We start from the raw sequence: 56,163 nt of genomic DNA, 5'->3' as shown, positions 1-56,163 counted from the left end.
TCGCGGCGCTCGTCGACACCGCCGCCCTCCTCGGGGCGGACGCCGTGGCGCAGGTAGACCTCGGTCGTCGCACGCACCGGCACCACCGCCACGACACGCTCGGGCCGATGGCCGTCCAGGTGCTGGCCGCCGTCGAGGCCCGGCTCGGGCGGGGCGTCGACGCGGCGGCCGGCGTCGCGGGCGGACGCACGACCCTGACGCAGTACGAGCGGACGGCCGAGGGCTTCACGCCGCGGCCCCGCGAGGTCGACCTCGCCGAGCGGCCGCCGGCCGTGACGGTCGAGGGCTACGCCACGAGGACGGAGACGGTGCGATGAGCGGGTCCGACGCAGGACGTGGTGCGGTACTCCGGCTGGGCCGGCACGAGTACCCCGCCTCGGCGCGCCTCGTGATGGCGATCGTCAACCGCACGCCGGACTCGTTCTACGACAAGGGCATCAGCTGGGCCGAGGACGCTGCCCTGGACCGCGTCCGGATGGTCGCCGAGCAGGGCGCCGACATCGTCGACATCGGCGGCATCAAGGCGGCCCCGGGGGTCGAGATCGACGCCGCCGAGGAGAAGCGGCGGGTCGTCGGCTTCGTCGAGCGCGTCCGCGGCGAGTACCCGGACCTCGTCATCAGCGTCGACACCTGGCGCAGCGAGGTCGCCCGTGCCGTCTGCGAGGTCGGCGCCGACCTCATCAACGACGCGTGGGGCGGGGCTGATCCCGAGCTGCCCACCGTGGCAGCCGAGTTCGGCGCTGCGCTGGTCTGCACGCACACCGGCGGCGTGACGCCGCGCACCCGGCCGCACCGCATCGAGTACGACGACGTCGTGGCCGACGCGCGATCGTCGCTGCTGCGCCAGGCCGAGCGCGCGGTGTCGATGGGCGTGGAGCGTGAGCGGGTCGTCATCGACCCGGCGCACGACTTCGGCAAGAACACGTGGCACTCGCTCGAGGTGACCAGGAGGCTCGACGAGCTGACGTCGCTCGGCTGGCCGACGCTGGTCTCGTTGTCCAACAAGGACTTCGTGGGTGAGTCGCTCGACCTCCCGGTGGGTGAGCGGCTGACCGGCACGCTGGCCGCGACGGCGCTCTGCGCGTGGCTCGGGGCGCAGGTCTACCGGGTGCACGAGGTCGTCGAGACCCGTCAGGTGCTCGACATGGTGTCCGTCGTCGCCGGCGACCTGCGGCCGGCCCGCACCGTCAGGGGACTCGCGTGAGCCGCTCGCTCGTCGTCGTCCCCAGCGCGCCCATGCTGCTGCCCGAGTACACGGGGCGCACCGACGCCGCGGCGGACCTGCGGTCGTGCGCCGTCGAGGCGCTCGGCGCCGCCGTCCCGGACGGCGGGCCCGTCGTCCTCGTCGTCGCCACCGACCGCGAGCAGCGCGGCACCCGGCCGCCGCTCGGGGAGCGGGTCAGCCGGCACCTCGTGGGGCTGGCCGGTCTCCCCGTCGCCGACGTCGTCGTCGTGCCCTGGGACGCACCCGTCGACCGCTGCGTGGCGGCGGGGGAGGCGCTGGCGGCGTCGCATCCCGAGGCCTCGGTCGTCGTCGTGGCCGACGGCAGCGCGCGCCGGGGCGAGAAGGCCCCCGGGCACCTCGACGAGCGCTCGTTCGCCGTCGACGAGGCGCTCGTCGAGGCGGTGCGCGCGGCCGACCCCGATGCGCTGCTGGCGCTCGACCCCGCCCTGTGCGCCGACCTGCTCGTCCACGGCCGCGCCCCGCTGCAGGTGGCCGCCGGCGTCCTCGGGACGGTCGACGGGCCCGGGCGCGCCCGCTGCGAGGCGCTGCACACCGAGGACCCGTTCGGCGTCCTCCACGTCGTCGCCCGCCTCACCCTCCCCTAGCGCCTCGACATTTCGGGGTCACCCCGAAATGTCCACGAGACCCCGGTTCGGAACCGGGGTCTCGTGGACGAGCCCCTGCGTCGGGCCGCCGGCGGTCGAGGTCAGCGGACGGTGACCACCAGCGTCCCGATCACGTCCGAGCGGGTGTCGCCCGCGAGGACCGTCACCGTGTACGTGCCGGCCGCGGCCCAGGTGTGCCGCCCCGAGAGGCGCACGGCGCCGTCGGAGCCCGCGGCGAGCGTCGCGTCCTCGGTCACGCTGCCGTCGCCCCACTGCACGCGGGCCGTGTAGGCCTCGCCGGGCACGCCGCCCGACACCCTGCCCAGCGGCACCGTCGTCGCGCTGCCGCGCCGGGCGGTCGTCGCCCCGGCCGCGTCGAGGGCGACAGGGGCACCGTCGTCGGCGACGGCGAACACGTGGACGCGGCCGGCCGTCTGCGGGTCGCCGGTCTGCTCGGGCATCGTCACCGACACCACGGTCCTGCCGGACGGCACCTCGAGCGGCGCCGTGGCGAACAGCTTGAGGCGGCACGAGTCCGTCCCGGTCCCGTTCGTCCGGTACGCCAGCTCGACGGCCACGGTGTTGCCGAACTTCGCCGAGCCGCACCAGTCGCCGTACTGCAGCGGGTAGTCCGCGGTCGAGCCGTCGTCGAACGTCACCGTCGCGGTGGTGTCCTGGTCCTTCTGCGTCGCGGTGCCGATGAGCGACATCCGCGTCGCACCCGGCGCCAGGGTGACGTCGAGGGTCTGCCCGGCGCCGGACGCGCTGTCGGGCTCACCCGCCGGCACGGCCGGCAGCGACCAGCGCAGGTCGGTGCCGGGGACCGTCTGCATCCGCCCGGGGACGACGCCCTCGTCGGCGAGGGCCTGACGGGCGATGCCGGACCGGCCGCCGTCACAGGGGACGGCCGTGCCGACGTCGCCGATGCACTGCAGGTCGAAGCCCTTCGCGTACGACGGGACGACGGCCTGGTGCACGGTGACGGCGGCCAGCCCGCTCGCGGACTCCTTGCCGGAGGTCACCGTGACCCGCGGCTGGTAGAAGCCCGGCTCGGCCCACGTGTGCGACCCGCTGACCGTCGAGGTGCCGAGGTCGCCGACCTTGACGCGGCCGGGGGACGAGGTGCCGTCACCCCAGTCGACCGTCACCGTCGGCGTCGTCTCCTGACCGCCACGGCCACCGGCGAAGGTCGCCAGCGTGCCCGACCACTCGCGGCCGACGGACGTCTCGGCCGCGTCGGCGCCGGTGACCGACAGCGGTCCTCGAGCCGCCTTGGTGCCGTCGGTCAGCAGCTCGACCTCCGAGAGGTTGACCGCACCGTTCGCCGCGGTGACGACGAGCCGGTAGCTCGCGTACGCGCCGGAGTGGCGGATCTCGAACGGCCGGGTCTGCACCCGCCACGGGAAGGTCTCGCCGGAGCGCCGGTCGAGGGTCTTCCAGTGCTTGCCGTCCTTCGAGCCCTCGAGCCTCCAGGCCGTCGGGTCGCCCTTCTCGGGACCGGAGGTGAGCGTGTACCAGGTGGCGCGCTGTCCAGGGCCGGAGAGCGTGTACGACACCGTCGGTCGCCTGGTCGTGAACGTCGCGGCGGTGCGCGAGGTGTCGTCGAACAGCGACGTGGCGCTGCTGCCGTCCGCGAGACCCGTGGCCGTGGCCGAGCCACGCCCGGCGCCGGTGGCGTCACGCAGCGGGTTCGGCGCGTCCTTGCCCTTCGTCAGCGACGGCGGGAGGTCCTGCGTCCGCGAGCCGAACGACGAGGGGCGCGTGCCCATCGCGAAGCGGACGGTCGTGCGGCCGGCTAGCTGCGACTGGTCGATCGACACGCCCGACTGGCGCCTGCCATCGATGCTGACGCCCTGGACGTAGATCGCCCGCTCCGAGTTGCCGGGTGCCTCGACCACGAGGTCGCCCTGCGTGCGGTGGACCGTCGTCTTCGTGAACTTCGGTGAGCCGATGGCCCACTGCGACGACCCGACCTGCAGCGGGTAGATGCCGAGGGACGACAGCAGGTACCAGGCCGACATCTCGCCGTTGTCCTCGTCGCCGGGGTAGCCCTGCCCGATCTCGCCGCCCACGTAGAGACGCCGCATGATCTCGCGGACCTTCTCGGCCGTCTTCCACTGCTGGCCGGTCCAGTCGTACATGTACGGGATGTGGTGCGAGACCTGGTTGCTCTGGCCGAGCATGCCCATCCGCACGTCGCGGGCCTCGAGCATCTCGTGGATGACGCCGCCGTAGCCGCCGGGCTTCGTCGCGGTCTCCGGCGTCGCGAAGAACTCGTCGAGCTTCTTCGCGAGGCCGTCCCGCCCGCCGTAGAGGTTGGCCAGGCCGACGCCGTCCTGCGGTGCGTGGAAGGCGAAGTTCCACCCGTTGGTCTCGGTGAAGTCGCCGCCCCAGTCCTCGGGATCGAAGGACGCCGCGTCCGGGAAGTCGCCGTCCGCGGCGCGGCCGCGGAAGAAGCCGGTCTCGCGGTCGAAGCTGTTGACGTAGTGGGTCGCCCGCTCGAGGAAGTACGCCGACTCCTCGAGCAGCTGGGCCCGGCGGTCCTTCGGGGTCCTGCGGTCCGTCGCGAGCTTCTTCGCCATCTGGCCGATGCCGTAGTCGTTGACGAAGCCCTCGAGCCCCCACGACACCGACTCGTGCGTGGCGTTGCTCGTGTAGCCCTTGAAGGTCGAGGTGTCGATGCCCTTGCGGCCGACCGCGCTCGAGGTCGGCAGGACCGTGGCGTTGCGCACGGCGGCGTCGTAGGCCGCGAGCGGGTCGGGCAGGTCGACGCCCTTGACGTAGGCGTCCGCGAACGCCACGTCCGAGCTCGTGCCGGTCATCAGGTCGGCGTAGCCCGGCGAGGACCAGCGCGCCACCCATCCGCCGTCCCGGTACTGCTGGACGAAGCCGTCGGCCAGCTCGGCGGCGACCTCCGGGTAGAGGAGGCTGTAGGCCGGCCACACCGTCCTGTAGGTGTCCCAGAAGCCGTTGTTGACGTAGATCTTGCCCTTGACGACCTTCGCGTTGGTGCGGGTCGCGGTGGCGTCACCGTCCTTCGGCGACACCGGGCTCGCGTAGGCGTACTTCGGCGAGCGGGCCGTCCCGGTGTTCTCGAACTGGCTGTTGGGGTAGAGGTTGAGCCGGTAGAGGTTCGAGTACAGCGTCGAGCGGTCGGTGTCGTTGGCGCCCTCGACCTCGACGACCCCGAGCCGCGCGTTCCACGCGGCGTTGGCGGCCTGGCGGACACGGTCGAAGCCGCGCCCGGCCAGCTCGAGCGCGTGGTTGTGCTTGGCCTGGTCGAGCGAGATGAACGAGGTCGCGAGACGCAGCGTCACGGCCCGGTCGGTGCTCGTGTCGAAGGTGGCGTAGCGCGTGCCGTCGTGCCCGTCGGGGGCGGTGCCCGCGCCGGTCGGCTTCTGCGAGAACGTGCCGTAGACGAACATCCGGCTCCGGCCGGCCGAGAGACCGCTGCCGTTGTCGACCCAGCCCGTCACCACGTTCGTGCCGGCCTGCACGGTGAACTCCCCGTCGTCATCGACGGTGTCGAGGACGAGGTGGCCCGCGGCGGTGTCCTTCGGGAAGGTGAAGCGGAAGACGCCGCCGTGGTCGGCCGGGGTCTGCTCGGCGACGGTGCCGTCCTCGAGCACCGCCCGGTAGTAGTCGGGGTGCGCGATCTCGGTCGCGTGGTCGAAGGCCAGGCCGCGGGCGTCGGCGTCCCCGGTGGGTGTGCCGGACGCGGTCGACGGCATGACCGACAGCTGGTTGCGGTCACCCATCCACGGGCTCGGCTCGTGCGAGACCGCGAGGCCCTGCAGGACAGGGCGGTTCTGCTCGTCGTTGGCCGACTGGTAGTAGTACTGCCACGACTGGGAGGTCGCGTCGGTGACCGGCGTGAGGAACGTGAACCCGTTGGGCAGCGCGCTGATCGGCAGGTTGTTGCCGCGCGAGAAGCTGCCCGAGGCGTTGGTGCCGCGTCGGACGTCGACGTAGTTGGTCAGGTCGCGGCCGTCGACCACGGCGGGCTTCCCCTCGATGCTCACGTCGTCCAGCCAGCCGCCGAAGCGGGTGTCGGCCGCCGCCGTCGGGTTGTCGTAGCCGAGGAGGATCGCGTCGACCGTGCGCCCGGCGGCCACCCGGCCGAGCTCGACCGTCACCGCGTTCCACTGGTTGGCGTAGAGGATCTTGCCGCGCCCCTGGCCGCTCGGGCTCGCCTCGGTGCCGTGGGCGTCGGTGGCCCCCAGGTCCGAGAGGAAGGTGCCGTCGGTGAAGCGCAGGTCCACGGACGTGTACGTCGACGGGTAGGTCAGGTCGCCGCTCACCATGTCCGGGAAGATCTTGTACGTGAGGCGGCTGGCGTGCCCGACGGGGACGTCGACGTCGAAGAGCCGGTTCCAGGCGTAGCCGCGGCCGGCCGCGGTGTGGCCGCCGGAGTAGCGCAGGGCCTTGACGCCGGTCCAGCCGACGAGTGGCTTGATGTTGAAGCCGGAGATCGGGCCGGGTCCGGTGCGCGTCACCATCGGCGACACGGTGCCCGGGCCGGTCGTGCCGTCGCTGATGTCCCAGTCGGCGAGCTGCACGAGCCCGCCCGAGTGGTTGGCCGTCACGTCGAGCCGGTAGAAGCGGTACTCGGCCGGGGCGTCGACCTCGAAGTCGAGGGTCGCGAAGCGCTGCGGGAAGTCGAGGCCGGTCTGGCGGTCGAGGTCGGTCCACGTCGTGCCGTCGGCCGACCCCTGGAGGGTGACGTCCTTCGGGTCGCGCTCCGGGGAGTCGTTGGCCGAGGTCATCGACCACTTGACGACGGTCGCCGGCTTCGCGAGCTCGTAGCGGACCCACCCGGAGGGCTCGAAGGCGAGCCACTTGGTGTCGGGGTTGGCGTCCGCGAGGCTCGAGGCGGCCTCGTTCGGGGCGTTCTCCGCACTGGCCGTCACGTCGGTGACCTGGCCGAGGAGGCTGCCGTCGGTCGACGCCGTGCCGGTGACGTTCTGCTGGAGCGGGCCCTTCGGCCCCTGCTCGACGCTCGAGTCGGCCGGCTGCGGCTGGCCCTCCTCGAAGGAGGTCGAGAAGTCGCCCGGCGCCGGGGCGGCCGCGCTCGGCAGCGCTGCCCCCGACACCGTGGCGGCCGCGACCGCGAGGACGGTGGCCCCCGCGCGGAACCTCGTCATGACACCCATCGGTCCTCCGTGCTCGCCCGCGTCGGGCGTCGTGCCGGCTGTCCGGGGCGGCGACGACGCGGCAGGTGAGGCCGTCGAGGGGGCGTCGCTGCCCACCGGTGCGGCGAGCCTCGGCGGGGGCGCGGCGGGCGGCAAGCCGGGACGCGGGCTTGTCCGGTCAGGACATCCGACCGGACAACGCGGGGTCGGGAGCGGTGTGCGCCGCGCTCGCCTCGCTGGTCGGGGCGCCGTGTGGTGTCATGACGCGGTGACAGCGATGTCGGCCAACCGGACACCGGGGCGCCCCACGATGGCCGAGGTGGCCGCGGAGGCGCACGTGTCGGTCAAGACCGTGTCGCGGGTCGTCAACCACCAGGCCGGCGTGCGCGCGGACACCGCCGAGCGGGTGCGAGAGGTCATTCGTCGCACCGGTTTCCGCCGCGCGGGCGGGCTCGCGACCATCCGGGAGGGACGGACGTTCACGATCGGGCTGGCCGTCGAGGAGCTCGCGAACCCCTTCTACTCGCAGATCGCGGCCGGGGTCGAGCGCGAGGCCCGGATGCACCAGTACCACCTCATCACCGCGTCGGCCGAGAACTCCCCGAACCGCGAGCGGGCCGTCATCCGGGCGCTGCTGGCCCGGCGGGTCGACGGCATCGTCGTCGTCCCCGCCGGCGAGACACCGGTGGCCGACCCCGAGGTGGAGGGTGCGGGGGCGCCGATCGTCCACCTGGACCGGCCGGTCCGCGGCGCGACCTGCGACACGGTCCTCAGCGACAACGTCGGCGGGATGCGCAGCGCGGTCGAGCACCTCGTCGCGCACGGGCACCGGCGCATCGGCTTCCTCGGCGACGACCCCGAGTTCTGGACGGCCCGGCAGCGCCGCGAGTCCTTCCTCGCGACCCACGTCTCCCTCGGGCTGCCCCGCACCCCGCCGGTCGCGATGGGGCCGCACTCGCCCGAGTCGGTGCGAACAGCGTTGGGGGAGTGGGCGGCCGACCCCGAGCCGGTGACCGCCGTCGTCACCGGCAACAACCGCGTGACGGTGCTGACGCTCGTCGCGCTGCGTCACCTCGGGCTCGACCTGTCGCTCGTCGCGTACGACGACTTCGAGCTGGCCGAGCTCGTCGACCCGCCGGTCACCGCCGTCCACCAGGACCCCACGGCGATGGGCGAGAAGGCCGCGCAGGTGCTCTTCGCCCGGCTGCTCGGGGACGAGTCGCCGCCGCGGACCATCGTCCTGCCGACGCGCCTCGTCGTCCGCGGCTCCGGCCGCCGCCGCTGACCTCCGCCGCCCCTCCCCTCCGCGAACGCGTGTGAAATCGCCGGGGCTCCCCGGCGAGTCAACACACTTTCGCGAAGACATGAGGTTGAGATCAACTTGACGGTTGATCAATGTTCTGGTTGAGTACGCCCATGGACGACGAGCTGGTGGACCGGGGCTTCGCGGCCCTCGCCGACCCCGTGCGCCGGGCGATCATCGCGCGGCTCAGCCGCGGGCCGGCCACGGTCGGCGAGCTCGCCGAGCCCTTCGGGATCAGCGTGCAGGCGGTCTCGAAGCACATCCAGGTCCTCGAGCACGCGGGCCTGGTCACCAAGGGCCGGGACGCCCAGCGCCGCCCGGTCCACCTCGAACCGGCCGCCCTCGAGCGCCTCACGGCGTGGCTCGACGGCTACCGGCTCGCCCACGAGCGCGGCTACCGCCGCCTCGACGCCCTGCTCGGGGAGCAGTGGCAGGACCTCACGAAGGAGTGAGCAGCATGGCCAACAGCCTCGACCTCGACATCCCGGCCGGTGTGCCCTGGATCGACTTCACCCGCGAGTTCGACGCTCCCGTCGCCGCGCTCTACGCCGCGCACGCCGACCCCGAGCAGGTCCGGCAGTGGCTCGGGCCGCAGGGGTACGCGATGGACGTGCCGCGCTGGGACTTCACGGACGGTGGCGGCTACCGCTACGTCCACCGCTCGCCCGACGGCGGCGAGTTCGGCTTCCGCGGCAGCTTCCACACGGTGCGCACCGACGAGCTCATCGTCCAGACCTTCGAGTTCGAGGGGATGCCCGACGAGGTCGCGCTCGAGCTGCTGCGCTTCGAGGACCTCGGGGACGGGCGCTCGCGGTTGCACGGCCGCAGCATCGGCTCGACCGTCGAGGGGCGTGACGCGATGGTCGCCTCCGGCATGGAGGGCGGGATGACCGAGGGCTACGTCAAGCTCGACGCCCTCCTGGCGCGCGGCTGAGCGGCGGGGAGCGCGACGTGGACTGGACCCTCGAGGTCGTCGTCGTCCCGGTCTCGGACCTCGACGCGTCGGTCGCCTTCTACCGGGACCGGGTCGGGTTCCACCTCGACCACGACACCGACGCCGGTTTCGGGCGGATCGCCCAGCTGACCCCGCGCGGCTCCGGCTGCTCGGTCGTCATGGGCACGATGCCGAACCTGCGGGCGATGCCGCCCGGCACCCAGCACGGCCTCCAGCTCGTCGTCGCGGACGCCCGGGCGGCGCACGCCGAGCTCGTCGGCCGTGGCGTCGACTGCGACGAGGTCGTCGTCCTCGACGAGCGGGACGGGGGCACGCTCTTCGGCTTCCGTGACCCCGACGGCAACTCGTGGACGGTGCAGGAGATCCGGGCGCGCGCCGGGCAGCCGCTCATCCCGCGGGCCGACGACGCCTGACGGTCAGCGGTCGGCGTCGGGACGCTCGTCGGCCGCGGCCTCGTCGAGGCGCGCCCGCAGCCGGTCGCGCACCTCGTCCGGCTCGTACGCGCGGCGGCTGCGCTCGTCGCGGGCGACGAGCACACCGGTCGCCACGACACCGGCCGCGCCGGCCACCCCGAGCAGCTTCCACAGGCGGTTGCGGTCCACGTCGCCACCCTAGCGAGCCCGGCCCGGCAGACTGGGCGCCATGGCGCACACCGGCACCCGGCCCGTCCCCGTCGACGAGGCCGTCGCGGCGTCCCGCACCGGGGACCTGTGGATCTTCCGCGGGGGCACCGTGGCCGACCGGGTCATCCAGACCGCGAGCAACGCGCCGGTCAACCACGTGGGGATGGCCCTCGTCCTCGACGACCTGCCGCCGCTGCTCTGGCACGCCGAGCTCGGCCGCTCGATGCGCGACCACTGGACCGGTGACCACCACCGCGGCGTCCAGCTGCACGACCTCGCGGAGGCCGTGACCACCTGGCAGGTGCGCTACGGGCAGCGGGCGTGGCTGCGCCAACTCGAGCCCCGCGCCGGGCGGGCCGAGGAGGACGCCGCGCTGCGCACGGTCGCCCGGCTCGACGGCGTCTCGTTCCCGTCGACCGTCCGGCTCGGATGGCGGTGGCTGCGCGGGCGCGACGCGCACCTCACCCGGCGGGCGCGCGACGTCAAGGGCCTGCGCCCCGAGGACGCCTACTGCGCCGAGGTCGTCGCGGCGACGCTCGAGGACATGGGCGTGCTGCGGCCGGACGTGCCGACCAACTGGTACGACCCCGGCCGCTTCTGGAGCGGCGACAGCCTCCCCCTGGCCGACGGCTGGTCCTACGGGCTCGAGGTCGAGGTGGCCGCGGCCGACCGCTGAGAGATCCCCCGATCTCGGGGGTTCCCAGCCCGCGGCCGCTCCCCTACGGTGGCGCGCGGGCGCACCGCCGCGTCCATCCCGACGGAGGAGACACACGATGCGACGATCTCGCATGGTTGCGATGACGGGAGTCGTGGCCCTGGCCACGGCGACCCTGGGGGCGGTGACGGCGACGGCATCCGCGACGCCGACCGCCGCCACCGCCACGACGGCCCGGACGGCGTACGCCGTGCTGGCCGACGAGGGCACCGACGCGCAGGCCCTGGCCCAGCGCCTCGCGAAGGCCGGCGCCACGGTGACCGCGGTCAACACGGACATCGGCCTGGTCTCGGTCACCTCGACCCGGGGTGGCTTCGCCGCCGCCGCCCGGTCGATGCCCGGGGTCGCGGCCGCCGCGAAGGAGGGCGTCATCGGGCGCACGCCGGACGCCGGCAAGGTCAAGGACCGGGTGGCCCGCGAGCAGCAGGACACCGCCGTCCGGAGCGCCGCCGCACGCCACGGCAAGGACGACCACAAGCCGCACAAGCCGCCGAAGGGCGCCAAGGCCGACCCCCTCGACTCCCTCCTGTGGGGCATGGACATGATCGGCGCCCCGCAGGCGCACCGCACCGAGATGGGCGACAAGCGCGTCCGGGTCGGCGTGATGGACACCGGCGTCGACGGCTCGCACCCCGACCTCGCGCCGAACTTCGACCGCCGTCTCTCGCGCAACTTCGTGACCGACATGCCCGACATCGACGGGCCCTGCGAGTACGCCGGCTGCGTCGACCCGGCCGACCACGACGACGACGGCCACGGCACCCACGTCGCGGGCACCATCGCCGCGGCGATGAACGGTCTCGGCGTCTCGGGCGTCGCCCCGAACGTCGACCTCGTCAACGTGCGCGCCGGCCAGGACAGCGGCTACTTCTTCCTCACCCCCACCGTCAAGGCGCTGACCTACGCCGGTGACGCGGGCCTGGACGTCGTCAACATGTCGTTCTACGTCGACCCGTGGGCGTACAACTGCGTCGGCGGTGCGCCGGAGGACAGCCCGGAGGAGGCGGCCGAGCAGGACCTCATCATCCGGTCGATGACGCGCGCGCTCAACTACGCGCACCGCAAGGGCGTCACGCTCGTCGCGGCCCTCGGCAACAACAACGAGGACATCTCCAACCCCCGCACCGACACCTCGAGCCCCGACTACCCCGGCGGCACCGAGCACCCGCGGACGATCGACAACGCGACCTGCCTCGACCTGCCCGTCGAGGGCCCGCACGTCCTCGGCGTCTCGTCGGTCGGCCCGTCGGAGCGCAAGGCCGACTACTCGAACTGGGCCACCGACCTGCGCTCGGGCGAGATCGAGGTCTCGGCGCCGGGCGGCTGGTTCCGTGACGGCCTCGGAACCGACACCTACCGCACGAACGGCAACCTCATCCTCTCGACCGCGCCGCTCAACGTCATGCAGGCCGAGGGCCAGGTCGACGAGAACGGCGACATCACGCCGCTCGGGGAGTCGCTCGGCACGATGAAGGACTGCCGTGTCGTCAAGGGCCACGGCCGCGAGGTCTGCGGGTACTACCAGTACCTCCAGGGCACCTCGATGGCCTCGCCGCACGCCGCCGGCGTCGCCGCGCTCGCGGTCTCGGCGCACGGGAAGTCGCAGCGCCACGGCGGCTTCGGCCTCGCGCCCGACACGGTGCGGTCGATCGTCATGGGCACGGCCCGCGACCACGCCTGCCCGGACGGCCGCGTCCAGTCGTACACCGACGTGGGCCGCTCGGACCTCTACACCGCCACCTGCGTCGGCGGGAAGGGGTTCAACGGGTTCTACGGCGCCGGCATCGTCAGCGCCTCCGGCGTGGTGGCCAAGCACCACCACGGTCACGGTCACTGACCGAGGCGCTCGGACCGGACGCGCCGCCCGCCCCGCTCTCGCGGGACGGGCGGCGCGTTCGTGCGTGCCCGGGTCGTCTGGGCCGGCTGCCGTGCAGGAATCGTCGAATGTGTCGATTGATGCACGGGGCACGCAGCGTCGGCGTGCGGGATTCGACGAATGTGTCGATTGATGCACGGGGCACGCAGCGTCGGCGTGCGGGATTCGACGAATGTGTCGATTGATGCACAGTGCCTGGGGGTCAGGCGGCGAGGGCGTAGCCGAGGGCCGCGGCGCCGAGGCCGAGCACGAGCGAGAGCCCGAGGGTCGCCGCGGCGGCGACGGGGCGGTCGTCGTCGAGGGCCTCCCACAGCTCGAGCGCCAGCGTCGAGAAGGTCGTCAGGGCCCCGCAGAAGCCGGTGCCGACGAGGGCGAGGGCCGAGCCGCCCACCGCGTCGCCGACGAGCACCCCGAGGACGAGCGAGCCGACGACGTTGACGGTGAGCGTCCCGGCGGGCGGCGCCGCCCCGAGCCGCTCGCGCGCGTAGTGGGCCACGACGAGCCGCAGCGGCGCCCCGACGGCGGCGCCGAGCGCGACGAGGAGCGCGTGCGTGGCGGTCACGGGCCCGGCCAGACGCGCCGGCCGCCGAGCATCCCCGCGGCGACCGCGAGCGTCCCGACGAGGAACGTGGCGCCGACGTAGAGCAGCGCCAGCTGGACGTGGTGCGTGGCGCCGAGCTGCACCGCGTCGACGGCCAGCGCGGAGAAGGTCGTCCACCCGCCGAGCACACCGACCCCCACGAACGGCCGGGCCAGCCGATGGACCCCCGGCCGGTCGACGAGGAAGGCGACGAGCAGGCCCATCGCGAAGGCCCCGGTGACGTTGACGACGAAGGTCGACCAGGGGAAGGCGCCGACCTCGTGCGGGAGGGCGAGCCCGACCGCCCAGCGGCCGAGCGACCCCAGCACGCCGCCGACGGCGACGGCGCCGAGCGTCGCACCGTCGGGAAGGGCTGCGGCGGAGGCCATCCCGTCAGGCGCGCATCGTCGCGAGGTGCTCGGCGATGCGGCCGATCGCCTCGGTCAGCGTCTCCTCGTCGGGCAGCGTCACGAGCCGGAAGTGGTCCGGCGCGAACCAGTTGAACCCGGTGCCGTGCGTCACGAGGAGCTTCTTCGCCCGCAGCAGGTCGATGACGAACGCCTCGTCGGACTCGATCGGGTAGACCTCGGGGTCCAGCCGCGGGAAGCAGTAGAGCGCGCCCTGCGGCTCGACGCACGACACCCCGGGGATCTCGTTGAGCAGCCGCCACGCGAGCTTGGACTGCTCCCGGAAGCGACCGCCCGGCCCGATCAGCTCGTTGACCGACTGGTACCCGCCGAGCGCGGTCTGGATGGCGTGCTGCGCAGGGACGTTGGCGCACATCCGCATGTTGGCGAGCAGGGTCAGGCCCTCGAGGAAGTCCGACGCGAGGTGCTTGGGGCCCGAGACCATGACCCAGCCGGCGCGGTAGCCGCAGACCCGGTAGGCCTTGGACAGCCCGCTGAAGGTGAGGCAGAGGACGTCCTCACCGGCGAACGTCGCCGCGTGGTGGTGCACCGCGTCGTCGAAGAGGATCTTCTCGTAGATCTCGTCGGCCATGACGACGAGGTCGTGGCGCCGCGCGATGTCGACGAGGGCGCGCACCGTCTCCTCCGAGTACACGGCTCCCGTCGGGTTGTTCGGGTTGATGACGACGATCGCGTGCGTGTTCGGGGTGATCTTGGCCTCGATGTCCTCGAGGTCGGGGTTCCAGCCGTTGGACTCGTCGCAGCGGTAGTGCACGGGCGTCCCGCCCGACAGCGAGACGGCTCCGGTCCACAGCGGGTAGTCGGGCGCGGGCACGAGGACCTCGTTGCCGTCGTCGACGAACGCCTGGAGGACCATCGTGATCAGCTCGGAGACACCGTTGCCGATGTAGACGTCCTCGACGCCGGTGTCGCGCAGGCCGCGCGACTGGTAGTACTGCGCGACCGCGGTGCGCGCCGAGTAGATGCCCTTGGAGTCTGCGTAGCCCTGGCTCTCCGGCAGGTTGTGCACCATGTCGGCGACGATGGCCTCGGGCGCCTCGAAGCCGAACGGCGCGGTGTTGCCGATGTTCAGCTTGAGGATCTTGTGGCCCTCGGCCTCGAGGCGCTGGGCCTCGACGAGGATCGGGCCGCGCACGTCGTAGCGCACGTGCTGGAGCTTCTGGCTCTGGACGATGCGCCGCATGCGCGACAGTCTCGCAGGCCCCACCCGTCCCACGCAGGGGTGTTTCGCGGGATGTCGCCCACACCGCGCGGCGAGGCACGCGTCGGGCAGACTCCTGCGCGTGGACGACGTGCTCGTGGAGCGGGTGCTGCGCGCGGTGGAGCAGGTGCCGCGCGGGTGCGTCGTGTCGTACGGCGACCTCGCGGCGCTCGTCGGCATCGGCCCGCGCCAGGTCGGCTCGATCATGAAGGCCTACGGCGGCAACGTCACGTGGTGGCGGGTCACGAACAGCTACGGCGACCTGCCGGCGCCCCTGCTCGAGCGCGCGCGGGAGACCTGGGCGCAGGAGGGCATCCTCCTCAAGCGCAACGGGCTCGGCTGCGACATCCGTCGGTACCGCGCCGACCTCGATGCGCTCGCCGCCGCCTACGAGCGGGCCGTCACCGACCTCCCCTGACCGACGGCCGCGGCCTGTCGAACGCCGGTCCGGCCCGGGGCCCCGCCGCCGACGGGATGTGAGACTGGGGCATGGGACCCCGTCGCTCGACCGCCGTCCACCGCACCGCGGCCCTCGCCGCCTGCCTCGGGCTCGTCGCCGTCGGCGGCTGCTCGTCCGGGGGCGACGACGGCTTCGGAGAGGTGCCCGCCCGCCCGAGCACGTCGGCGTCCGGCAGCACGAGCGCACCGCCCTCGTCGAGCCCGGCGCCGCGCAGCACGCAGGAGCCCGAGCTCGACGTCGAGGAGGTCGCCGGCGGGCTCGAGCACGGCTGGGACATCGGCTTCCTCCCGGACGGCACGGCGCTGGTCACCGAGCGTCCGGCCCGCATCTCGCTCGTGTCGGGCCTGCGCGAGGGCGCGACCGTCACGCGGGTGCGCGCCGACCTCGACGACGTCTACGTCAGCGGCGAGGGAGGTCTGCTCGGGATGGTCGTGCACCCCGACTTCGCGCAGACCCGGCGGTTCACGACGTGCCAGACCCACCAGGAGGGCGGCGCGCCGACGGACATCCGGCTCGTCACGTGGCGCCTGTCGGCCGACGGCCGCTCGGCCGAGCGCGAGAAGACCCTGCTCGACGGCCTGCCGATCTCGACCGGACGCCACTCGGGCTGCCGTCCCGAGCTCGACGCCGACGGTGCGCTCGTCGTCGGGACGGGCGACACGGCGGTCGGCAGCATCCCGCAGGACCTCACGAGCCTCGGCGGCAAGACCCTGCGGCTGGACCTGGAGACCGGGAAGCCCATGGAGGACAACCCGTTCGCCGACGCGAAGGACCCTGCGCAGCGGTACGTCACGAGCTACGGGCACCGCAACATCCAGGGCGTCGCGCTGCAGCCGGGGACCGGCCGCATCTTCACCGCCGAGCACGGCCCGTCGAACAACGACGAGGTCAACCTCGTCGAGTCGGGGAAGAACTACGGCTGGGACCCGGCCCAGGGCGGCACCGTCGGTGGGTACGACGAGAGCGTGCCGATGACCGACACCGAGCGCTACCCCGACGCCGTCCCGGCGGTGTGGCAGAGCGGCCGGACGACGCAGGCGGTCTGCGCGGCCGAGTTCCTCGAGGGCGAGCAGTGGGGGGCGTGGGACGGCGCCCTCGTCGTCACCGCGCTCAAGGGCGCCAAGCTCCTCGTGCTGAGCCTCGACGGCGACGGCTCCGTGACCGACGTGGCGATCCCGGACGCGACGAACGGCCCGTACGGGCGTCTGCGGGCGGCACGCCTGGGCCCGGACGGTGCGCTCTACGTGACGACGACGAACGGCGACGACGACAAGCTGCTGCGCATCACGCCCCGCACCTGACCCCGCCCGTCCCACGCGTATCGGGTGACCCGATACCGCTGCGCTTCACCCGACAACCGTTCCCGGGTACAGCGCGGTCGTATCGGGTGACCCGATACGCGAGTGACGCGAGGGAACACAGCGGGCGCCGGAGGGCGCGGGCGGAGGTCAGGTGACGTCGACGATGGTCGTCGTCACCTCGGTGACCGACGGCCGGCGCGGGGTGGAGGAGAACCCGAAGCGGCAGGGCGGGTCGACGGGGGCCAGCGCGCCGAGGTCGGCGCCGTCGAACCGCCCCGACATCGCCGTCACGGCGTGGACGTCGGTTGCGCCGTAGTACTCGCGGCGCCCGGCGCGGGCGACGCCCCGGGTCCGCACGCCTCGCAGGACGACGCGGGCGACGGGGTCGGCGAGCGTCGCGAAGGCCGGGCTCGTCGCGAGGGCCGGTGGCACGAGCCCGAGGAGGGTGCCGAGCGGGGTCCGACCCCCGAGGTCGGCGGTCAGCGTGAGCGACGGTGACGCGACGTCGAGGCGCGCCGGCCCGTCGCCGGTGAGGCCGACCGTCACCGGCTCGAGGCGGACCTCGTCGAAGGTGTAGGTCGTCGCGACGAGGTCGACGACCTGCTGCGTGGGGGCCAGCAGCACCCGGTGCCCCGTGGCGGTCTCGACCATGACGTCGGCGAAGGCGCCGAAGGGCGACTCGAGCCACCACCCGACGACGACCCGCACCCCGGAGGTGGAGCCCACGCCCGTGATGCGTCCGCGGAACCTGCGCCTCGTGCCCACCGGCCCATCATCGCCTCCCGCGCCGGGTGGCACCGCGGGCGACCCGCCCCGCGTCGGGCCACTCCCGCGAGGCGGTGCGGGCCACTAGGGTCCGGCCATGGGCGAGCGCGGGGTGGCGACGGAGCCCGCCCGCCTGCCCGCGTCCGTCCGCCGCGGCTACGGTCTCGGCTCGGTCGCGACCGGGTCGTTCGGGACGGTGCCCGGGCTGCTGCTGTTGCCGTACCTGACCGACCGGCTCGGCGTCGGTGCGGGGCTCGCCGGCCTCGTCGTGCTCCTGCCCAAGGCCTGGGACGTCGTCCTCAACCCCGTCGCCGGGCGGGTCAGCGACCGCTCGACGCACCCCGCCGGGCGGCGCCGGCCGTTCCTCCTGCGGGCCGGCCTCACGCTGGCGGTCGCGTTCGTGCTCCTCTTCGCGGGCCCGACGAGCCCGACGGCCCTCGCCGCGACGTGGGTCGTCGTCGCCTTCCTCGCCTGCGCGAGCGCCTACGCCTCCTTCCAGGTGCCGTACGTCGCGATGCCGGCCGAGCTGACCGACGACTACGACGAGCGCACGCGCCTCATGACGTGGCGCGTCGCGGTGCTCGCGCTCGCCATCCTCGTCAGCGGCGGGCTGGCGCCGGTCGTCCGCGACGCCGTCGGCCCCGAGCAGGGCTACCGCGCGGTCGGGCTGTTCGTCGGCGCGCTGATCCTCGTCGGCACCCTCGGCGCCTGGTGGGGCACCCGGGACGCGCCGGTGCGCCGCGCCGCGACCGCGGGCGGGAGCCTGCGCGACCAGCTGCGCGTCGTGGCGGCGTCGCGCGAGTTCCGCACCCTGCTGGCGGTGTTCGTGCTCCAGGCGCTCGCGACCGGCGCGATGCTCGCCGGCGTCGACTACGTGGCCCGGGTGCAGCTCGGCCGGCCGGGGGCGTCGGCGGTGCTCTTCGTCTGCTTCGTGGGGCCGGCGCTCCTCGTCACCCCGCTGTGGCAGCGGGTCGGCGAGCGTCACGGGAAGCGCACCGGCTACCTCTGGGGGTCGGTGCTGCTGGGTGCCGGTGCGCTCGCCACGCTGGCCGCCCTGCCGCTCGGGACCGCCGCGACGGCCGTCACCGTGGGTGTCGTCGGGGTGGGCTACGCCGCCTGCCAGATGTTCCCGCTCGCGATGCTGCCCGACGTCGCGGCGGCCGACACCGCCCGCACCGGCGAGGACCGCGCCGGGACGTACACGGGCGTCTGGACGGCGGGGGAGACGCTGGGCCTCGCCGTCGGGCCGTTCCTCTACGCGCTCGTCCTGACCGTCGGTGGGTTCGTGTCGTCCACCGACGCCGCTGCCGCGCAACCGGACTCGGCCCGCACGGCCATCGCCCTCGGCTTCACCGCCGTCCCGGCAGTGCTCGTCGCGGTCTCGGTCGTCGTGCTGCGCCGCTACCGGCTCGACCCGAAGGAGTCCGGATGACCACCTCCGCCGCCCCCACCGGACCGAGCGCCCCAGAGGTCCTCGAGGAGCTGCGCGCGCTGCGGGCGGCCGACCTGCCGACGCACGGCGGCCGGACCCTCGCCTACGTCTACGACTCCGGTCTCGCCGAGGCCGACGCCCTCGGCCGCGAGGCGCTGGCGATGTTCTCGTCGGCCAACGGGCTGGACCCCACCGCGTTCCCGTCGATCCAGCGGATGGAGAACGACCTCGTCGGCCGCGCCGCCGCGCTCCTGCACGCCCCGCCCGGAGCGGTCGGCGTCGTGACCTCCGGGGGGACGGAGTCGATCCTGCTCGCCGTCCTCGCCGCGCGCGAGGCCGCGCCCCACGTGGCGTCGCCGAGCATGCTCCTGCCGGCGTCGGCCCACGCCGCCTTCCGGAAGGCCGCCGAGTACCTCGGGGTGCGCGCGGTCGTCGTCGACGTCGACCCCGTCACCCTGCGGGCCGACCCCGCCGCGATGGCCGAGGCCGCGGACGGCTCGACCGTCCTCGTCGTGGCCTCCGCCCCGTCGTACGCGCACGGCGTGGTCGACCCCGTCGCGGCCCTCGCCGAGCTCGCGCTCGACCTCGGCGCCCGCTGCCACGTCGACGCGTGCATCGGCGGCTGGGTCCTGCCCCACCTCGACGACGTGCCGCCGTGGGACCTCGCCGTCGACGGCGTGACGAGCATCAGCGTCGACCTGCACAAGTACGCGTACACCCCTAAGGGGGTGTCGGTGCTGCTGCACCGCGACGCCGGGCTGCGGCGCGGGCACCTCTTCGCCTCGGCGGACTGGCCCGGCTACACGATGCTCAACACGACGACCCAGTCGACGCGCTCGGGCGGCCCGGTCGCCGCCGCGTGGGCCGTCACGCGCTTCGTCGGGGACGAGGGCTACGCGCGGCTGGCGCGCGACACGCACCGGGCGACGCTCGAGGTGGCCCGGGCGGTCGAGGACCTCGACGGTCTGCGCGTCGTCGCCCCGCCGGCGTCGACCCTGCTCGCGCTCGCGACCGACGACACCTGCGACGTCTTCACGGTGGCCGACGAGATGCTCGCGCGCGGCTGGTTCCTCCAGCCGCAGATGACCTTCCGCGACCTGCCGCCGACCCTCCACCTGACGTTCTCGGCCGCCACCGCCGCGGCCGTGCCGGAGGTCGTCGACGCGCTCCGGGAGTCGGTGGCCGCGGCGCGCGCCGCCGGGCCGGTGCGCCTCGACCCCTCCCTGGCGGGGATGCTCGCCCACCTCGACCCCGCGACGCTCGACGACGCGGGGTTCGCGGGCCTGCTCGCGGCGGCCGGGCTGGCCGGGGACGACGGCGGCGTCGCCCTGCCGGTCCGGATGGCGCCGGTCAACGCCCTCCTCGACGCGAGCCCGCCGGCGCTGCGCGAGGCCCTGCTCCTCGGCGTCCTCGACCGGCTCTCGCGCCCCACCCGTCCCGGACCCACGACCGGAGGACCCCGATGACCTCGTCCCTCTCGAGCAGCTGGCGCTGCGAGCAGTGCGGCCGCACCGTGCGCGGCGCGAAGCACACGACCCAGCTGGGTCGCACCGTCTGCACCTCGTGCCATGACGACCACGACGCGCTCGTGCTCGGGTCGTGGAGCGGCGGCGGCTTCGGCGACGTCGTCGCGGTGCGCGGTGCGCGCAGCTGGATCCGTCGCGTGCTCGGTCGCGGCTGACCGCCGGGGCAGGCGGCCGGCCGGAAAGCTCGCACGTGCGGGGTTGTCGCTGTCCGGACGGACCGTCAACCACGGAAAGCCCGCACGTGCGGGGTCGTCCTCGCCCCGGGAGCGGTCAGGCGGGGCTCGGTTGCCCGGCGGGCCGCGGACGTGTTGGCTGGACCCCGTTGGCACCGCCGCCGAAGGGACCCCGATGACGCTCACGCCCGACCCCGCCCTCTCGCACACGGTCGGCCTGCTCGACCCGCCCCTGCTCGAGCAGACCATCGGGGACGCGCTCGACGCCACCGTCGAGCGGTTCGGCGACCGGGAGGCGCTCGTCGACCGGGCCCAGGACGTGCGGATGACGTGGAGCCGGCTCGGCGAGGCGGTCGACCGGCTCGCCCGCGGGCTGCTCGCGAGCGGCCTCGAGAAGGGCGACCGCGTCGGCATCTGGGCCCCGAACTGCGCCGAGTGGACCCTCGTGCAGCTCGCGACGGCCAAGGTCGGGCTCGTCCTCGTCAACATCAACCCGGCCTACCGCACCCACGAGCTGACCTACGTCCTGCGGCAGGCGGGCATCCGGGTGCTCGTGACGGCGGCGTCGTTCAAGACCTCCGACTACGTCGCGATGGTCGAGACCGCCCGGCCCGAGTGCCCGGCCCTCGAGCAGGTCGTCGTCATCGGCCGCGACAGCTGGGACGCGCTGCTGGCCGGCGCCGACGACGTGAGCCCCGAGCGGCTGACGATGGCCCAGCGCGACCTCGACCCGTCCGAGCCGATCAACATCCAGTACACGTCGGGGACGACCGGCTTCCCCAAGGGCGCGACCCTCTCGCACCACAACATCCTCAACAACGGCTACCTCGTCGGCGAGCTCTGCCGCTACACCGAGGCCGACCGCATCTGCATCCCCGTGCCCTTCTACCACTGCTTCGGGATGGTCATGGGCAACCTCGCGGCGCTCACCCACGGCGCGTGCATGGTCATCCCCGCCCCCGGGTTCGACCCGGCGCTGACGCTGGCCGCCGTCTCCGAGGAGCGCTGCACGTCCCTCTACGGCGTCCCCACGATGTTCATCGCGGAATGGGCTCTGCCGCAGTTCGACTCCTACGACCTGTCGTCGGTCCGTACCGGCATCATGGCGGGCTCGCCGTGCCCGGCGTCGATGATGACCAAGCTCATCGAGTCGGGCATCGAGGAGATGACCATCTGCTACGGCATGACCGAGACCTCGCCGGTGTCGACGCAGAACCGCACCGACGACACCTTCGAGCAGAAGGTCAACACCGTGGGGGCGGTGCACCCCCACCTGGAGATCAAGGTCGTCGACCCGGTCACCGGCGAGACGGTGCCCCGTGGCACGCCGGGTGAGTTCTGCACCAAGGGCTACTCGGTGATGCTCGGGTACTGGGAGGAGCCGGAGAAGACGGCCGAGGTGCTCGTCGACGGCTGGATGCACACCGGCGACATCGCCGTCATGGACGACGAGGGCTACGTGCAGATCACCGGTCGCATCAAGGACATGGTCATCCGCGGCGGCGAGAACGTGTACCCGCGCGAGATCGAGGAGTTCCTCTACACGCACCCGGACGTCCTCGACGCCCAGGTCATCGGCGTCCCCGACGAGAAGTACGGCGAGGAGCTGTGCGCCTGGGTCCGGATGCGCGACGGCGCCGAGCCGCTGACCGTCGAGGCGGTGCGAGAGTTCTGCGCCGGGCGCCTCGCGCACTACAAGGTGCCGCGGTACGTCAAGGTCGTCGAGGAGTTCCCGATGACCGTGACCGGCAAGGTGCGCAAGGTCGAGATGCGCGAGCGGACGGTCGAGGAGCTCGGCCTCTGAGAGCAGCCTGACCTGCGGCGACGCCCGAGCGTGTCGCGCCGGACCGTCTTGCCGCGCGCGGCGTGGACCTTTAGGTTCTCCCGTGGCAGGGGATGCCCGGGCGCGTGCCCGGCAGGTGCTGCCGGGCCCGTGCCCGGCGGTAGGTTGGTCCGACGCCGTCACCCGGCGTGCTCTCGACAGAAAGTCCCCACATGCCCTCCACCACGATCCTCCTCGTCGTCGCCGCCGTCGTGGTCGTCGGCCTCCTCGCCGCCTGGCTGCTCGTGCGCCGCACCGCGAACCAGCGCAAGGACGCCGCGCGCGCCGAGGCCGCCGAGCTCCGGGCGCAGGCCGAGGGGCTCGCCCCCGCCGTCGCCGGCCAGGAGGCGTTCGCCGCCCAGTCCGAGGAGCGGGCCGAGGTGGCCCGGGCCGAGGCCGAGCGCCTCGCCGCCGAGGCGGAGGCCCGTCGCGCCGACGCGGAGGCCACCCGCACCGACTACGAGACGCTGCTCACCCGCGCCGACGTCGTCGACCCCGACGTCGAGACGCCGAGGGAGGCCGTGGACGCCGCCACGGCGGAGCGCGAGGACACCGCGGCCGCCGAGGCGGAGCGCGCCCCGACGACCCGGGCCGAGGCCCGCCGGATGCGTGAGGAGGCCGAGCGCTCCGCGTGGGCCGGCAGCCCCGCCGCGCCCGTGCCCGGCGCGGCCGGTGCCGCCGTCATGGGCGCCGAGCTCGCCGCCGAGGGGGCACGCGCCGCCGGGACGGAGGACCACCCGGAGGGCTCGACGGCCGCACGCGTCGCGACCGTGGAGGAGGCGACGGCCCCGGTCGACACGACGGCCACGCAGGTCCTGCCCGCCCATGACACCGACCTCGCGGCCGACAGCGACGCGGACGCCGTCGCGGACGAGCCGGTCGCCGCCCCCGCCCCGATCGAGGACGTGACGGCACCCGTCGCCGCCTCGTCCGCGGCCGACGACGAGGCGAGCGCCCGCATCGCGACGGCCGCCGACTACCGCGACGACACCGCCGACGGCACCGACGTGTGGGCGGCGCCGACGCAGGGTAGTGACGACCTCGTGAGCACCGACGACGAGACGTCGGCCGCCGACGACGCCCGGACCCCGTCCGGCGAGTGGGGCGGCCCCCGCGACCCCGAGGGCGAGGAGGCTTCGGCCGCCGACCAGCCCACCACGAGCACGACCGACCGCGTGGACGACACCGCCGACGACGAGCCGGCGGACGTCCGGCCGGTCGACGCCGACGCCCACGCCGACGCCGACGCGGACCCGGCCCACGAGCCGGTCGACGAGCCGGCGCCGCGCTCCGAGGTCCCCGACCACGAGGGGCCCGAGGCCTCGCAGGTCGTCGAGGACCCCGCCGACGGCGCCTTCGCCGAGCCCGAGGAGCCGGTGCCCGGCGACCAGCACGACCCCGCGACCGAGCGCGACTGGTCCGCCGACGAGGCCGAGCTGCTCGACGAGAACCGCGAGCGCGGCGACCGCCTGGCCCAGGACCGGGCCGAGATGGACCGCGAGGCGGCCGCCGTCGGGATGGACCCGGTCGACCCCGCCTCCGCCGGGCTCGTCGAGGACTCCGTCCGCGACGAGCCCGCCACCGACGAGCCGGCGATCGCGGACGAGCCCGTCATCGACGAGCCCGTCTCCGAGGAGCCGGCGGTCGTGGACGAGCCCGTCGCCGCCGACGACGGCGTCGTGCAGCCCGGGGACTCCTCCGCCACGGACGATGCGCCGGTCGCCGATGCCCCGCCGACGGACGTCGTCGGCGAGGTCCCGGCCGACCCCGACCCGGTGGCCGAGACCCCGGTGGAGGAGGCGGCTTCCGACGAGCCGACGCTCGACGAGACCCGCACCGACGAGCCGGCACCGGACGAGACGGCCACCGACGAGCCGGCCACCGCCGAGCCCGCCACCGACGAACCCGCCACCGACGAGGCTGCCCCGGAGCGGCCGGCCGCCCCCGCCGCCCGCCGGGTCTCGGAGTTCCACGAGGTCCGCGACGGCGGTTACGGGATGGGGTCCGCGGCGGCCCTCGAGGACGGCGCCCAGCCGCTCGACCACCCGGTGCAGGCCTACCGCGACACGATGACCTACCGCCTGCCCGAGGACGCGGGCTACGCCGACGCCGTCGCCGACGTCTGGTTCTACGACGCGGGCGCCGCGGAGCGCAGCGGCTTCCACCGCTCCGAGGGCTGAGCCCACCCCCGTCCGCCGACGCGCCGGTCCCCTCGGGGGCCGGCGCGTCGCGCGTCCGCGGGCGCCGAGCCCGCGGAGAGCCGTGCGTGTGCCACGCGCCACACGTCGCGAATCCCCGCGCCCGACCCGCTAGGTTCGGACGGAGCCCGCCCCGGCAACGGAGAGGAAGCCCCGTGCGCATCGGAGTCCCCCGCGAGTCACGACCGGGGGAGACCCGTGTCGCCGCGACCCCGAAGACCGTCGAGCAGCTGGTCGGTCTCGGCTACACCGTCTTCGTCGAGTCGGGGGCCGGGGCCCGCGCGAGCTTCTCGGACGAGGCCTACCGCGAGGCCGGCGCCGACGTCATCGAGGGCGCGGTCTGGAACGCCGACGTCGTCCTCAAGGTCACCGCGCCGACCGACGACGAGGTGGGGCGGCTGCGCCCGGGGACGGTGCTGGCCTGCCTCCTCGCCCCGGCGCTCGACCCGGACCTCGTGCAGCGCCTCGCCGACGCCGGGGTCACCGCGCTCGCGATGGACGCGGTGCCGCGCATCAGCCGCGCGCAGTCGCTCGACGTCCTCTCCTCGATGGCCAACATCGGCGGCTACCGGGCCGTCGTCGAGGCCGCGCACGAGTTCGGCTCGTTCTTCACCGGCCAGGTGACGGCCGCCGGCAAGGTCCCGCCCGCGAAGGTGCTCGTCGTCGGCGCCGGCGTCGCGGGGCTCGCGGCCATCGGCACGGCGAGCAGCCTCGGCGCGGTGGTCCGGGCGTTCGACGCGCGGCCGGAGGTCGCCGAGCAGGTCGAGTCGATGGGGGCGGAGTTCCTGCGCATCGACGTCGAGGACGACGGCCCGTCCGCCGACGGGTACGCGAAGCAGACGAGCGCCGACTTCGACGCCAAGGCCGCCGAGCTGTACGCCGCGCAGGCCAGGGACGTCGACATCGTCATCACGACGGCGCTCATCCCCGGGCGCCCGGCGCCGCGCCTGCTCACCGAGGAGATGGTCGCCTCGATGAAGCCGGGGTCGGTCGTCGTCGACATGGCCGCGGCCAACGGCGGCAACGTCGCCGGCACGGTCGCCGGCGAGAAGGTCGTCACCGATCACGGCGTGACCCTGCTCGGCTACACCGACCTGCCGGGCCGGCTGCCGACGCAGGCCAGCCAGCTGTACGGCACCAACCTCGTCAACCTCATGAAGCTCCTGACCCCGCAGAAGGACGGCGAGGTCCACCTCGACCTCGACGACGTCGTCCAGCGCGGCATGACCGTCGCGAAGGACGGCGAGGTGATGTGGCCGCCGCCCCCGGTCCAGGTCTCGGCCGCGCCGACGCCGGGCACCGACGTCGTCACCGTCGACACGACCACCAAGCCCGCGAAGCAGCCGATGAGCGGGACCGCGAAGCTCGCCCTGGCGGGGGCCGGTGCGGCGCTGTTCCTGTTCGTGTCGGCCTTCGCGCCACCGCCGTTCCTCGGGCACTTCATGGTCTTCATGCTCGCGGTCGTCATCGGCTTCTACGTCATCGGCAACGTGCACCACGCGCTGCACACGCCACTGATGTCGGTGACCAACGCGATCAGCGGCATCATCGTCGTCGGGGCGCTGCTCCAGGTCGGGCGCGACAGCGTGGCGGTGACGGTGCTCGCGTTCGTCGGCATCCTCGTCGCGAGCATCAACGTCTTCGGTGGCTTCCGGGTGACGGCGCGAATGCTCGAGATGTTCAAGCGCGAGGAGCCCGTCCGATGAGCTCGACCCTCACGCAGGGCGCCTACATCGTCGCGGGCCTGCTCTTCATCCTCGCCCTCGCCGGCCTCTCGCGGCACGAGTCCGCCCGGCGCGGCAACCGCTTCGGCATCGCCGGGATGGCCGTCGCGCTCGTGGCGACCGTCCTCGCGGCGACGATGGGTCTGCGCGAGACCTCCGGCGGCCTGACCGTCGAGACCGGCGGCTCGGGCTGGCTCGGGCTGCTGCTCATCGTCGTCGCGATGGGCATCGGCGCGGCGATCGGCCTCGACCGCGCCCGCAAGGTCGAGATGACCGGGATGCCCGAGCTCATCGCGATGCTCCACAGCTTCGTCGGGCTCGCGGCCGTGCTCGTCGGCTGGAACTCCTCCTACGAGGTCACGGCGTACCCGACGATCCACGACGTCGAGGTGTTCGTCGGCGTCTTCATCGGTGCGGTGACGTTCACCGGGTCGATCGTCGCGTTCCTCAAGCTGTCGGCGCGCATCCCGTCCAAGCCCTTGATGCTGCCGTACCGCAACTGGCTCAACGTCGGTGCGCTCGGGCTGTTCGTCGTGCTGACGGTGGTCTACGTCGCGGTGCCCGAGCACGCGGTCTTCGTGCGGCACCTGCTGCTCGGGTTCGTCACGCTCCTGGCCCTCGCCTTGGGCTGGCACCTCGTCGCGTCGATCGGCGGCGGCGACATGCCGGTCGTCGTCTCGATGCTCAACAGCTACTCGGGGTGGGCGGCGGCCGCGGCCGGCTTCCTGCTCGGCAACGACCTGCTCATCATCACGGGCGCGCTCGTCGGCTCCTCGGGTGCGTACCTGTCGTACATCATGTGCCGCGCGATGAACCGCTCGTTCATCTCGGTCATCGCCGGCGGCTTCGGGGTCGAGGGCGGCACGGTCGCGGCGGGCGACGTCGACTACGGCGAGCACCGCGAGGTCACCGCCGAGGGCGCGGCCTCGCTGCTCACCTCGGCGCGCTCGGTCGTCATCACCCCGGGCTACGGGATGGCCACCGCGCAGGCCCAGCACGCCGTCGCCGAGCTGACCAAGCGGCTGCGGTCCTCCGGCGTCGACGTGCGCTTCGGCATCCACCCGGTCGCCGGGCGGCTGCCGGGGCACATGAACGTCCTGCTCGCCGAGGCCAAGGTGCCCTACGACATCGTCCTCGAGATGGACGAGGTCAACGACGACCTCGCCGAGACCGACGTCGTCCTCGTGATCGGCGCCAACGACACCGTCAACCCGGCCGCCGCGGAGGACCCCACCTCGCCGATCGCCGGCATGCCGGTGCTGCGGGTGTGGGAGGCCAAGGACGTCATCGTGTTCAAGCGGTCGATGGCCACCGGGTACGCGGGCGTGCAGAACCCGCTGTTCTTCCGCGAGAACACGCAGATGCTCTTCGGCGACGCCAAGGCCCGGGTCGAGGACATCATCGCCGCCCTCTGACGTCGGCCTCGGGTCGAGGGGCCCGAGCTTCCGCGTCGTCACCGTGACGACGCGGATGTTCGTCCGAGGCGGGGATGCATCCGCGACGCGCGTGAACGTCCGCGTCATCACAGGGACGACGCGGATGTTCACGCGCGTCGACGCGGGCGGCGGCGAGGGTCAGGGGTCAGGCGGTGGGGCGCTCGCGCCAGGCGCTGCCGGCCGCGGCGACGACGAGCCCGGTCGTGGCGAGCGCCAGCACCGCGGTGAGGGTGCCGCTGAGGACCCGCGGCTCCTGCCAGATGACGGCGACGAGCACCGTGGCGACGCTGATCGGCCCGAGGGCGAGCAGGACGCCGCGGGTACGGGGCGCGAGCCGCCACGCGACGAGCAGGCAGGCGACCGACACCGCCCAGGGGAACCAGCCGAGGAAGATCATCTCGGCGACGTGCGGGAGCAGCGGGACGCCGAACATCCCGCCCTCGAACGCGGTGTCGGCCCCGCTCGACGTGAGCCCGACGACGCGCGCGAGGGCGGCCGTCGCGGTGAAGGGCACGGTGCTCAGGAGCAGCAGGGCGAGGCCGGCCCCCAGCCAGCCCCGGGCCGGCAGGGGGCGTGTCGGCGCTGCGGCCCACGACGGCGCGGGCGGCGTGGCCGCGGGCTGGTCGGCACGGGCCTCGGCGGCGATGCGCTCGGGCGGGCCGAGCCGGACCAGGGCCTGCTCGAGGGCGGCGGGGTCCCCGGGGTGCTCGGCGGCGACGGCATCGAGGTGCTCCCGCACCCCGGCGAGGACGTCGTCGCGGGTGCCGGGGTCGAGGTCGGAGAGCATCCGGGCGAGGTCGTCGAGGTAGGTGGTGACGCGGGTGTCGGAGCCGTTCACGGGTGTCCTCCCTGGAGGGTGGTGTCGACGGCGTCGCGGAAGGACTTCCACGTGCGCCGGAAGGTCTCGAGGGCGATCCGCCCCTGCGCGGTGAGCGTGTAGTAGCGGCGCGGCGGGCCGGCGCTCGACTCGGCCCACGTGGTCTCGACGAGCCCCTGCTTCCGCAGCCGGGAGAGCAGCGGGTAGAGCGTGCCCTCGCCGGCGAGCAGCACCCCGTCGTCGCCGAGGCGGCGCGCGATGTCGAGGCCGTACATCGGCTCGGTGTCGAGCAGCGCGAGGACGCAGTGCTCGAGCGCGCCGCGACGCAGGTGCGTCAGGATGGCGCTGTCACCGGGTTCCATGCGTCACAAGGTACTGCCGCCGGGTGGTCGGCGGCAAGCATCCGGCACAGCTCCCGGGGTCGAGGGCGGAGGTGATCGCCATGGCTACCGCGTGCACACTCGACTCCGGAGGTGGAGGGGGCCGGCGGGCGCGGGCGGGTGGGGCGGCGCGGTCTCGGTAGGCTGCGCGGCGTGAGCGACACCGAGCAGCCCACCGCCATCACCTACGCCGCGGCGGGGGTCGACGTCGAGGCCGGTGACCGCGCCGTCGAGCTGATGAAGGAGTCCGTCCGCCGGGCCACCCGCCCCGAGGTCCTCGGCGGCCTCGGCGGCTTCGCCGGGATGTTCGACGCCAGCGCGCTCGCGTCCTACCGGCGGCCGGTGCTCGCGACCTCGACCGACGGCGTCGGCACGAAGGTCGCCATCGCGCAGGCCCTCGACCGGCACGACACCATCGGCTTCGACCTCGTCGGGATGGTCGTCGACGACATCGTCGTCTGCGGCGCCGAGGCCCTGTTCATGACCGACTACATCGCCTGCGGCAAGGTCGTGCCCGAGCGCATCGCGGCCATCGTCTCCGGCATCGCCCGGGCCTGCGAGCAGGCGCGGGTCGCGCTCGTCGGCGGCGAGACCGCCGAGCACCCCGGCCTCCTCGACCCCGACGAGTACGACGTCGCGGGCGCGGCCACCGGCGTCGTCGAGCACGACGCCGTCCTCGGGCCGCAGCGCGTCCGGGCCGGCGACGTCGTCCTCGGCCTCGCGAGCAGCGGTCTGCACTCCAACGGGTACTCCCTCGTGCGCCGCGTCGTCGCGCACGCCGGCTGGGCGCTCGACCGGCACGTCGACGACTTCGGCCGCACGCTCGGCGAGGAGCTGCTCACACCCACCCGCGTCTACGCCGCCGACCTGCTCGACCTCGTCCGGCTCGACGGGGTCGACGTGCACGCGCTCTCGCACGTCACCGGCGGTGGGCTCGCGGCCAACCTCGCGCGCGTGCTGCCCGACGACGTCCACGCCCGGCTGTACCGCGCCTCGTGGACGCCGCCGGCCGTGTTCTCGACAGTCGGCTCGCTCGGCAACGTCCCGCGCGCCGACCTCGAGCGCACCCTCAACATGGGAGTCGGCTTCGTCGCCGTGCTCCCGGCCGCGTCGGTCGACGCGGCGACGGAGCACCTGACGGCTCGCGGCATCGACACCTGGGTCATGGGCGAGGTGCACGAGGCGTCGGCCGCGGACGCCGCGACCGGCGAGGTCGTGCGCGGTGCGAAGGGCGTCGACGGCGGCTCGGTCGAGCTCGTCGGCGACCACCCCGCAGCCTGAGGGGCGCCGACTCCACCCCGACTGATTGCGCATCCGCCACCTCTGCGTGCCCTCGTGGGGGCCTTCGAGGTGGCGGATGGGCAAGAAGTCGTTGAGGGGAGGGGCCGGCCGCCCGTCGGGACAGGGGACAGGATGTCGGCGACGGACGACCGGCGGTTCTGGTGGGGGTGGTCGGGGAGAGCGGCCCCGGGCGGGGTCAGCCCCAGATGGCCGAGGCCCACTCCGGGTGGTCGACGAACGGGTTCCGGTTGTGCTGCCACGTCGTGTAGATGCGGTCGTTGCGGCGCATCTCGAAGGCGTCGACCGGGTCCTGCGCGTTCCACTGGAGCAGCACCGAGAGCTTGCCGATGTACGGCGCGGTGCCGTTGCCGACGGAGTTGTTCATCTCGAGGTTCGCCCAGCCGTCGTCGCCCTCGTAGCGGACGGCCATGTAGAAGATCATCCGGGCGACGTCGCCCTTGACCGCGTCGCGGGGCTCGAAGGAGTCGGAGTCCGAGAGGCAGCCGGTGCACTGTGCGACCGCGCTGCCGCCGTCGTCGAAGTCGAGGTTGCCGCGGGTCGAGTTGACCGTGACGTCCTCGGGGCGCAGGTGGTGCACGTCGGTGCCCGGGCCGGTCGCCGTCCCGAAGTCGCCGTGCGACTTGGCCCAGACGTGCTCGCGGTTCCACTGGTCGACGCCGCCACCGTTGTCGGACTTGGCGATCGAGCGGCCCGAGTAGATCTCGACGACGTTGTTGGTGTTGTTCGGGTCCTCGTCGGTGTCCTTGAGGGCCGTCCACACCTGGTCGTAGGTGAGCTTCGTCTGGTCGTCGATGATGCCGTGCAGCGCAGTCTTCAGCGCCGACCCGGTCTTGCCGACGGCGGGGGCGTAGTAGGTGCTGTCGTAGGCGCCGGTACCCCCGGTGCCACCGCCCGTCCCGCCGCCGCCGGTGCCGCCGCCCCCGGTGCCGGCCGCCGCGACCGCCGTCGTGCCGGTCATCCCCGGGTGCGAGAAGTACGCGGCGAGGGTGCCGGTGACGTCGACCTGCTTGCCCATGAGGGTCGGGTTGGTCTTCAGGCCCCACTGCGAGCGCAGGGCGCTCGGCAGCTGGACGTAGAGCATCCTCGACGTCGCGGTCTCGGACGCGGTGTCGGCGATCGCGAGGGCGTAGTCGTTAGGGAAGGCCGAGCGCACGACGGTGGAGGTCGACGTCGGTTGGCCCACGACGTAGCCGCGGACCGTGTGGGAGGCGCCGTCCTGGGTCGCCACGGCCTGGGCGACGGTCAGCGGGGTCGCCGCCTGGGACGCGGGGGCGGTCAGGCCGAGGAGGACGACGAGGGCGGAGGCGAGCGCGAGGGCCGTGGGCACGACGCGCCGTCGGGTCTGGTGTCGGGTCACGGTGGACGACCCTGCCGGTCGTGCGGTCGGGCGGGGGTCTGCCGGGGTCAAGGATTCGGTCAGGACTCACCCATGCCCGGGTCAACCCCACCAGGGCTCCCATCTCACTTCTTGCGAGTTGCGCCGCTCGACACCCCGTCGACGGGCGCGTCGAGCGGCGCAACTCGCAAGAAGTGGGGAAGGCCGGGGGTCAGGTGACGGTGACCTGGGGGGCGAAGAGGGCCATCGCGGCGAGGGCCCGGGCGTGGTTCTCGGGGGTCGAGCCGGCGCACGCGTCCGCGACGACCTCGACGGTGACCCCGGCGTCGGCCATCGGCAGGACGGTCGAGACGACGCAGCAGTCGGTCGCCACCCCGGCCACCGTCACGTGGGCGTCGGGCCCGACGACGTCGTGCAAGCCCGGCCACTTGCCGAAGGTCCCGGCCGTCACGACCGTGCCGGCGACGCCCTCGAGCTCGGGCACCACGGCGTACAGCGGGTCGGCGTCGGGGACGAGGGCGAAGGGCCACTCCTCGTAGTACGGACCCCAGGACCCGCCGAGCGAGGGGTCGGCGACGAACCGCGTGACGACGGTGCGCTCCGGCCCGAACCGCTCGGCCAGCTCGCGCATCCGGCCCACGGCGCCGGCGAACATCGGTGAGCCCCACGGCGAGCTGCCGGGGTCGGCGAAGACGACCTGCGGGTCGACGACGACGAGCCAGCGCCCGTCGGACGTCATCGGGCGGCCGGTGCGGCGGCCGGGGTCTCGGCGCCCCGCTCCTGCCGCCGGACCGCGGCCCGGCGAGCGAGGAGGGTCACCCCGAAGCCGATGACGAACGCGAGGATGACGCCGATGTTCGCGTAGGGCCAGGTGCCGTCCCAGTACGGGGCACCCTCACCCTGCGTGACGTAGGTGCCGAGCCCGAGCGGCTCGAGAAGGTAGCCCTGCCAGTTGTTCCAAGCGGCGTCGACCGCGAAGTTGTTGACGACCAGGCCCCACCCGAGCACGGAGGCCAGGACCATCGTCCCGACCGAGACCCAGTCCCACGCGCCGTAGCGTCCGCGCGGGTCGAAGAGCGCGTCGGCGCCGTCGGGACCCCAGTCGTAGTCGCGCCGGCGCATCACGAGGTCGGCGATGAAGATGCCGGCCCACGCCGCGAGCGGCACGCCGAGGGTGATGAGGAAGGACTGGAACGGCCCGAGGAAGTCCTGGGCGACGAAGACGACGAAGAAGGTGCCGAGGGTGAGGATGACGCCGTCGACGAGCGCCGCGGCCGGGCGGGGCACCTTCACCCCCAACGAGAGCAGCGTCAGTCCCGAGGAATAGATGCCGAGCACCGCACCGGACACGAGCGAGAGGATGACCGCGACGAGGAACGGCACGAGGAACCACGTCGGGAGGATGCCGGCGAGCGCGCCGATCGGGTCGCTGCCGATGCCGGCCGCGACGTCGGGGTCGGAGGCGGCGACGAGCAGGCCGAAGCCGACGAGCAGGACGGGCGCGACGGACCCGCCGACCGTGTTCCACAGGACGACCGCGCGGTCCGAGGCGTCGCGGCGCTGGTAGCGCGACCAGTCGGCGGCGATGTTGATCCAGCCGAGGCCGAAGCCGGTCATCACCATGACGAAGGCGCCGACGACGGCGCCGGCCGGCCCGGACGGCACGGCCGAGACCTTGCTCCAGTCGATGGTGCCCTGCGCGAGCACGATGACGACGAACAGGACGGTCACGGCGCCGGTGACCCAGGTGAGCACCGACTGCAGCCGCATGATGACGTGGTAGCCCGCCACCGAGGCGCTGACGATGAGCAGCGCGACGACCACGGCCGCGACGACCTTCGTCACCGTGCCGCCGCCCAGGCCGAGGCGCTCGAAGACCGTCGCGGTCGCGAGCACGGCGGTGATCGCGAGGAAGGTCTCCCAGCCGATCGACGTCAGCCACGAGATGACGCCCGGCACCTTCTGCCCGGTCACCCCGAAGGACGCGCGCGACAGGATCATCGTCGGCGCCGACCCGCGCTTGCCGGCGATCGCGACGACCCCGCAGAGCAGGAACGACACGACGATGCCGAGCACCGCGACGAGGACGCCCTGACCGACGGAGATGCCGAAGCCGAGGACGAACGCGGCGTAGGAGATGCCGAACACCGACACGTTGGCCGCGAACCACGGCCAGAAGAGGTCGCGGGGCGACGCGGTGCGCTCGGCCTCGTCGATGATCTCGATGCCGGTCGTCTCGACGCCGAGGCGCCGGGTCTCGGCTGCGCTGGTCTCGCTCATGGAGCGAGCATGGCAGACCGTCGACGCGCCGACGGCGCACGGCACACCGCCGTCAGCGACGCCTCACGGCATCGGGTGGAGGGAGGGGAGGGGCGGCGTCAACGCCGCCCGGAGACCCACTGCCCGTCGTCGTCCTCCCAGTCGCGCTCATCGGCGGTGTCGCCGGTGTGGCTCTGGGTGTGCAGTTCACGCTCAAGCGCCGACAGGTCGGTGTCGGGGCTGAAGTACTTCAGCTCGCGAGCAACCTTGGTCTGCTTGGCTTTGGCCCGGCCGCGCCCCATGGCGTGACCCCCTCGTGAATCTGCCGGGGCGGCACCACGGGTCCGATGGCCCTCGAGGAGGGCCATCCAGCTCCGCGGGGCGGCTCCGGGAATGGTGTGCATATCGTGCTGCCAACGATACATGGCCCGGGGGCGTGACGGTGACCGGACCGCCCGGGCGCGACCGGGTGGGCAGGGTGTCCGGTCAGCGGGACGGCGGCGTGTCGCCGCGCCGCAGCCACGGGGTCCGACCACCGCCGGCGATGCGCCGCTCGGCGAGGCGGTCGGCCGCCACGGCGGGCGTCACGCCCTCCGCGTCGGCGGTCCGCAGCACCTCGCGGGTGGCCTCGAAGATCGTCCGCGTCCGGGCCCGGGCCCGCTCGAGGTCGAAGCCGTGGAGCTCGTCGCTGACCTGGATGACCCCGCCCGCGTTGACGAGGAAGTCCGGGGCGTACGTGATGCCCCGGGCGGCCAGCCGGTCCGCGGTCTCGTGGGTGGCGAGCTGGTTGTTCGCGCCGCCGCAGACGACGCGGGCCCGCAGCGTCTCGACGGTGACGTCGTCGAGGGCGGCGCCCAGCGCGTTGGGGCTGAAGACGTCGAGGTCGGTGCGCGCGAGCTCCTCGGCGTCGGCGACGACCGTGACCTCCGGGTGGCGGGCCAGGAGGCGCTCGACCGCGGCGGCGTCGACGTCGGTGACGACGACCTCCGCCCCGTCCTCGAGCAGGTGCTCGGTGAGCCGTGCCCCGACCTTGCCCGTGCCGGCGATGCCGACGCGCCGCCCGGCGAGGGTGGGCTGGCCCCAGACGTGCTCGGCGGCGGCGCGCATCCCCTCGAAGACGCCGAGGGCGGTGAGCAGCGAGGAGTCGCCGGCCCCGCCGCGCTCGGGGGAGCGGCCGGTGGCCCAGCGGGTCTCCTCGGCGACCACGTCCATGTCGGCGACGTAGGTGCCGACGTCGCAGGCCGTGACGTAGCGACCGTCGAGCGACTCGACGAAGCGCCCGTAGGCGCGCAGCAGCTCGGGGGTCTTGTCGCGGTGCGGGTCGCCGATGACGACCGCCTTGCCACCCCCGTGGTCGAGCCCGGCCAGGGCGTTCTTGCTCGACATCGCCCGCGAGAGGCGCAGGACGTCGGCGACGGCGGCGTCCATCGACGGGTAGGGGTGGAATCGGGTGCCGCCGAGGGCCGGACCGAGGGCGGTCGAGTGCAGCGCGATGACGGCGCGCAGCCCGGTGGCGGGGTCGGAGCAGAAGACGACCTGCTCGTGGCCCGCGAGGTCGACGAGGTCGGTGGGGGGCATGCGGCCACGGTAGACCGCGCGGCGGGGCGGCGACGGTCCTCGCCCCGTCCGTGACCCGTCCGGCCGGACGGGGCGGGGGCGGCCGGGCGCTGGTAGACCGGATGGACGCCGTCGGCGCGCCTGCGCGGGCCGGCTGCATCCACCCCCTGCCCCCGGCACACGGCAAAGGAGCCGAGATGGCCTTCCCCGGTCTGCAGCACGTCGCGATCACCGTCACCGACCTCGAGCGCAGCACCCGCTGGTACTCGGCCCTCTTCGGCGCCGACCCGGTCCTCGACGAGGACGAGGAGGGCGGCCGCTTCCACCACACCGTCTTCGTCCTCGAGGGCGGCCAGCTCTTCGGGCTGCACACCCACCAGGGCCGCGAGTCGGGTGACGCCTTCGACGAGGAGCGCACCGGCCTCGACCACGTCGGGTTCGCCGTCGGCTCCGTGGCCGAGCTCGAGCAGTGGCAGGCTCGCCTCGACGAGCTCGGCGTCGAGCACGGCGGCGTCAAGCGGGCCGGCTACGGGGTCGGCCTGTCCTTCCGGGACCCCGACAACATCGCGCTGGAGCTGTTCACCGGCCCCGAGTGACCGGATTCGCCCGCTGGTGGAGCCCTCGCAGCGGATTCGCAGCGTTGTCGGTCACGCTCGTCCCGTCGCTGCACCCGGGGGGACCGGGCGCGGCGGCTCCCGCGTCGGCAGGGGGTGGCGGCGCGGGACTCGTCGTCAGGGGGGTGCGGACCGGTCGGAGGGGGTCGGTCCGCACCGGACGGGGGGTCCGGTGGCCGGCGTCGACAGGGCGCCGCGCCGCCGACCGGTCCGCCCGCGCGCCCGGTGTAGCAGGATGGCGACATGAGCGCAGCGCAGGGCATCAGGGTCGGGTACAAGGCGTCGGCGGAGCAGTTCGCGCCGGGCGAGCTGGCGGGCTACGCGGTCCTGGCCGAGGAGCTCGGGCTGGACTCGGTGACCATCTCGGACCACTTCCAGCCGTGGCGGCTCGAGGGCGGGCACGCCCCGAACTCGCTCGCGTGGATGTCGTGGGTGCTGGCGCGCACCGAGCGGGTCATGGTCGGGACCTCGGTGATGACGCCGACCTTCCGCTACAACCCGCCGGTCGTCGCGCAGACCTTCGCGACGCTGGCCTGCCTGGCGCCCGGGCGCGTGATGCTCGGCGTCGGCACCGGGGAGGCGCTCAACGAGATCGCCGTCGGCTCGGTCGCCGAGGGCGAGTGGCCCGAGTTCAAGGAGCGCTTCGGGCGGCTGCGCGAGGCCGTGACCCTCATGCGGCAGCTGTGGACCGAGCCGCGCGTGACCTTCGAGGGCGAGTACTACCGCACCGAGGACGCCGCCATCTACGACCGCCCGGACACCCCGGTGCCCGTCTACATCGCCGCCGGGGGCCCGATGGTCGCCCGGTACGCCGGCCGCCACGGCGACGGGTTCATCTGCACCTCCGGCAAGGGCGAGGAGCTCTACCGCGACCAGCTCGTGCCCTCGGTCGACGAGGGGATGGACAAGGCCGGGCGCGACCACGCCGAGATCGACCGGATGATCGAGGTCAAGGTCTCCTACGACCCCGACCCCGAGCGGGCGCTGGAGAACTGCCGCTTCTGGGCGCCGCTGTCGCTCTCGGCCGAGCAGAAGCACTCCATCCACTCCCCGGAGGAGATGGAGCGCGCCGCCGACGAGCTGCCGATCGAGCAGGTGGCCAAGCGCTGGATCGTCGCCTCGCGCCCCGAGGAGGTCGTCGAGACGATGCGGTTCTACACCGACCTCGGGTTCGACCACCTCGTCGTCCACGGGCCCGGCCACGACCAGGAGCGCTTCCTGCGCACCTTCACCGAGCAGGTCCTGCCCGGGCTGCGCGAGCTCGTCCCCGCCGCCCGGTGAGCGCGGGGTCGTCCGTCGCCGCGTCCGGGCCGCTCGCCGGCGTCCGCGTCGTCGAGCTCGGCGGCATCGGGCCCGCGCCGTTCGCGGCGATGGTCCTCGCCGAGATGGGGGCCGACGTCGTGCGCGTCGACCGGCCCGGCGCCCCGAGCGACGTCGACGCCTCGGGCGGGCTGCGGCGCTCGCGGCCGAGCATCGCCGTCGACCTCAAGCACCCCGACGGGGTGGCCGCCGTGCGGCGGCTCGTCGCGGGGGCCGACGTGCTGCTCGAGGGGTTCCGGCCGGGGGTGCTCGAGCGGCTCGGGCTCGCGCCCGACGACCTGCTGGTGGACAACCCGCGCCTCGTCGTCGGCCGGATGACCGGCTGGGGGCAGGAGGGGCCGTGGGCGCCGCGGGCGGGCCACGACATCACGTACGCCGCGCTGTCCGGGACGCTGCACGCGATGGGCGGCGCCGAGCGGCCGGTCGCGCCGGTGCCGGTGCTCGCCGACTTCGCCGGCGGGGCGATGTACCTCGTGTCCGGCGTGCTGGCGGCCCTCGTCTCGCGGGGGACGACGGGCCGCGGCCAGGTCGTCGACGCGGCGATGGTCGACGGCGCCGCGCACCTGCTGACGCTCGTGCACACGATGCTCGGGGCGGGGGAGTGGACGGACCGGCGCCGGTCGAACGTCCTCGACGGCGGGGCGCCCTTCTACGACGTGTACCCCTGTGCCGACGGTCGGTTCGTCGCCGTGGGCGCGCTGGAGCCGCAGTTCTGGCGCGAGCTGCTGCGGCTGCTCGAGGTGTCGGTCGAGGGGGACCAGTACGACCCCGCGACGTGGCCGGCGCAGCGCGCGGCGTTCGAGGCGGCCTTCGCGCAGCGGACCCGCGACGAGTGGGCGGCGCACTTCGAGGGCTCGGACGCGTGCGTCGCGCCGGTGCTCTCGCTCGAGGAGGCGCACCGGCACCCGCACCACGCGACGCGGGGGTCGTTCGTGCCCGGGCCCGGCGGCTCGCCGGTGCCGCGGCCGGCGCCGCGGCTGTCGGGGACGCCCCTCGGCGTGCCGGGGCCCGAGCCGGTGCCGGGCGAGCACACGCGCGAGCAGCTGCTGGCGCACGGGTTCGGGGCCGACGAGGTCGAGGCGCTGCTCGCGTCCGGGGCGGTCGTCCAGGCCTGACCGCCGTCAGGTGGTGGGGTAGGGGCCGCCGTCGGCGAAGACGGTGCGTGCGAACCGCTCTCCCATCAGCCCGTGCGTCTCCTCGTCGGGGTGCAGGGCGTCCGGCAGCGGGTGGGCGGCGACGTCGTCCGGGCCGTACATCGCGAGGCCGTCGACGAGGTGGAGGTGCGGGTCGTCCGCCCGGCGCTGCTCGACGACGCGCGCGAGCTCCTCGCGGACGGTGCGCAGGGTGAGTCGGCCTGCCGGCACCTCGGCGGGGTCGCCGGTGGCAACGAAGACGAGCCGGCCCTCGCGCAGCGCCTCGACATCGACCGAGCCCGGCCCGGGCGTGTCCTCGTGGATGGGGCAGAGGACCGGCGTGACGACGAGCAGCGGCGTGGCCGGGTGGCCCTCGCGGACCGTGTCGAGGAAGCCGTGCAGCGCCGGCCCGAGGACGCGGCGGCGCATCAGGTCGCCCCCGACGATGTTGATGCCGACCTTGAGGCTCAGCAGGTCGGCGTCGAGGTCGCGCATCGTGCGGGCGACGAAGGGGTCGAGGACGGCCGAGCCGCCGAAGCCGAGGTTGACGAGGTCGAGCCCGGCGGTGCGGGCGGCGACGACGGGCCAGGTGCCGGTGGGGCGGACCGCGTTGCTGCCGTGGCTGATCGAGCTGCCGTGGTGGACCCAGCGCGGGCGGTCGGTGCGTGCCACGGCGGTGACGGGGGCATCGGCGCGCAGCGCCACGAGCTCGATGCCCTCCTGGTGCGGCAGCCACAGCTCGACGGTCTTCTCGCCGGCGGGCAGCGGGAAGCGCACGGTGCCGGGGCCGCCCTCGACGAGGGTCGTGGCGCCGGTCGTCATGTCGGTGGTCAGCAGGTCGCCGTTCGGCACGACGGCGCCGTCCGTCACCTCGCCGTCGACGACGAGGTCGACCTGGCCCTCCGGCCGCGCCGGGGCGCCGGTCAGCGCCCGCCGGGTGACGACCGCGTCGAGCTCGACGGCCGTGGCGACGGTCCGCAGCACGAGGCGCACACCCGCCGGCTGGCCCTCGTTGATCGCGAGCATCGGGTCGGCGTTCTGGGCGCGGGCCCAGGTCGGCAGCCGGTGCGGGCGCAGGCCGCCGTCGGTCGTCTCGAGCTCGACGGCGCCGTGCACGAGGTCGGGGGTCAGGGGGACGGGCTGGAGTCCGGTCACGGGGCACAAGTCCACCACCCGCCGCCGCTGCGCGGGCGTGCAGGGTGCGGTTGGATGGCGGGATGAGCAGCGCACGGGTCCGCGTGGAGGCGGACGGGGCCATCGGACGGATCACCCTCGACGCCCCGGAGCGGCTCAACGCCGTCGACCCCGAGATGTGCGCCGCCGTGACCGAGGCCGTGCGTCGCTTCGACGCCGACCCCGACGTGCGAGTCGTGTCGCTGACCGGGGAGGGGCGCGGGTTCTGCTCCGGCGCACCCCTGACCGCCGAGGGGGCGCAGATGGGCGTGCTCGACGCCGGCGCCGACCTCGTCCGGGCGATCGTCGGGTCGCGGACGCCGGTCGTGGCGCTGGTTCACGGGGTGGCGGCCGGCATCGGGGTGCCGATGGCGCTCGCCTGCGACTACGTGCTGGCCGCCGACGAGGCGCCGTTCGTCCTCGCGTTCAGCCGGATCGGGCTCATGCCGGACGGTGGCTCGACCGCCCTCGTCGCCGCCGCCGTGGGCCGGGCACGGGCGATGCGGCTCGCGCTGACCGGCGAGGCGCTGCCCGGCCGCACCGCCGCGGAGTGGGGCCTCGTCGCCGAGTCCGTGCCGGCCGACGGGTTCGTCGCGCGGGCCGACGAGCTGCTCGCCGCCTTCGCCGCGGGGGCGACGCTCGCGCTCGGCGAGACCAAGGCCGCCGTCAACGCCGCCACGCTCGACCTCGAGGGGGCGCTGGCCCGTGAGGACGCCGGCCAGCGGGCGCTCGCGACCACCGCCGACCACCGCGAGGGCGCGGCGGCGTTCGTCGGCAAGCGCCGCCCGGAGTTCCGCGCCCGCTGACCTCCGCGCCCCGTCGGGCGTGCACGAACTGACGCTTTCGTCGATTGCTGCACGCTCGCGGCGGGGCCGGGCGTGCAGCAATCGTCACATTCGTCGAATGCTGCACGGTCGGGGCGGAGCGGGGTGTGCATCGATCGACACTTTCGTCGAATGCTGCACGGGTGAGGGCGTCAGGATGGCGTCAAGAGGCCGTCAGCGCCGCGTCACCGCGCGGGATGCGGCGGTGGCCCGCTGGTGTGGTGGGCCGCATGTGGGAAGACCTCCTCGCAGGCGCCATCGGCCTGCTCCTCCTCGGCTACCTCCTCGACGCGCTCGTGCGCCCCGACCGGTACTGAGGGGCGCCGCACCATGTCCATCGCCCTCCAGACGGCCACCGCCGTCCTCCTCGTCGCCGCGATCCTCGCCGCGACCCACGTCCCCCTCGGTGCCTGGATCCACCGCGTCTTCACCGACGAGCGCGACTGGCGCGTCGAGCGCGTCGTCTACCGGCTCGTCGGGGTCGACCCCCGCACCGAGCAGCGCTGGCAGGGCTACGCCGGCTCGGTGCTGGCCTTCGCCGTCGCCTCGGTCGCGCTGCTCTTCCTCCTGATCCTCGGCCAGGGCCTGCTGCCGTGGAGCCTCGGCCGCTCGATGCACTGGGACACCGCGCTCAACACGGCCGTCTCGTTCACGACGAACACCAACTGGCAGTCCTACTCCGGCGAGTCCGGCGCCGGCCACGCCGTGCAGATGCTCGGGCTCACCGTGCAGATCTTCGTCTCGGCCGCCACCGGCATCGCCGTGGCCGTCGCCCTCCTGCGCGGTCTGGCCCGCCGGCACTCCGACCGGCTCGGCAACTTCTGGGTCGACCTGACCCGCGCGACCGTGCGCATCCTCCTGCCGATCGCCGCCGTCGCCGCCGTTCTCCTGCTGCTCGGCGGGGTCATCCAGAACCTCGCCTCGCCGCACAGCATCGAGACGCTGACCGGCGTCCAGCAGACGATCCAGGGCGGTCCGGTGGCGTCGCAGGAGGCCATCAAGGAGCTCGGCACCAACGGCGGCGGGTTCTTCAACGCCAACTCGGCGCACCCCTTCGAGAACCCCGGCCCGTGGACCAACCTCCTCGAGATCGTCCTCATCCTCCTCATCCCGTTCGCGCTGCCCTACACCTACGGCCTCATGGTCGGCGACCGCCGCCAAGGCGCCGTCGCGGTCGGCGTCATGGGCACCCTGCTCGTCGGCAGCATCGTGCTCGCCACGTGGGCCGAGGCGCACGCCGCGGCCGGCCCGCTCGGCTCGATGGAGGGCAAGGAGCAGCGGTTCGGGGTCGTCTGGTCCAGCCTCTTCGCGTCCGTGACCACCGGGACCTCGACGGGCGCGGTCAACTCGATGCACGACAGCTACAGCGCGCTCGGCGGCGGTGTGCCGCTGGTCAACATGCTGCTCGGCGAGCTCTCGCCCGGCGGCGTCGGCACCGGCCTGTACTCCTACCTCGTCGTCGTCGTGCTTGCCGTCTTCATCGCCGGCCTCATGGTCGGACGCACCCCCGAGCTGCTCGGGAAGACGGTGGGGCGCACCGAGATCACGAGCGCCGCGCTGGTCACCCTGACGATGCCCGCCCTCGTCCTGCTCGGCACCGGCCTGTCGGTCGTCCTCCCGACGGCGCTCGACGCCCGCGCCAACGACGGGCCGCACGGCCTCTCGGAGCTGATGTACGCGGTCGCGTCCGCGTCCAACAACAACGGCTCGGCGTTCGCGGGGCTCTCGGCCGACCAGCCCTACCTCAACCTGCTCCTCGCGTTCTGCATGTTCGCCGGACGCTTCGTGCCGATCGTCCTCGTGCTGCGCCTCGCCGGGTCCCTCGCGGCCCAGGGCCGCCGGCCGGTCACCGCCGGGACCATGCCGACGCACACCCCCCTGTTCACCACGCTCGTCGTCGGCACGGTCATCGTCGTCGCCGGCCTGACGTTCTTCCCGTCCCTCGCCCTGGGACCCATCGCGGAGGCCCTGTCATGACCACGTCCCTCGCGCGCACCGCCTGGCAGAACCTGCCCGCGGCGTTCGCCAAGCTCGACCCGCGCCACCTCTGGCGCACCCCCGTCATCATGGTGGTCTGGGTCGGGTCCGTCCTCACGACGGTGCTCTCCGTCCTCGACCCGTCGGTCTTCTCGATCGCGGTCACGGTGTGGCTGTGGGCGACCGTGCTGTTCGCCAACCTCGCCGAGGCCGTCGCCGAGGGCCGGGGCAAGGCGCAGGCCGACACCCTGCGCCGCACCCGGACCGAGACCGTCGCCCGGCGGTTGCGCGAGGACGGCACCGTCGAGGAGGTCCCCGGCACGGCGCTCCTGCTCGGCGACCGCGTCGTCGTCGAGGCGGGCCAGGTCATCCCCGGCGACGGCGACGTCGTCGAGGGCGTCGCGACCGTCGACGAGTCGGCGATCACCGGCGAGTCCGCCCCCGTCATCCGCGAGTCCGGCGGCGACCGCTGCGCGGTGACCGGCGGCACGACGGTCCTCTCGGACCGCGTCGTCGTCCGCATCACGAGCAAGCCCGGTGAGACCTTCATCGACCGGATGATCGCGCTCGTCGAGGGCGCCTCGCGGCAGAAGACGCCGAACGAGATCGCGCTCTCGATCCTCCTGACGACGCTGACGATCATCTTCGTCCTCGCCGTCGCGGCCATCCAGCCGATGGCCGTCTACTCGGGGCAGCGGCTCTCGCTCGTCGTCCTCGTCGCGCTGCTCGTCTGCCTCATCCCGACGACCATCGGCGCGCTGCTGTCGGCCATCGGCATCGCCGGGATGGACCGGCTCGTGCAGCGCAACGTCCTCGCGATGTCCGGCCGCGCCGTCGAGGCGGCCGGCGACGTCAGCACCCTGCTGCTCGACAAGACCGGCACCATCACCTTCGGCAACCGGCGCGCCAGCGAGCTCGTGCCCGTCGGCGGCGCCTCGCGGGCCGACCTCGCCCGCACGGCGTACCTCTCCTCGCTCGCCGACGAGACGCCCGAGGGCCGGTCGATCGTCGAGTACACCGTCGAGGACGGCGTCGACGCCGACGCGCTCGGCGACGTCGTGGCCCTGCGCCGGGCCGGCGCCGAGGTCGTCGAGTTCAGCGCGACGACGCGGATGTCGGGCGTCGACCTGCCCGACGGCACGCGGGTCCGCAAGGGCGCCGGGAGCGCCGTCACCGCCTGGGTCCGCGAGAACGGTGGCACGGTCGGCGGCGACCTCGAGATGCACGTCGACGCCATCAGCGGGTCCGGCGGCACGCCGCTCGTCGTCGCCGAGGCCGCGCCGGGCGGGGCGCCCACCGTCGTCGGCGTCGTCCACCTCAAGGACGTCGTCAAGCCCGGGATGCGCGAGCGCTTCGAGCAGCTGCGGGCGATGGGCATCCGCACGGTGATGATCACCGGCGACAACCCGCTGACCGCCAAGGCGATCGCCGAGGAGGCCGGCGTCGACGACTACCTCGCCGAGGCGACGCCCGAGGACAAGATGGCGCTCATCAAGAAGGAGCAGGCCGGCGGACGCCTCGTCGCGATGACCGGTGACGGCACCAACGACGCGCCGGCGCTCGCGCAGGCCGACGTCGGCGTCGCGATGAACACCGGCACGTCGGCCGCGAAGGAGGCCGGCAACATGGTCGACCTCGACTCCGACCCGACGAAGCTCATCGACGTCGTCGCCATCGGTAAGCAGCTGCTCATCACCCGCGGCGCCCTGACGACGTTCTCGATCGCCAACGACGTCGCGAAGTACTTCGCGATCATCCCCGCGATGTTCGTCGGCATCTTCCCCGGCCTCCAGGCGCTCAACGTCATGGGCCTCTCCAGCCCGGAGTCGGCAATGCTCAGCGCCGTCATCTTCAACGCGCTCGTCATCGTCGCGCTGATCCCACTGGCGCTCAAGGGCGTCCGTTACCGCGCCCTGTCGGCGCACGCGATGCTGCGCCGCAACCTGCTCGTGTTCGGGCTCGGTGGGGTGGTCGTGCCGTTCGTCGGCATCAAGCTCATCGACCTCGTCGTCTCGCTCGTCCCCGGTCTCTGAGGTGACCACCATGACCCGTCAGCTGTCCGCGGCGCTCAAGGCGCTGCTCGTCCTCACCGTCCTCTGCGGCGTCCTCTACCCGGCCGCGATCCTCACTGTGGGGCTCCTCGTCCCCGACCGCGCGGCCGGCCAGCCGGTGGAGGTCGGCGGCCGCGAGGTCGGCTCGGCCCTCCTCGGCCAGCCGCCGAGCGGCGCCGAGTGGTTCCAGGGCCGTCCCTCGGCCTCCGACGCCTCCGGCGAGACGAGCGGTGGCTCCAACCTCGGCCCGTCGAACCCCGACCTCGCGACCGCGGTCGCCGAGCGCGAGCAGGCCCTGCGCGCCGCCAACCCCGCTGCGCCGCAGGACATCCCCGCCGACGCCCTGACCGCGTCCGCCAGCGGCCTCGACCCCGACGTCTCACCGGCCTACGCCCGCTGGCAGGCGCCGCGCGTGGCGGCCGCCCGCGGCCTGGACGTGTCCCAGGTGCTGCGCCTGGTCGCCGACCACGTGCGCCCCGCACCGCTCGGCGGGGTCCTCGGGCAGGAGCGCGTCAACGTCCTCGAGCTCAACGTCGCGCTCGCCGCCCTCGGCCGCGGGTGAGAATGGCGTCATGGCACGCGGTCGGCTGCGCATCTACCTCGGGGCGGCCCCGGGCGTCGGCAAGACCGTCGCCATGCTCGACGAGGGGCACCGGCGGCTCGACCGCGGCACCGACGTCGTCGTCGGCCTCGTCGAGACCCACGAGCGGGCGCACACCCGGGCGCTGCTCGAAGGCCTCGAGCTGGTTCCCCGCGCGCGGGTCGGCCACCGCGGGGCGACCCTCGACGAGATGGACCTCGACCGCCTGCTGGCGCGTCGGCCGCAGGTCGCCCTCGTCGACGAGCTCGCGCACACCAACGCGCCCGGATCGCGGAACGAGAAGCGCTGGCAGGACATCGAGGAGCTGCTCGAGGCCGGCATCGACGTCGTCTCGACGGTCAACGTCCAGCACCTGGAGTCGCTGAACGACGCCGTCACGGCGATCACCGGCGTCGTCCAGCGCGAGACCGTGCCGGACGCCGTCGTGCGGGCCGCGGACCAGATCGAGCTCGTCGACATGTCGCCCGAGGCGCTGCGCCGCCGGATGGCGCACGGCAACGTCTACGCCCCCGAGAAGGTCGATGCCGCGCTGGCCAACTACTTCCGGGTCGGCAACCTCTCGGCGCTGCGCGAGCTCGCCCTGCTCTGGCTCGCCGACCGCGTCGACGAGGGCATCGGCCGCTACCGCGCCGACCACGGCATCGACGCGACGTGGCCGACGCGCGAGCGGGTGGTCGTCGCCGTGTCCGGCGGACCGGAGGGCGAGGTGCTCCTGCGCCGGGCGGCGCGCATCGCGGCCCGTGGCGCGGGTGGTGAGCTGCTGGCCGTCCACGTCGCGCGTTCGGACGGCCTCGCCGGGCCGACGCTGCCCGACCTCGTGACGCAGCGGCGCCTGACGGACGAGCTCGGTGGCTCCTTCCACACGGTGACCGGCGACGACCTGCCCGAGGCCGTGCTCGACTTCGCCCGCGGGGTCAACGCGAGCCAGGTCGTCATCGGCTCCTCGCGGCGCGCACGCTGGCGGACCCTGCTGTCCCCCAGCACGACCGAGGAGGTCATCACCCGCTCCGGCGACATCGACGTGCACGTCGTCACGCACCGCTTCGCACACGGCAAGGGGCGCCGCGTCTCGCGGGCGGCGCTGCCGAAGCGTCGCGTGCGGCTGGGGTACGCCCTCGCCGTGGTCGGCCCCTTCGTCCTCACCGAGGCGCTCGTCGGGCTGCCGGAGGACCCCGACCTGCCACTCACCGTCCCGCTCTTCCTCCTGCTCAGCGTCCTGACGGCGCTCCTGGGCGGCATGGGACCGGCGCTCGTGGGGGCCCTGACGTCGTCGCTCTTCCTCAACTGGTTCTTCACGCCGCCGACCGGGGGCCTGACCATCTCGCAGCCGCAGAACGCCGTCGCGCTGCTCGTCTTCGTCCTCGTGTCGGCGGCCGTCGCCTGGGTCGTCCACCGCAGCGCCCGGCGGGCCGACCGCGCCCTGCGCGCGCAGGCCGAGGCGTCCGCGCTGGCCGAGCTCAGCCACACCCTGCTCGGCTCGACCGACCAGCTCGCGCTGCTGCTGACCCGGGCGGTCGAGATGTTCGGGGCCGAGGCCGCGGCCGTCGTCCACCGTGGCCGGTCGGGCTCCGAGGTCGTGGCGGCCACCGACGCCTCGCTCACGCCCGACGACCTGCGCCGGGAGGGGCTGCCCCGCGCCGAGGCCGACGACGCGCACGACCTCGTCCTCGTCGGCGCCGCCGTCCCCGCCGGACGCCAGCGGCTGCTGGCGGCCTTCGCGGCGCACGCGGGGGCCATCCTCCAGCGGCGCTCGCTCCAGGCGTCGGCCGGCGAGGCCGCGGCCCTGGCCCGCGACAACTCGGCCCGGACGGCGCTGCTCTCGGCCGTCTCGCACGACCTGCGCACCCCGCTCGCGGGCATCAAGGCGGCCATCGGCAGCCTGCGCTCGAGCGAGGTGACCTTCAGCCCCGAGGACGAGGCCGAGCTCGAGGCCGCCATCGAGGACTCGGCCGACCGGCTCGACGCCCTCATCGGCAACCTCCTCGACATGTCGCGCCTGCAGGCCGGCGCGCTCGTCGCCCACCCGCGGGCCGTCGACCTCGGCGAGGTCGTGCCCGGGGTCGTCGCCGCCGTCGCCGAGCCGGAGCGGGTGCAGTGGCATCTCGACCCCGCGGCGCGCGTCGTGCACAGCGACGCCGGGCTGCTCGACCGGGTGCTCGGCAACGTCGTCGAGAACGCCCTGCGCCACCAGCCCGCACCCGGCTGTGTGCGGGTCACGACGAGCGCGCTCGGCGGGCGGGTGCACGTCCGGGTCGTCGACACCGGTCCCGGGGTGCCGGAGGGCGACCGCGACCGCATCTTCCTGCCCTTCCAGCGGCACGGCGACGCACCGGGTGGGGACGGCGTCGGGCTCGGCCTCGCCGTGGCCCGCGGGCTCGCCGAGGCGATGGGTGGCAGGGTGACCGCCGAGGACACCCCCGGTGGCGGCCTGACGATGGTCGTCGACCTGCCGAGCGAGGAGGAGAGCGGATGAGCCAGCGCGTGCTCGTCGTCGACGACGACCCCACGCTGCGCCGCACGCTGCGCATCAACCTGCGGGCCCGCGGCTACGAGGTCGAGGAGGTCGGTACGGCCCACGACGCGCTGACGACCGTCGCCGACGCCCCGCCGGACCTCGTCGTGCTCGACCTCGGGCTGCCGGACCTCGACGGCGTCGAGGTGCTGCGGCGCATTCGCGCCCGCTCCCGCGTCCCCGTCGTCGTGCTCTCGGCGCGCCACCAGTCCGACGACAAGGTCGAGGCGCTCGACGAGGGCGCCGACGACTACGTCACCAAGCCCTTCGGGATGGACGAGCTGATGGCCCGGGTGCGCTCGGCGCTGCGGCGCGGCGGTGAGGACGAGGGGCTGGCCGCGGTCGGACCGGTCGTCACGGACGCGTTCACGCTCGACTTCGCGACGCTGGCGGCGACGCGCGACGGCGCTCCCGTGCACCTCACCCCGACCGAGTGGCGGCTGCTCGCCGAGCTCGCGCGCCACCGCGGCCGCGTCGTCACCCAGGCCGACCTGCTGCGGGCGGTCTGGGGGCCGGGGTACGGGCGCGAGTCCAACTACCTGCGTGTGTACGGCAACCAGCTGCGCCGCAAGCTCGAGGCGGACCCGTCGGCGCCGCGGTACATCGTCACGGAGCCCGGCATCGGGTACCGCCTGGCGGTCTGAGCGGGGCCCGTCCGTCCCGGCTGCGGTCCGGCCACGCGTCGTGGGGTCCCTAGGGTGGACGGCGTGCCCGTCGTCCGCTCCGCCCCGACCCGTGACCTGCCCGCCGAGGTGCTCTACGCGCTGATGCGCCTGCGGCAGGACGTCTTCGTCCTCGAGCAGGAGTGCCTCTACCCCGACCTCGACGGCCGCGACCTGGAGCCCGGGGCCGTGCAGTGGTGGTCCGAGTCGGGGTCCGGTGAGGTCGTCGCGACGCTGCGGGTGCTCGACGACGGGGGCGGGGTGCTGCGCATCGGGCGTGTGGCGACGGCGGCGTCGGCCCGCGGGGCCGGGGTGGCGCGCGAGCTGGTGCTCGCCGTGCTCGCGGCGACCCGCGGCCCGGTCGTCCTCGATGCCCAGAGCCACCTCGAGCACTGGTACGCCGGGCTCGGGTTCGCACGCGACGGTGCCGAGTTCGTCGAGGACGGCATCCCGCACGTGCCGATGCGCCTCGCGCGCTGACGCCCTCCCTGTCGGTGGCGGCGGGCAGGATGACCGGATGGACGTCACGCTGGCCGAGCTCGTCGCCACGTCGCAGGAGGTCGCGGCCACGCGCTCGCGCACCGCGAAGACCGAGGCCATCGCCACGCTCCTCGCCCGTGCCGACGCCGCCGAGGTCGGCACCGTCGTCGCGTTCCTCTCCGGGGTGCTGCCGCAGCGCCGGCTGGGCATCGGCCACCGCTCGCTCTCCCGGCTGCCCGAGCCGGCCGGTGACCCGACGCTGACCGTCGCCGAGGTCGACGCCGCGTTCGACCGGCTCGCCGCCACGGCCGGGGCCGGGTCCACGGCGTCCCGCCGGGCCGAGCTGGGCGGGCTCCTCGGCCGGGCGACCGCCGACGAGCAGCGGTTCCTGCGCGACCTCATGACCGGCAACCTGCGTCAGGGCGCGCTGGACGGCGTCGTGCTCGCCGCCCTGGCCCGGGCCTTCGAGGTGCCCGACGCCGTGGTGCGCCGGGCGGTCATGCTCGCCGGCTCGACCCACGAGGTCGCCGGCATCGCCGCCACCGGCGGCCGGCCGGCCCTCGAGGAGGTCGGGCTCGTCGTGGGGCGGCCGCTGCGCCCGATGCTCGCCGGGTCGGCCAAGACGACGGACGAGGCGGTCGAGGGCTTCGGCGGGGCCGAGCTGCTCGTCGACGGCAAGCTCGACGGCATCCGCGTCCAGGTGCACCGGCGCGACGGCGAGGTCACGGTCTTCACCCGCAGCCTCGACGAGATCACCGAGCGGCTGCCCGAGGTCGTCGAGGCGGTCGCGGCCCTCCCCGGCGGCGACCTCGTGCTCGACGGCGAGGCCATCGTCCTCGGTGAGGACGGTCGGCCGGCGCCGTTCCAGGTGACCGGGGCGCGCACCGCGAGCTCGGCCGACGTCGAGCGGCTGCGGGCCGAGGTGCCGCTGACGACGTTTCTCTTCGACGTGCTGCACGCCGACGGTCGCGACCTCGTCGACGCGCCGGCCCGCGAGCGGCACGAGGTGCTCGCCACGCTGGCCCCCCACCTGCTCGTGCCCCGGCTCGTGACGGCCGACCCCGCCGAGACCGCGGCCTTCTTCGGGCGGCTGGTCGCCGACGGCCACGAGGGGGTCGTCGTCAAGGACGCCGCCGCGCCGTACGCCGCGGGGCGTCGGGGGAGCGGCTGGGTCAAGGTGAAGCCGACGCACACGCTCGACCTCGTGGTGCTCGCCGTCGAGCGGGGCTCCGGCCGCCGGCGCGGCTGGCTGTCCAACATCCACCTCGGGGCCCGCGATGCCGGGACCGGCGAGCTCGTCATGGTCGGCAAGACGTTCAAGGGGATGACCGACGAGATGCTGCGCTGGCAGACCGAGCGGTTCACCGAGCTCGCCGACGGGCCGAGCGACGGGTACGTCGTGACGGTCCGCCCCGAGCAGGTCGTCGAGATCGCCCTCGACGGCGTGCAGCGCTCGACCCGCTACCCGGGCGGCGTCGCGCTGCGGTTCGCCCGCGTCCTGCGCTACCGCGACGACAAGCCGGTCGACGAGGTCGATACCCTCGCCGCGGTGCGCGCCCTCGGGGGGTACTGAGCCGACCGTCGCGTCGACGGTCGGCTCGGGCGCCGCGCCGTCAGCGGCGGCGCCGACGGCGAGCGTCCGGGTCGGGTGGGCTGCCGCCGAGGATGCGCACGAGCGACGAGACGACGCCCGCCACCCCGCCGACGATCGCCACCACGAGGACGGCCCGCAGGAGCACGCGCCCGGGGCCGGACACCGCGACCGGGAAGAGGTCCCAGGCGGCGACTGCCGCGGCGAGGCCGACGGCGGAGGACGTGAGGTCGGCGACGGCCCGCCACCACCGGGTCCGGACGACCAGGGCGACGGTCTCGAGCACGACCCCCGTCCACAGGGCGCCGACGACCCAGGGCACGAGCTGTTCGGCGGCCGGGGTGAGCAGGGTGAGGGTGCGCCAGCCCGGCCGGACCTCGACGAGGTAGAGGAGGGCCAGCCCGATGACGGCGGCGGCGGCGGAGACCGCGCGAGGTGGGAGGGAACGGGTCCCGGCTCGCGGCGGGGACGACCGGGCGAGGGCTGCGGACATCGTGGTGCTCCTACCGGCGGCGGCGTCGGAGAGCCGCGCCGCCGGGGCGCGCACCCCCGCCTCCTCGATCGTCCCACCGGGCGGGCAGGCCGGCGGCCGGCTGGGAGGGACGTCACGTGGAACGGGTCGGGGGTGGCCGGCGGCGGGGTCGCGGACGTCCCGAGGACCGTCGGCGGGCGGCGGCGCGGGCGAGGGAGAAGTGCTCTGTCGGCCGCTGTTGTTCGCTTCCACCCCTGGAGCAACCAGGACGAGCGGTCGCACGTGCGTCACCTGCTGGAGCAACCAGGACGAGCGGTCGCGCGTGCGTCACCTGCTGGAGCAACCGGGACGAGCGGGCGGTTGCTTTCCTGCGACATGCTTCCGACCGCTCGTCATGGTTGCGTCGTCGACGGGAGCGAACGACAGCGACGGGCGGACCCCCTTCTCCTGGCGCCGTCGTCCTCAGCCGACGTGCGGCTCGCCTCCCGGCGTCCCGCCTGTGGATCCTCGGCCGTCCTCCCCCTCGTCCCCGGCGCCCGGCCGGCCGCCGGTAGACCGGCTCGCCGCCGCACCGGGCAGCCACCCGGCTGGCACGATGCCGGGATGGAGGACTCCCGGGGCATCTGGACGATGACGGCCGACGTCGATCTGCTCCTGCGTCTCGCGGGCAGCGGCGTCGACTGGGTTGCCCTCGACGCGCAGCACGGCGCCCTCGACCGCGCCGCCCTCCACGCCGCCGGCCGCGCGCTGACCTCGGCCCACCACCCGTTCCTCGTCCGCGTCCCCGCCGTCGACCCCGCCTGGATCGGAGCCGCTCTCGACGCCGGGGCCCACGGGGTGGTCGTGCCGTCGGTTACCGGCGCCGGCGACGCCGAGCGCGCGGCCCTCGCCTCCCGCTACCCGCCCCTCGGGGACCGCAGCTGGGGCCCGTGGTCCCCGATGTGGGGGGTCGACGCGCCGGACACCGCCACCGCGAACGAGGTCGTGCGCTGCTGGGCGATGGTCGAGACCGTCGGCGCCCTCGACGAGGTCGAGCAGATCGCGGCGACCCCCGGCGTCGACGGCCTCTTCGTCGGCCCGCTCGACCTCGCGCTCGCGCTCGGCACGACCGTCGACGCGCTCCTCGACGACGTCTCCCCCGAGGGCCCCCTCGCCCGGGTCGTCGCGGCCGCCGACCGGCAGGGGATCCTTGTCGGCGCCTTCGCGGGCAGCCCGGCGGTGGCCCGCCGGCTGCGGGCGCACGGCATCGGGTTCCTCGCGGTGACGACCGACGCGGGCGTCGTCGCGGCCGGCGTGCGCGCGGTCCTCGACGAGCTGGGCCCGCGCGAGGCCTGACCGCACGGCCATCCGCGTGGACCGCACGCGACGAACCACGCGGCGTGACCCTCCTCGACGACGTCCGCGCGCTCGCGATGCAGGTCTCGGCGCGGTTCACCGTGCGTTACGGCGAGCCGCTGCGGTTCGCGGGCAGCGACCTGCCGGCGCCGCAGCGCCTGCGCCTGCCGACGCGCCACGGGCCGGTGCGGGTCGACCTGTACCGCCCGCCCGGTGTCGAGGCGCCCCCGGTCGTCGTCCACTTCCACGGCGGTGCCTTCGTCATGCGCTACCCGGAGATGGACGACTGGTGGTGCCGCTACCTCGCCGCGACCGCCGGTGTCGCGGTGGCGAACGTCGACTGGTCCGTCGGCCCGCAGGCGCGCTACCCCGTCGGCCAGGAGGAGGGGCACGACGTCGTCGCCCACCTCGCGGCGGCGGGGCACGAGCACGGCCTCGACGGAACGCGCCTCGTCGTCAGCGGGTTCAGCGCCGGCGGACAGGTGGCGGCCGCGGTCTGCCTCATGGCGCGCGACACGGGGTCGTGCGCGCCGGTCCTCCAGGTCCTCGGCGTCCCCGCGCTCGACCTCGCCTCCGAGGTCGAGGACCGCCCGGGGATGGTCGACCCGGCCCTGCGTCGCCTCGTCCGCCGCGTCTACTTCCCGGACGTCGAACGCCGCGGGGAGCCCTACGCCTCACCGCTGCTCGCGCCCGACCTGGCGGGCCTGCCGCCGACCGTCGTCCTGACCGGCGAGCGCGACGCCCTGCGACCGGACGGCGACCGGTACGCCGCCCGGCTGCGCGCCGCCGGCGTCGACGTGCTGCACGACGTGACGCCGGGCGCCGACCACTACTTCCTCACCGGCGACCCGGTGCGCGCCCGGCTGACGATGCGGATGGTCGTGGCGCGCATCCAGGAGGCCTGCGCGGCAACCCGACCCGAGGCCTGACCGGGGACGGCGGTCAGAAGCCCGTCGGCCGCCGCGGCGTGTAGGCACGCTCGAGAGCGGCCACCTCGTCGTCCGTCAGCTCGAGGTCGAGCGCGGCGACGGCGTCCGGCAGGTGGTGCGGCTTGGTGGCGCCGACGATCGGGGCGGTGACGACCGGGTTGCGCAGCACCCACGCCAGCGCGACGGTCGACATCGCCACCCCGCGCTCGCGCGCCACGGCCTCGACCGCGCCGACGATCTCGCCGTCGCCGTCCTGGTAGAGGCGCTTGCCGAACTCGTCGGTGTCCGACCGCCCGGTCTGCTCGCCCCACGGCCGCGCGAGCCGCCCGCGCGCCAGCGGGCTCCACGGCAGCGCGCCGAGCCCCTGGTGCTCGAGCAGGGGGAACATCTCCTGCTCCTCCTCGCGCATGAGGAGGCTGTACTGGTCCTGCATCGTCACGAAGCGGGTCCACCCGCCCAGGTCGGCAGCGTGCTGCATCGTCGCGAGCTGCCAGGCCCACATCGACGACGCCCCGATGTACCTCGCCTTGCCGGCGCGCACGACGTCGTGGAGGGCCTCCATCGTCTCCTCGACGGGGACCTCGGGGTCGAAGCGGTGGATCTGGTAGAGGTCGACGTGGTCGGTCTGCAGCCGACGCAGCGAGGCGTCGACCTGCTCGAGGATCGCCTTGCGGGAGAGGCCGCTCCCGCCGGGACCGTCGTGCATCCGGCCGTGCACCTTGGTGGCGAGCACGATGTCCTCGCGCCGGCTGTAGGTCCGGATCGCCCGCCCCACGAACTCCTCGGACGTCCCCGCGCTGTAGACGTTCGCGGTGTCCCAGAACGTGATGCCGAGCTCGACGGCCTGCCGGAAGAACGCTCCGGACGCCTCCTCGTCGAGAGCCCACGGGTGGTAGCCGCGCGAGCCGTCGGCGTAGCTCATGCAGCCGAGCGCTAGCCGGCTGACGGTGAGCCCGGTGCTGCCGAGGCGGGTGTACTCCATCGAGGTGCTCCTTCGGTCGGGATGCTCACCGCATCATGCGCCCCGACCACCTCCGCGGCCGGCGCCGGGTGCACGCCGACCGCACCGTGGACGCGTCGACCCGCGCGGCGGTGCGCGAGCCACCACCCGCCGAGCGCGAGGCCGCCGACCGGCACCTCCATCCCGACGACGAAGGCGCGGTAGAGCAGCACCCCGGCGGCGGCCGGCGCGGCAGGGGTGCCGAGCGCGGTGAGGGCCCCGGCCATCCCGACCTCGACGACCCCCGTCGCGCCCGGCGTGATGACGAGCATCGACAGCAGGCGCTCGACGACGAAGGCCGACGCGACGAGCAACGGCGCCGACGGCGCGCCGACGACGACGAGGCACGCCCACAGCAGGAGGGCCTGGAAGAGCGCGTAGAGGACCTTCGCCCCGAGCATCCGCGCCCAGCCGCGCCGCACGAGGTCCGCGCTCTCGGCGCGGAAGCGGGCTCCCCGCTCGCCCCAGCCCTCCGGGGCCGCGGGCACCCGGCGGTGGCGGGCGGCGAGGCGGTCGAGCGCGCGCCCGGCCCTCCGCACGGTGCGGTCGTCACGCCCGACGAGGACGACCCCGGTGAGGAGGACGAGGAGCAGAAGCAGGCCGAGCGCCCCCGGGACCGCCAGGCGCGCGGTGCCGCGGTCGCCCGACAGGGCGAACCAGCAGAGCACGACCCCCGGCAGGAGCAGCTTGACCGCGGTGTCCGCGAGGTTGGTCACCAGCGCCCAGCGTCCGAAGGCGGCGGAGCCGAAACCCCAGCCCCGGGCCATCCGCCAGTTGACGACCGTGCCCGCGGCGCCGCCGAGCGGCAGGAGGTTCGAGACGCACGAGCCGGACAGGTTGAGCAGGAGCGCCCGGCGGTGGCTGAGGCCCGGCAGCGCCGCCGTGAGCGACGGGGTGTGCACCCAGAGGCCGGCCAGCCACAGGACGGTGAGGAGCCCCAGCTGCAGCGGGCTCGGATGGGTCAGGGCCTGGGCGATGGGCTGCCACGACGTCCCCGCCACCCGCGGCAGCGCGACCGCGAGCACGACGACGGCGGCCGCCGTCCCGAGGGCCAGCCGCAGCCCCGGACCCCACATCCTCGTCATGGTCACCACGGTGGCGTGCCTCCCCCTGCCCGCACATCAGGGGTGACCCGGACATCGACCCCGGGCCCACGGTAGCGAGCGAGCGGCGGCGTCGCCCCGGGTTTGCGGTCGTGTCGCGCGCGGCGCCGCTCCGCACGCACCCCCGCGGCCGGCCCCGCGCGGCGCTCAGGCCCGGCGCGGGCGGGCGTAGAGCCGACGGGCCAGCCACCAGCCCGCGACCGCCATGACGACGCACCAGCCGGCGGCGAGCCACGCGGTCCCGGCCGTCACCCCGGTGCCGAGGAGCAGGCCGCGCAGGGCGTCCATGACGGGCGTGAACGGCTGGTGCTCGGCGAACCAGGCGAGGCCGGCCGGCATCGACTCCGTCGGCACGAACCCGCTGCCGAGGAAGGGCAGGAGGACGAGCGGCATCGGGTAGTTGCTCGCGCTCTCGACGGTGCGGGAGGCGAGCCCGAGCGCCACCGACAACCACGACACGGCGAGGGAGAGCCCCGTGAGGAGGGCGAGGACGAGCAGCCAGTCGGTGAGCGACGCCCGGGGCCGGAACCCGACGGTCAGCCCGACGCCGGTGACGACGGCCATCGAGGCCACGGACTGGATGGTCGCGGCGAGCACGTGCCCGGAGAGTACGGCGCCGGGGGAGATCGACAGCGTCCGGAACCGGTCGATGATGCCCTGCGTGGTGTCCATCGCCATCGTCGTGGACGTGCCCTGCGCGATCGACGCGACGGTCATCACGAGTATGCCGGGCAGGACGTAGTCGGCGTAGGTCCCGCGCCCGCCGCCGGCGACCGGCCCGAGGCCCGCGCCGAGTGTGCCCCCGAAGACGAGGACGAAGAGGACGAGCAGGACGACGGGCACGAGCAGGACGATGACCGTCAGCTCCGGGTAGCGGCGGGCGTGGCGCAGCTGCCGCCCGAGCATGGTCATCGCGTCGGCGACCGGGTGCGAGCGGGTGGGGACGGGGGTGCTGACGGTGCTCATCGCAGGGCCTCCTCGGCCGGGTCGGCGGGGGTGGGGCGCCCGGTGAGGGCCAGGAAGACGTCGTCGAGGTCGGGGGTGCGGATGGTGAGGTCGTCGACCCGGACCTGCGCGTCGTCGAGCCGGTCGAGGAGCGTGCGCAGGACGGCGACGTCGCCGGAGCCCGGCACGTCGAGGGTCAGCGCGTCAGGGTCGGGCTCGCCGCCCACCGCTCGCCGCGCGGCGTCGAGGGCGGCGTGGTCGGCCACGGTGAGGCGCACGTGGGCGCCGGGGACGCGGCGCTTGAGCTCGG

At 74.3% G+C, this 56,163-nt stretch carries 52 protein-coding genes (2 of these 52 running past the window's edge); 33 read left to right on the top strand and 19 right to left on the bottom strand.

From position 1 onward, the window contains the following. The 3 genes in view from KMZ30_RS11735 to KMZ30_RS11725 are tightly spaced (each overlapping or abutting the next) and all read left to right on the top strand, a layout consistent with a single transcriptional unit that may run on beyond the window. On the top strand, positions 1-317 hold the 3' end of the coding sequence (locus KMZ30_RS11735; protein ID WP_215512113.1) for a glucosyl-3-phosphoglycerate synthase. Its footprint begins 637 nt before the window's first position; 317 of the gene's 954 nt are visible here — the last part of the coding sequence; its start codon lies off the left edge, out of view; it ends in the stop codon at positions 315-317. Beyond that, entirely contained in the window at positions 314-1,204 is an 891-nt protein-coding gene (gene folP, locus KMZ30_RS11730; RefSeq protein WP_215512114.1) for a dihydropteroate synthase, read from the top strand. Before KMZ30_RS11735 ends, folP begins: the two co-directional genes overlap by 4 nt. Further along, positions 1,201-1,830, top strand: coding sequence for a class III extradiol ring-cleavage dioxygenase family protein (locus KMZ30_RS11725; protein WP_215512115.1), 630 nt, complete (start codon positions 1,201-1,203; stop codon positions 1,828-1,830). Before folP ends, KMZ30_RS11725 begins: the two co-directional genes overlap by 4 nt. Before the next feature lie 101 nt (positions 1,831-1,931). On the opposite strand, the gene KMZ30_RS11720 is transcribed toward KMZ30_RS11725, so the two are convergent. After that, on the bottom strand, positions 1,932-6,974 hold the full coding sequence (locus tag KMZ30_RS11720; protein ID WP_226901954.1) for a GH92 family glycosyl hydrolase: 5,043 nt from the start codon (positions 6,972-6,974) through the stop codon (positions 1,932-1,934). Between the two features lie 265 nt (positions 6,975-7,239). Between KMZ30_RS11720 and KMZ30_RS11715 the strand changes: the two genes are divergently transcribed. The 4 genes from KMZ30_RS11715 (at position 7,240) to KMZ30_RS11700 (ending at position 9,633) form a co-directional block, all read left to right on the top strand. Continuing rightward, the gene (locus KMZ30_RS11715) at positions 7,240-8,247 is read left to right on the top strand and encodes a LacI family DNA-binding transcriptional regulator (protein WP_226901970.1); all 1,008 of its coding nucleotides are present in this window, start codon (positions 7,240-7,242) and stop codon (positions 8,245-8,247) included. A 131-nt stretch (positions 8,248-8,378) separates the two neighbouring features. Continuing rightward, positions 8,379-8,717 (top strand): ArsR/SmtB family transcription factor, encoded by a 339-nt coding sequence (locus KMZ30_RS11710; RefSeq protein ID WP_030526956.1) that lies wholly within the window; start codon positions 8,379-8,381, stop codon positions 8,715-8,717. A gap of 5 nt (positions 8,718-8,722) precedes the next feature. Next, positions 8,723-9,199 carry an SRPBCC family protein gene (locus KMZ30_RS11705; protein ID WP_215512117.1) on the top strand — a complete coding sequence of 159 codons (477 nt, stop codon included), beginning with the start codon at positions 8,723-8,725 and terminating at the stop codon, positions 9,197-9,199. Between the two features lie 17 nt (positions 9,200-9,216). Next, positions 9,217-9,633 (top strand): VOC family protein, encoded by a 417-nt coding sequence (locus KMZ30_RS11700; RefSeq protein ID WP_215512118.1) that lies wholly within the window; start codon positions 9,217-9,219, stop codon positions 9,631-9,633. Between the two features lie 3 nt (positions 9,634-9,636). Here the strand turns inward: KMZ30_RS11700 and KMZ30_RS11695 are convergent, their stop codons facing one another. Next, positions 9,637-9,822 carry a hypothetical protein gene (locus KMZ30_RS11695; RefSeq protein WP_036829056.1) on the bottom strand — a complete coding sequence of 62 codons (186 nt, stop codon included), beginning with the start codon at positions 9,820-9,822 and terminating at the stop codon, positions 9,637-9,639. A 40-nt stretch (positions 9,823-9,862) separates the two neighbouring features. Here KMZ30_RS11695 and KMZ30_RS11690 point away from each other — a divergent pair, with 40 nt between their 5' ends. Next, positions 9,863-10,519, top strand: coding sequence for a hypothetical protein (locus KMZ30_RS11690; RefSeq protein ID WP_215512119.1), 657 nt, complete (start codon positions 9,863-9,865; stop codon positions 10,517-10,519). A 121-nt stretch (positions 10,520-10,640) separates the two neighbouring features. Continuing rightward, positions 10,641-12,395, top strand: a complete 1,755-nt coding sequence (locus KMZ30_RS11685; protein ID WP_226901956.1) for a S8 family serine peptidase — start codon at positions 10,641-10,643, stop codon at positions 12,393-12,395. Positions 12,396-12,636: 241 nt separating this feature from the next. Here the strand turns inward: KMZ30_RS11685 and KMZ30_RS11680 are convergent, their stop codons facing one another. Genes KMZ30_RS11680 through KMZ30_RS11670 form a run of 3 tightly spaced genes read right to left on the bottom strand, consistent with a single transcriptional unit; the run spans position 12,637 to position 14,625 of the window. Beyond that, complete coding sequence (locus KMZ30_RS11680) at positions 12,637-12,996, bottom strand: fluoride efflux transporter FluC (RefSeq protein WP_215512121.1); 360 nt, start codon at positions 12,994-12,996, stop codon at positions 12,637-12,639. After that, the gene (locus KMZ30_RS11675; RefSeq protein WP_215512122.1) at positions 12,993-13,403 is read right to left on the bottom strand and encodes a fluoride efflux transporter FluC; all 411 of its coding nucleotides are present in this window, start codon (positions 13,401-13,403) and stop codon (positions 12,993-12,995) included. Before KMZ30_RS11675 ends, KMZ30_RS11680 begins: the two co-directional genes overlap by 4 nt. A gap of 4 nt (positions 13,404-13,407) precedes the next feature. Beyond that, positions 13,408-14,625 carry a pyridoxal phosphate-dependent aminotransferase gene (locus KMZ30_RS11670; RefSeq protein ID WP_215512123.1) on the bottom strand — a complete coding sequence of 406 codons (1,218 nt, stop codon included), beginning with the start codon at positions 14,623-14,625 and terminating at the stop codon, positions 13,408-13,410. 100 nt (positions 14,626-14,725) lie between these two features. Between KMZ30_RS11670 and KMZ30_RS11665 the strand changes: the two genes are divergently transcribed. Together KMZ30_RS11665 and KMZ30_RS11660 are read left to right on the top strand one after the other, a co-directional pair. Continuing rightward, positions 14,726-15,061, top strand: coding sequence for an MGMT family protein (locus KMZ30_RS11665; RefSeq protein WP_215512124.1), 336 nt, complete (start codon positions 14,726-14,728; stop codon positions 15,059-15,061). Between the two features lie 71 nt (positions 15,062-15,132). Beyond that, a complete protein-coding gene (locus tag KMZ30_RS11660; RefSeq protein ID WP_215512125.1) occupies positions 15,133-16,404 on the top strand; it encodes a PQQ-dependent sugar dehydrogenase in 1,272 nt (423 codons plus the stop codon). 147 nt (positions 16,405-16,551) lie between these two features. Here the strand turns inward: KMZ30_RS11660 and KMZ30_RS11655 are convergent, their stop codons facing one another. Then, positions 16,552-17,169: a hypothetical protein gene (locus tag KMZ30_RS11655; RefSeq protein ID WP_215512126.1), complete on the bottom strand. Its 618-nt coding sequence runs from the start codon at positions 17,167-17,169 to the stop codon at positions 16,552-16,554. 97 nt (positions 17,170-17,266) lie between these two features. On the opposite strand from KMZ30_RS11655, the gene KMZ30_RS11650 reads away from it, so the two are divergent. The 7 genes from KMZ30_RS11650 (at position 17,267) to pntB (ending at position 27,459) form a co-directional block, all read left to right on the top strand. Next, positions 17,267-18,601 (top strand): MFS transporter, encoded by a 1,335-nt coding sequence (locus KMZ30_RS11650; RefSeq protein ID WP_215512127.1) that lies wholly within the window; start codon positions 17,267-17,269, stop codon positions 18,599-18,601. Further along, a complete protein-coding gene (locus tag KMZ30_RS11645) occupies positions 18,598-20,067 on the top strand; it encodes a pyridoxal phosphate-dependent decarboxylase family protein (protein ID WP_215512128.1) in 1,470 nt (489 codons plus the stop codon). The genes KMZ30_RS11650 and KMZ30_RS11645 overlap by 4 nt, the downstream gene beginning before the upstream one ends. Continuing rightward, positions 20,064-20,282, top strand: a complete 219-nt coding sequence (locus KMZ30_RS11640) for a hypothetical protein (RefSeq protein WP_215512129.1) — start codon at positions 20,064-20,066, stop codon at positions 20,280-20,282. Before KMZ30_RS11645 ends, KMZ30_RS11640 begins: the two co-directional genes overlap by 4 nt. Before the next feature lie 193 nt (positions 20,283-20,475). Then, on the top strand, positions 20,476-22,104 hold the full coding sequence (locus KMZ30_RS11635) for an AMP-binding protein (protein WP_215512130.1): 1,629 nt from the start codon (positions 20,476-20,478) through the stop codon (positions 22,102-22,104). 191 nt (positions 22,105-22,295) lie between these two features. Next, entirely contained in the window at positions 22,296-24,302 is a 2,007-nt protein-coding gene (locus KMZ30_RS11630) for a sunset domain-containing protein (RefSeq protein WP_215512131.1), read from the top strand. Between the two features lie 173 nt (positions 24,303-24,475). Further along, positions 24,476-26,026 (top strand): Re/Si-specific NAD(P)(+) transhydrogenase subunit alpha, encoded by a 1,551-nt coding sequence (locus KMZ30_RS11625; RefSeq protein WP_215512132.1) that lies wholly within the window; start codon positions 24,476-24,478, stop codon positions 26,024-26,026. Next, entirely contained in the window at positions 26,023-27,459 is a 1,437-nt protein-coding gene (gene pntB, locus KMZ30_RS11620; protein ID WP_215512133.1) for a Re/Si-specific NAD(P)(+) transhydrogenase subunit beta, read from the top strand. The genes KMZ30_RS11625 and pntB overlap by 4 nt, the downstream gene beginning before the upstream one ends. A 166-nt stretch (positions 27,460-27,625) precedes the next feature. Here the strand turns inward: pntB and KMZ30_RS11615 are convergent, their stop codons facing one another. Both KMZ30_RS11615 and KMZ30_RS11610 read right to left on the bottom strand, forming a co-directional pair. Further along, a complete protein-coding gene (locus KMZ30_RS11615; protein ID WP_215512134.1) occupies positions 27,626-28,318 on the bottom strand; it encodes an HAAS signaling domain-containing protein in 693 nt (230 codons plus the stop codon). Further along, entirely contained in the window at positions 28,315-28,659 is a 345-nt protein-coding gene (locus KMZ30_RS11610) for a PadR family transcriptional regulator (RefSeq protein ID WP_207025082.1), read from the bottom strand. Before KMZ30_RS11610 ends, KMZ30_RS11615 begins: the two co-directional genes overlap by 4 nt. 171 nt (positions 28,660-28,830) lie before the next feature. On the opposite strand from KMZ30_RS11610, the gene purM reads away from it, so the two are divergent. Further along, positions 28,831-29,958, top strand: coding sequence for a phosphoribosylformylglycinamidine cyclo-ligase (purM, locus tag KMZ30_RS11605; RefSeq protein WP_215512135.1), 1,128 nt, complete (start codon positions 28,831-28,833; stop codon positions 29,956-29,958). 196 nt (positions 29,959-30,154) lie between these two features. Here purM and KMZ30_RS11600 read toward each other — a convergent pair whose 3' ends face one another. The 5 genes from KMZ30_RS11600 to KMZ30_RS11580 all read right to left on the bottom strand — a co-directional run bounded on the left by KMZ30_RS11600 (position 30,155) and on the right by KMZ30_RS11580 (position 35,152). Next, positions 30,155-31,336: an endonuclease gene (locus KMZ30_RS11600; protein WP_215512136.1), complete on the bottom strand. Its 1,182-nt coding sequence runs from the start codon at positions 31,334-31,336 to the stop codon at positions 30,155-30,157. Positions 31,337-31,526: 190 nt separating this feature from the next. Continuing rightward, positions 31,527-32,054: a cysteine hydrolase family protein gene (locus tag KMZ30_RS11595; RefSeq protein WP_215512137.1), complete on the bottom strand. Its 528-nt coding sequence runs from the start codon at positions 32,052-32,054 to the stop codon at positions 31,527-31,529. Further along, positions 32,051-33,595 (bottom strand): purine-cytosine permease family protein, encoded by a 1,545-nt coding sequence (locus KMZ30_RS11590; RefSeq protein WP_215512138.1) that lies wholly within the window; start codon positions 33,593-33,595, stop codon positions 32,051-32,053. Before KMZ30_RS11590 ends, KMZ30_RS11595 begins: the two co-directional genes overlap by 4 nt. A 98-nt stretch (positions 33,596-33,693) precedes the next feature. Further along, positions 33,694-33,876, bottom strand: coding sequence for a DUF3073 domain-containing protein (locus KMZ30_RS11585; protein ID WP_030526932.1), 183 nt, complete (start codon positions 33,874-33,876; stop codon positions 33,694-33,696). 184 nt (positions 33,877-34,060) lie between these two features. After that, complete coding sequence (locus tag KMZ30_RS11580; RefSeq protein ID WP_215512139.1) at positions 34,061-35,152, bottom strand: Glu/Leu/Phe/Val family dehydrogenase; 1,092 nt, start codon at positions 35,150-35,152, stop codon at positions 34,061-34,063. 176 nt (positions 35,153-35,328) lie between these two features. Here KMZ30_RS11580 and KMZ30_RS11575 point away from each other — a divergent pair, with 176 nt between their 5' ends. From KMZ30_RS11575 to KMZ30_RS11565, 3 genes are all read left to right on the top strand, one after another. Beyond that, on the top strand, positions 35,329-35,727 hold the full coding sequence (locus tag KMZ30_RS11575) for a VOC family protein (RefSeq protein WP_030526930.1): 399 nt from the start codon (positions 35,329-35,331) through the stop codon (positions 35,725-35,727). 261 nt (positions 35,728-35,988) lie between these two features. Continuing rightward, positions 35,989-37,026 (top strand): glucose-6-phosphate dehydrogenase (coenzyme-F420), encoded by a 1,038-nt coding sequence (gene fgd / locus KMZ30_RS11570; RefSeq protein WP_215512140.1) that lies wholly within the window; start codon positions 35,989-35,991, stop codon positions 37,024-37,026. Further along, positions 37,023-38,180, top strand: coding sequence for a CaiB/BaiF CoA transferase family protein (locus tag KMZ30_RS11565; RefSeq protein WP_215512141.1), 1,158 nt, complete (start codon positions 37,023-37,025; stop codon positions 38,178-38,180). Before fgd ends, KMZ30_RS11565 begins: the two co-directional genes overlap by 4 nt. A 6-nt stretch (positions 38,181-38,186) precedes the next feature. On the opposite strand, the gene KMZ30_RS11560 is transcribed toward KMZ30_RS11565, so the two are convergent. Then, on the bottom strand, positions 38,187-39,353 hold the full coding sequence (locus KMZ30_RS11560; RefSeq protein WP_215520016.1) for an SGNH/GDSL hydrolase family protein: 1,167 nt from the start codon (positions 39,351-39,353) through the stop codon (positions 38,187-38,189). Positions 39,354-39,415: 62 nt separating this feature from the next. Here KMZ30_RS11560 and KMZ30_RS11555 point away from each other — a divergent pair, with 62 nt between their 5' ends. The 9 genes from KMZ30_RS11555 (at position 39,416) to KMZ30_RS11515 (ending at position 50,051) form a co-directional block, all read left to right on the top strand. Then, positions 39,416-40,177, top strand: a complete 762-nt coding sequence (locus tag KMZ30_RS11555; protein ID WP_215512143.1) for an enoyl-CoA hydratase-related protein — start codon at positions 39,416-39,418, stop codon at positions 40,175-40,177. 248 nt (positions 40,178-40,425) lie between these two features. Next, entirely contained in the window at positions 40,426-40,512 is an 87-nt protein-coding gene (locus KMZ30_RS11550; RefSeq protein WP_226901984.1) for a potassium-transporting ATPase subunit F, read from the top strand. A 13-nt stretch (positions 40,513-40,525) separates the two neighbouring features. Beyond that, on the top strand, positions 40,526-42,172 hold the full coding sequence (gene kdpA / locus KMZ30_RS11545) for a potassium-transporting ATPase subunit KdpA (protein WP_215520015.1): 1,647 nt from the start codon (positions 40,526-40,528) through the stop codon (positions 42,170-42,172). Beyond that, positions 42,169-44,205 (top strand): potassium-transporting ATPase subunit KdpB, encoded by a 2,037-nt coding sequence (gene kdpB / locus KMZ30_RS11540; RefSeq protein WP_215512146.1) that lies wholly within the window; start codon positions 42,169-42,171, stop codon positions 44,203-44,205. Before kdpA ends, kdpB begins: the two co-directional genes overlap by 4 nt. 10 nt (positions 44,206-44,215) lie before the next feature. Then, entirely contained in the window at positions 44,216-44,785 is a 570-nt protein-coding gene (kdpC, locus tag KMZ30_RS11535; protein WP_215512147.1) for a potassium-transporting ATPase subunit KdpC, read from the top strand. A gap of 10 nt (positions 44,786-44,795) precedes the next feature. Beyond that, entirely contained in the window at positions 44,796-47,297 is a 2,502-nt protein-coding gene (locus KMZ30_RS11530) for a sensor histidine kinase (RefSeq protein ID WP_215512148.1), read from the top strand. Then, positions 47,294-47,980, top strand: a complete 687-nt coding sequence (locus KMZ30_RS11525) for a response regulator transcription factor (protein ID WP_215520014.1) — start codon at positions 47,294-47,296, stop codon at positions 47,978-47,980. Before KMZ30_RS11530 ends, KMZ30_RS11525 begins: the two co-directional genes overlap by 4 nt. Before the next feature lie 63 nt (positions 47,981-48,043). Next, the gene (locus KMZ30_RS11520; protein ID WP_308279628.1) at positions 48,044-48,478 is read left to right on the top strand and encodes a GNAT family N-acetyltransferase; all 435 of its coding nucleotides are present in this window, start codon (positions 48,044-48,046) and stop codon (positions 48,476-48,478) included. A 37-nt stretch (positions 48,479-48,515) separates the two neighbouring features. Beyond that, on the top strand, positions 48,516-50,051 hold the full coding sequence (locus KMZ30_RS11515) for an ATP-dependent DNA ligase (RefSeq protein ID WP_215512150.1): 1,536 nt from the start codon (positions 48,516-48,518) through the stop codon (positions 50,049-50,051). Positions 50,052-50,091: 40 nt separating this feature from the next. On the opposite strand, the gene KMZ30_RS11510 is transcribed toward KMZ30_RS11515, so the two are convergent. Next, the gene (locus KMZ30_RS11510; RefSeq protein ID WP_215512151.1) at positions 50,092-50,562 is read right to left on the bottom strand and encodes a hypothetical protein; all 471 of its coding nucleotides are present in this window, start codon (positions 50,560-50,562) and stop codon (positions 50,092-50,094) included. Positions 50,563-51,144: 582 nt separating this feature from the next. On the opposite strand from KMZ30_RS11510, the gene KMZ30_RS11505 reads away from it, so the two are divergent. Together KMZ30_RS11505 and KMZ30_RS11500 are read left to right on the top strand one after the other, a co-directional pair. After that, positions 51,145-51,876, top strand: coding sequence for an HpcH/HpaI aldolase family protein (locus tag KMZ30_RS11505; protein ID WP_215512152.1), 732 nt, complete (start codon positions 51,145-51,147; stop codon positions 51,874-51,876). A 44-nt stretch (positions 51,877-51,920) separates the two neighbouring features. After that, complete coding sequence (locus tag KMZ30_RS11500; RefSeq protein ID WP_215512153.1) at positions 51,921-52,805, top strand: alpha/beta hydrolase; 885 nt, start codon at positions 51,921-51,923, stop codon at positions 52,803-52,805. A 13-nt stretch (positions 52,806-52,818) separates the two neighbouring features. Here the strand turns inward: KMZ30_RS11500 and KMZ30_RS11495 are convergent, their stop codons facing one another. From KMZ30_RS11495 to KMZ30_RS11480, 4 genes are all read right to left on the bottom strand, one after another. Continuing rightward, on the bottom strand, positions 52,819-53,787 hold the full coding sequence (locus tag KMZ30_RS11495; RefSeq protein ID WP_215512154.1) for an aldo/keto reductase: 969 nt from the start codon (positions 53,785-53,787) through the stop codon (positions 52,819-52,821). Further along, positions 53,739-54,890 carry a lysylphosphatidylglycerol synthase transmembrane domain-containing protein gene (locus tag KMZ30_RS11490; protein ID WP_215512155.1) on the bottom strand — a complete coding sequence of 384 codons (1,152 nt, stop codon included), beginning with the start codon at positions 54,888-54,890 and terminating at the stop codon, positions 53,739-53,741. The genes KMZ30_RS11495 and KMZ30_RS11490 overlap by 49 nt, the downstream gene beginning before the upstream one ends. A gap of 165 nt (positions 54,891-55,055) precedes the next feature. Continuing rightward, positions 55,056-55,874: an ABC transporter permease gene (locus KMZ30_RS11485; protein ID WP_215512156.1), complete on the bottom strand. Its 819-nt coding sequence runs from the start codon at positions 55,872-55,874 to the stop codon at positions 55,056-55,058. Beyond that, positions 55,871-56,163 carry the 3' end of an ATP-binding cassette domain-containing protein gene (locus tag KMZ30_RS11480; protein ID WP_215512157.1) on the bottom strand. The gene runs 664 nt beyond the window's last position, so only the last 293 of its 957 coding nucleotides appear in the window; its start codon lies off the right edge, out of view — the gene reads right to left on this strand; it ends in the stop codon at positions 55,871-55,873. The genes KMZ30_RS11485 and KMZ30_RS11480 overlap by 4 nt, the downstream gene beginning before the upstream one ends.

It is taken from the genome of Phycicoccus mangrovi (assembly GCF_018729305.1).
Taxonomy (GTDB): Bacteria; Actinomycetota; Actinomycetes; order Actinomycetales; family Dermatophilaceae; genus Phycicoccus; species Phycicoccus jejuensis.
The sequence above is the reverse complement of the archived record's forward strand: the minus strand, read 5'-3'. Positions and strand labels throughout refer to the sequence as shown.

Bases quoted from the DNA above. Each gene is read 5' to 3' on its own strand.
- KMZ30_RS11610 (WP_207025082.1), bottom strand. From the start codon at position 28,659: ATGGAACCCGGTGACAGCGCCATCCTGACGCACCTGCGTCGCGGCGCG.
- KMZ30_RS11660 (WP_215512125.1), top strand. From the start codon at position 15,133: ATGGGACCCCGTCGCTCGACCGCCGTCCACCGCACCGCGGCCCTCGCC.
- fgd (WP_215512140.1), top strand. From the start codon at position 35,989: ATGAGCGCAGCGCAGGGCATCAGGGTCGGGTACAAGGCGTCGGCGGAG.
- KMZ30_RS11640 (WP_215512129.1), top strand. From the start codon at position 20,064: ATGACCTCGTCCCTCTCGAGCAGCTGGCGCTGCGAGCAGTGCGGCCGC.
- KMZ30_RS11715 (WP_226901970.1), top strand. From the start codon at position 7,240: ATGTCGGCCAACCGGACACCGGGGCGCCCCACGATGGCCGAGGTGGCC.
- KMZ30_RS11505 (WP_215512152.1), top strand. From the start codon at position 51,145: ATGGAGGACTCCCGGGGCATCTGGACGATGACGGCCGACGTCGATCTG.
- KMZ30_RS11670 (WP_215512123.1), bottom strand. From the start codon at position 14,625: ATGCGGCGCATCGTCCAGAGCCAGAAGCTCCAGCACGTGCGCTACGAC.
- KMZ30_RS11485 (WP_215512156.1), bottom strand. From the start codon at position 55,874: ATGAGCACCGTCAGCACCCCCGTCCCCACCCGCTCGCACCCGGTCGCC.
- kdpB (WP_215512146.1), top strand. From the start codon at position 42,169: ATGACCACGTCCCTCGCGCGCACCGCCTGGCAGAACCTGCCCGCGGCG.
- KMZ30_RS11510 (WP_215512151.1), bottom strand. From the start codon at position 50,562: ATGTCCGCAGCCCTCGCCCGGTCGTCCCCGCCGCGAGCCGGGACCCGT.
- KMZ30_RS11515 (WP_215512150.1), top strand. From the start codon at position 48,516: ATGGACGTCACGCTGGCCGAGCTCGTCGCCACGTCGCAGGAGGTCGCG.
- KMZ30_RS11575 (WP_030526930.1), top strand. From the start codon at position 35,329: ATGGCCTTCCCCGGTCTGCAGCACGTCGCGATCACCGTCACCGACCTC.
- KMZ30_RS11555 (WP_215512143.1), top strand. From the start codon at position 39,416: ATGAGCAGCGCACGGGTCCGCGTGGAGGCGGACGGGGCCATCGGACGG.
- KMZ30_RS11530 (WP_215512148.1), top strand. From the start codon at position 44,796: ATGGCACGCGGTCGGCTGCGCATCTACCTCGGGGCGGCCCCGGGCGTC.
- KMZ30_RS11675 (WP_215512122.1), bottom strand. From the start codon at position 13,403: ATGGCCTCCGCCGCAGCCCTTCCCGACGGTGCGACGCTCGGCGCCGTC.
- KMZ30_RS11650 (WP_215512127.1), top strand. From the start codon at position 17,267: ATGGGCGAGCGCGGGGTGGCGACGGAGCCCGCCCGCCTGCCCGCGTCC.
- pntB (WP_215512133.1), top strand. From the start codon at position 26,023: ATGAGCTCGACCCTCACGCAGGGCGCCTACATCGTCGCGGGCCTGCTC.
- KMZ30_RS11645 (WP_215512128.1), top strand. From the start codon at position 18,598: ATGACCACCTCCGCCGCCCCCACCGGACCGAGCGCCCCAGAGGTCCTC.
- KMZ30_RS11595 (WP_215512137.1), bottom strand. From the start codon at position 32,054: ATGACGTCCGACGGGCGCTGGCTCGTCGTCGTCGACCCGCAGGTCGTC.
- KMZ30_RS11580 (WP_215512139.1), bottom strand. From the start codon at position 35,152: ATGCCCCCCACCGACCTCGTCGACCTCGCGGGCCACGAGCAGGTCGTC.
- KMZ30_RS11705 (WP_215512117.1), top strand. From the start codon at position 8,723: ATGGCCAACAGCCTCGACCTCGACATCCCGGCCGGTGTGCCCTGGATC.
- KMZ30_RS11585 (WP_030526932.1), bottom strand. From the start codon at position 33,876: ATGGGGCGCGGCCGGGCCAAAGCCAAGCAGACCAAGGTTGCTCGCGAG.
- KMZ30_RS11635 (WP_215512130.1), top strand. From the start codon at position 20,476: ATGACGCTCACGCCCGACCCCGCCCTCTCGCACACGGTCGGCCTGCTC.
- KMZ30_RS11690 (WP_215512119.1), top strand. From the start codon at position 9,863: ATGGCGCACACCGGCACCCGGCCCGTCCCCGTCGACGAGGCCGTCGCG.
- KMZ30_RS11525 (WP_215520014.1), top strand. From the start codon at position 47,294: ATGAGCCAGCGCGTGCTCGTCGTCGACGACGACCCCACGCTGCGCCGC.
- kdpC (WP_215512147.1), top strand. From the start codon at position 44,216: ATGACCCGTCAGCTGTCCGCGGCGCTCAAGGCGCTGCTCGTCCTCACC.
- KMZ30_RS11495 (WP_215512154.1), bottom strand. From the start codon at position 53,787: ATGGAGTACACCCGCCTCGGCAGCACCGGGCTCACCGTCAGCCGGCTA.
- KMZ30_RS11685 (WP_226901956.1), top strand. From the start codon at position 10,641: ATGACGGGAGTCGTGGCCCTGGCCACGGCGACCCTGGGGGCGGTGACG.
- KMZ30_RS11590 (WP_215512138.1), bottom strand. From the start codon at position 33,595: ATGAGCGAGACCAGCGCAGCCGAGACCCGGCGCCTCGGCGTCGAGACG.
- KMZ30_RS11710 (WP_030526956.1), top strand. From the start codon at position 8,379: ATGGACGACGAGCTGGTGGACCGGGGCTTCGCGGCCCTCGCCGACCCC.
- folP (WP_215512114.1), top strand. From the start codon at position 314: ATGAGCGGGTCCGACGCAGGACGTGGTGCGGTACTCCGGCTGGGCCGG.
- KMZ30_RS11490 (WP_215512155.1), bottom strand. From the start codon at position 54,890: ATGACGAGGATGTGGGGTCCGGGGCTGCGGCTGGCCCTCGGGACGGCG.
- KMZ30_RS11550 (WP_226901984.1), top strand. From the start codon at position 40,426: ATGTGGGAAGACCTCCTCGCAGGCGCCATCGGCCTGCTCCTCCTCGGC.
- KMZ30_RS11720 (WP_226901954.1), bottom strand. From the start codon at position 6,974: ATGACGAGGTTCCGCGCGGGGGCCACCGTCCTCGCGGTCGCGGCCGCC.
- KMZ30_RS11630 (WP_215512131.1), top strand. From the start codon at position 22,296: ATGCCCTCCACCACGATCCTCCTCGTCGTCGCCGCCGTCGTGGTCGTC.
- kdpA (WP_215520015.1), top strand. From the start codon at position 40,526: ATGTCCATCGCCCTCCAGACGGCCACCGCCGTCCTCCTCGTCGCCGCG.